This window comes from Ancylobacter tetraedralis (assembly GCF_014195655.1).
GTDB lineage: Bacteria > Pseudomonadota > Alphaproteobacteria > Rhizobiales > Xanthobacteraceae > Ancylobacter > Ancylobacter tetraedralis.
This window is the reverse complement of the sequence record NZ_JACICD010000014.1, coordinates 1-56,758: the sequence shown is the minus strand read 5'-3', so window position 1 is coordinate 56,758 and position 56,758 is coordinate 1. Positions and strand designations below refer to the sequence as shown.

General features: G+C 63.4%; 53 protein-coding genes and 3 pseudogenes (1 of these 56 cut by a window edge). 21 read left to right on the top strand and 35 right to left on the bottom strand.

Annotated features, from left to right (window positions below; all coding sequences use genetic code 11):
* Window positions 1–1,951, top strand: the 3' portion of a protein-coding gene (locus FHS55_RS21800; protein WP_183191981.1) for an autotransporter outer membrane beta-barrel domain-containing protein. 1,661 nt of this gene lie to the left of the window's left edge; only the last 1,951 of its 3,612 coding nucleotides appear in the window; its start codon lies off the left edge, out of view; its stop codon occupies window positions 1,949–1,951.
* A 191-nt stretch (window positions 1,952–2,142) separates the two neighbouring features.
* On the opposite strand, the pseudogene FHS55_RS21795 reads toward FHS55_RS21800, so the two are convergent.
* Window positions 2,143–2,317, bottom strand: a pseudogene (locus tag FHS55_RS21795) (DUF932 domain-containing protein); the annotation flags it as partial.
* Between the two features lie 542 nt (window positions 2,318–2,859).
* Here FHS55_RS21795 and FHS55_RS21790 point away from each other — a divergent pair.
* On the top strand, window positions 2,860–4,149 hold the full coding sequence (locus FHS55_RS21790; protein WP_183191980.1) for a site-specific integrase: 1,290 nt from the start codon (window positions 2,860–2,862) through the stop codon (window positions 4,147–4,149).
* A 239-nt stretch (window positions 4,150–4,388) separates the two neighbouring features.
* Here the strand turns inward: FHS55_RS21790 and FHS55_RS21785 are convergent, their stop codons facing one another.
* The 7 genes from FHS55_RS21785 to phnA form a co-directional block, all read right to left on the bottom strand.
* The gene (locus FHS55_RS21785; protein WP_183191979.1) at window positions 4,389–6,116 is read right to left on the bottom strand and encodes a Na/Pi cotransporter family protein; all 1,728 of its coding nucleotides are present in this window, start codon (window positions 6,114–6,116) and stop codon (window positions 4,389–4,391) included.
* A gap of 24 nt (window positions 6,117–6,140) precedes the next feature.
* A complete protein-coding gene (locus FHS55_RS21780; RefSeq protein WP_183191978.1) occupies window positions 6,141–7,766 on the bottom strand; it encodes an ABC transporter ATP-binding protein in 1,626 nt (541 codons plus the stop codon).
* Window positions 7,763–8,632, bottom strand: a complete 870-nt coding sequence (locus tag FHS55_RS21775) for an ABC transporter permease (protein WP_183191977.1) — start codon at window positions 8,630–8,632, stop codon at window positions 7,763–7,765. The genes FHS55_RS21780 and FHS55_RS21775 overlap by 4 nt, the downstream gene beginning before the upstream one ends.
* Window positions 8,629–9,588: an ABC transporter permease gene (locus FHS55_RS21770; protein WP_183191976.1), complete on the bottom strand. Its 960-nt coding sequence runs from the start codon at window positions 9,586–9,588 to the stop codon at window positions 8,629–8,631. Before FHS55_RS21770 ends, FHS55_RS21775 begins: the two co-directional genes overlap by 4 nt.
* A 34-nt stretch (window positions 9,589–9,622) precedes the next feature.
* Window positions 9,623–11,197, bottom strand: coding sequence for an ABC transporter substrate-binding protein (locus tag FHS55_RS21765; protein ID WP_183191975.1), 1,575 nt, complete (start codon window positions 11,195–11,197; stop codon window positions 9,623–9,625).
* 76 nt (window positions 11,198–11,273) lie between these two features.
* Complete coding sequence (locus FHS55_RS21760; protein WP_343056320.1) at window positions 11,274–12,629, bottom strand: alkaline phosphatase family protein; 1,356 nt, start codon at window positions 12,627–12,629, stop codon at window positions 11,274–11,276.
* Complete coding sequence (gene phnA, locus FHS55_RS21755; RefSeq protein WP_183191974.1) at window positions 12,568–13,839, bottom strand: phosphonoacetate hydrolase; 1,272 nt, start codon at window positions 13,837–13,839, stop codon at window positions 12,568–12,570. Before phnA ends, FHS55_RS21760 begins: the two co-directional genes overlap by 62 nt.
* A gap of 159 nt (window positions 13,840–13,998) precedes the next feature.
* On the opposite strand from phnA, the gene FHS55_RS21750 reads away from it, so the two are divergent.
* Window positions 13,999–14,958 carry a LysR substrate-binding domain-containing protein gene (locus FHS55_RS21750; RefSeq protein WP_183191973.1) on the top strand — a complete coding sequence of 320 codons (960 nt, stop codon included), beginning with the start codon at window positions 13,999–14,001 and terminating at the stop codon, window positions 14,956–14,958.
* A 482-nt stretch (window positions 14,959–15,440) separates the two neighbouring features.
* On the opposite strand, the gene FHS55_RS23650 is transcribed toward FHS55_RS21750, so the two are convergent.
* From FHS55_RS23650 to FHS55_RS21740, 3 genes are all read right to left on the bottom strand, one after another.
* Entirely contained in the window at window positions 15,441–15,809 is a 369-nt protein-coding gene (locus tag FHS55_RS23650; RefSeq protein ID WP_246340370.1) for a hypothetical protein, read from the bottom strand.
* A complete protein-coding gene (locus FHS55_RS23955; protein ID WP_425485851.1) occupies window positions 15,706–16,044 on the bottom strand; it encodes a transposase in 339 nt (112 codons plus the stop codon). The genes FHS55_RS23650 and FHS55_RS23955 overlap by 104 nt, the downstream gene beginning before the upstream one ends.
* Before the next feature lie 158 nt (window positions 16,045–16,202).
* Window positions 16,203–16,982, bottom strand: a complete 780-nt coding sequence (locus FHS55_RS21740) for a DeoR/GlpR family DNA-binding transcription regulator (RefSeq protein ID WP_183191971.1) — start codon at window positions 16,980–16,982, stop codon at window positions 16,203–16,205.
* A gap of 577 nt (window positions 16,983–17,559) precedes the next feature.
* On the opposite strand from FHS55_RS21740, the gene FHS55_RS21735 reads away from it, so the two are divergent.
* The 9 genes from FHS55_RS21735 to FHS55_RS21695 all read left to right on the top strand — a co-directional run bounded on the left by FHS55_RS21735 (window position 17,560) and on the right by FHS55_RS21695 (window position 25,085).
* On the top strand, window positions 17,560–18,849 hold the full coding sequence (locus tag FHS55_RS21735; RefSeq protein WP_183191970.1) for a class-III pyridoxal-phosphate-dependent aminotransferase: 1,290 nt from the start codon (window positions 17,560–17,562) through the stop codon (window positions 18,847–18,849).
* Between the two features lie 7 nt (window positions 18,850–18,856).
* Window positions 18,857–20,386, top strand: coding sequence for an aldehyde dehydrogenase family protein (locus tag FHS55_RS21730; RefSeq protein WP_183191969.1), 1,530 nt, complete (start codon window positions 18,857–18,859; stop codon window positions 20,384–20,386).
* Window positions 20,387–20,389: 3 nt separating this feature from the next.
* Complete coding sequence (locus FHS55_RS21725; protein ID WP_183191968.1) at window positions 20,390–20,992, top strand: BMC domain-containing protein; 603 nt, start codon at window positions 20,390–20,392, stop codon at window positions 20,990–20,992.
* Window positions 20,992–21,411, top strand: a complete 420-nt coding sequence (locus FHS55_RS21720) for a hypothetical protein (RefSeq protein WP_183191967.1) — start codon at window positions 20,992–20,994, stop codon at window positions 21,409–21,411. The genes FHS55_RS21725 and FHS55_RS21720 overlap by 1 nt, the downstream gene beginning before the upstream one ends.
* Window positions 21,405–21,659: a EutN/CcmL family microcompartment protein gene (locus FHS55_RS21715; protein WP_183191966.1), complete on the top strand. Its 255-nt coding sequence runs from the start codon at window positions 21,405–21,407 to the stop codon at window positions 21,657–21,659. The genes FHS55_RS21720 and FHS55_RS21715 overlap by 7 nt, the downstream gene beginning before the upstream one ends.
* Window positions 21,660–21,727: 68 nt before the next feature.
* Window positions 21,728–22,006, top strand: a complete 279-nt coding sequence (locus FHS55_RS21710) for a BMC domain-containing protein (RefSeq protein ID WP_183191965.1) — start codon at window positions 21,728–21,730, stop codon at window positions 22,004–22,006.
* A gap of 114 nt (window positions 22,007–22,120) precedes the next feature.
* Window positions 22,121–22,729, top strand: a complete 609-nt coding sequence (locus FHS55_RS21705; protein ID WP_183191964.1) for a microcompartment protein — start codon at window positions 22,121–22,123, stop codon at window positions 22,727–22,729.
* Window positions 22,730–22,809: 80 nt separating this feature from the next.
* Complete coding sequence (locus FHS55_RS21700; RefSeq protein WP_183191963.1) at window positions 22,810–23,823, top strand: phosphotransferase enzyme family protein; 1,014 nt, start codon at window positions 22,810–22,812, stop codon at window positions 23,821–23,823.
* Between the two features lie 362 nt (window positions 23,824–24,185).
* The gene (locus tag FHS55_RS21695) at window positions 24,186–25,085 is read left to right on the top strand and encodes a LysR family transcriptional regulator (RefSeq protein WP_183191962.1); all 900 of its coding nucleotides are present in this window, start codon (window positions 24,186–24,188) and stop codon (window positions 25,083–25,085) included.
* On the opposite strand, the gene FHS55_RS21690 is transcribed toward FHS55_RS21695, so the two are convergent.
* The 12 genes from FHS55_RS21690 to FHS55_RS21635 form a co-directional block, all read right to left on the bottom strand.
* Window positions 25,039–25,317 (bottom strand): DUF2274 domain-containing protein, encoded by a 279-nt coding sequence (locus FHS55_RS21690; protein WP_183191961.1) that lies wholly within the window; start codon window positions 25,315–25,317, stop codon window positions 25,039–25,041. The two genes, FHS55_RS21695 and FHS55_RS21690, sit on opposite strands and share 47 nt — an antisense overlap.
* A gap of 2 nt (window positions 25,318–25,319) precedes the next feature.
* Window positions 25,320–26,492 (bottom strand): TraB/TrbI/VirB10 family type IV secretion system protein, encoded by a 1,173-nt coding sequence (locus FHS55_RS21685; protein ID WP_183191960.1) that lies wholly within the window; start codon window positions 26,490–26,492, stop codon window positions 25,320–25,322.
* Window positions 26,489–27,472, bottom strand: a complete 984-nt coding sequence (gene trbG, locus FHS55_RS21680) for a P-type conjugative transfer protein TrbG (protein ID WP_183191959.1) — start codon at window positions 27,470–27,472, stop codon at window positions 26,489–26,491. Before trbG ends, FHS55_RS21685 begins: the two co-directional genes overlap by 4 nt.
* Window positions 27,469–28,158: a conjugal transfer protein TrbF gene (gene trbF, locus FHS55_RS21675; RefSeq protein ID WP_183191958.1), complete on the bottom strand. Its 690-nt coding sequence runs from the start codon at window positions 28,156–28,158 to the stop codon at window positions 27,469–27,471. The genes trbG and trbF overlap by 4 nt, the downstream gene beginning before the upstream one ends.
* Entirely contained in the window at window positions 28,155–29,384 is a 1,230-nt protein-coding gene (trbL, locus tag FHS55_RS21670) for a P-type conjugative transfer protein TrbL (protein WP_183191957.1), read from the bottom strand. The genes trbF and trbL overlap by 4 nt, the downstream gene beginning before the upstream one ends.
* A gap of 1 nt (window position 29,385) precedes the next feature.
* Window positions 29,386–29,655: a putative entry exclusion protein TrbK-alt gene (gene trbK-alt / locus FHS55_RS21665; protein ID WP_183191956.1), complete on the bottom strand. Its 270-nt coding sequence runs from the start codon at window positions 29,653–29,655 to the stop codon at window positions 29,386–29,388.
* Window positions 29,656–29,666: 11 nt separating this feature from the next.
* A complete protein-coding gene (gene trbJ, locus FHS55_RS21660; RefSeq protein WP_183191955.1) occupies window positions 29,667–30,419 on the bottom strand; it encodes a P-type conjugative transfer protein TrbJ in 753 nt (250 codons plus the stop codon).
* Window positions 30,416–32,896: a conjugal transfer protein TrbE gene (trbE, locus tag FHS55_RS21655; protein WP_183192006.1), complete on the bottom strand. Its 2,481-nt coding sequence runs from the start codon at window positions 32,894–32,896 to the stop codon at window positions 30,416–30,418. The genes trbJ and trbE overlap by 4 nt, the downstream gene beginning before the upstream one ends.
* Before the next feature lie 12 nt (window positions 32,897–32,908).
* Window positions 32,909–33,178: a VirB3 family type IV secretion system protein gene (locus FHS55_RS21650; protein ID WP_183191954.1), complete on the bottom strand. Its 270-nt coding sequence runs from the start codon at window positions 33,176–33,178 to the stop codon at window positions 32,909–32,911.
* Window positions 33,178–33,510, bottom strand: coding sequence for a TrbC/VirB2 family type IV secretion system protein (locus tag FHS55_RS21645; protein WP_183191953.1), 333 nt, complete (start codon window positions 33,508–33,510; stop codon window positions 33,178–33,180). The genes FHS55_RS21650 and FHS55_RS21645 overlap by 1 nt, the downstream gene beginning before the upstream one ends.
* On the bottom strand, window positions 33,507–34,478 hold the full coding sequence (gene trbB / locus FHS55_RS21640; protein ID WP_183191952.1) for a P-type conjugative transfer ATPase TrbB: 972 nt from the start codon (window positions 34,476–34,478) through the stop codon (window positions 33,507–33,509). Before trbB ends, FHS55_RS21645 begins: the two co-directional genes overlap by 4 nt.
* 173 nt (window positions 34,479–34,651) lie before the next feature.
* The gene (locus FHS55_RS21635; RefSeq protein WP_183191951.1) at window positions 34,652–35,551 is read right to left on the bottom strand and encodes an HNH endonuclease; all 900 of its coding nucleotides are present in this window, start codon (window positions 35,549–35,551) and stop codon (window positions 34,652–34,654) included.
* A gap of 207 nt (window positions 35,552–35,758) precedes the next feature.
* On the opposite strand from FHS55_RS21635, the gene FHS55_RS21630 reads away from it, so the two are divergent.
* The 7 genes from FHS55_RS21630 (at window position 35,759) to FHS55_RS21600 (ending at window position 45,239) form a co-directional block, all read left to right on the top strand.
* Entirely contained in the window at window positions 35,759–36,880 is a 1,122-nt protein-coding gene (locus FHS55_RS21630) for a Fic family protein (RefSeq protein WP_183191950.1), read from the top strand.
* 136 nt (window positions 36,881–37,016) lie between these two features.
* Complete coding sequence (locus tag FHS55_RS21625; RefSeq protein ID WP_183191949.1) at window positions 37,017–38,507, top strand: DUF6035 family protein; 1,491 nt, start codon at window positions 37,017–37,019, stop codon at window positions 38,505–38,507.
* A complete protein-coding gene (locus FHS55_RS21620; RefSeq protein ID WP_183191948.1) occupies window positions 38,504–38,860 on the top strand; it encodes a hypothetical protein in 357 nt (118 codons plus the stop codon). Before FHS55_RS21625 ends, FHS55_RS21620 begins: the two co-directional genes overlap by 4 nt.
* Before the next feature lie 371 nt (window positions 38,861–39,231).
* Entirely contained in the window at window positions 39,232–40,059 is an 828-nt protein-coding gene (locus FHS55_RS21615; protein ID WP_183191947.1) for a hypothetical protein, read from the top strand.
* The gene (locus FHS55_RS21610; protein WP_183191946.1) at window positions 40,056–41,444 is read left to right on the top strand and encodes a Shedu immune nuclease family protein; all 1,389 of its coding nucleotides are present in this window, start codon (window positions 40,056–40,058) and stop codon (window positions 41,442–41,444) included. The genes FHS55_RS21615 and FHS55_RS21610 overlap by 4 nt, the downstream gene beginning before the upstream one ends.
* 208 nt (window positions 41,445–41,652) lie before the next feature.
* The gene (locus tag FHS55_RS21605; RefSeq protein WP_183191945.1) at window positions 41,653–43,512 is read left to right on the top strand and encodes an AAA family ATPase; all 1,860 of its coding nucleotides are present in this window, start codon (window positions 41,653–41,655) and stop codon (window positions 43,510–43,512) included.
* Window positions 43,509–45,239 carry a UvrD-helicase domain-containing protein gene (locus FHS55_RS21600; protein WP_183191944.1) on the top strand — a complete coding sequence of 577 codons (1,731 nt, stop codon included), beginning with the start codon at window positions 43,509–43,511 and terminating at the stop codon, window positions 45,237–45,239. Before FHS55_RS21605 ends, FHS55_RS21600 begins: the two co-directional genes overlap by 4 nt.
* On the opposite strand, the gene FHS55_RS21595 is transcribed toward FHS55_RS21600, so the two are convergent.
* The 7 genes from FHS55_RS21595 to FHS55_RS21565 all read right to left on the bottom strand — a co-directional run bounded on the left by FHS55_RS21595 (window position 45,236) and on the right by FHS55_RS21565 (window position 51,003).
* The gene (locus tag FHS55_RS21595) at window positions 45,236–46,201 is read right to left on the bottom strand and encodes a DUF4365 domain-containing protein (RefSeq protein ID WP_183191943.1); all 966 of its coding nucleotides are present in this window, start codon (window positions 46,199–46,201) and stop codon (window positions 45,236–45,238) included. The genes FHS55_RS21600 and FHS55_RS21595 overlap by 4 nt on opposite strands.
* A 52-nt stretch (window positions 46,202–46,253) precedes the next feature.
* Complete coding sequence (locus tag FHS55_RS21590) at window positions 46,254–47,726, bottom strand: hypothetical protein (RefSeq protein ID WP_183191942.1); 1,473 nt, start codon at window positions 47,724–47,726, stop codon at window positions 46,254–46,256.
* Window positions 47,727–47,807: 81 nt separating this feature from the next.
* Window positions 47,808–48,671 (bottom strand): phage exclusion protein Lit family protein, encoded by an 864-nt coding sequence (locus FHS55_RS21585; RefSeq protein WP_183191941.1) that lies wholly within the window; start codon window positions 48,669–48,671, stop codon window positions 47,808–47,810.
* A 40-nt stretch (window positions 48,672–48,711) separates the two neighbouring features.
* Window positions 48,712–48,864, bottom strand: a complete 153-nt coding sequence (locus FHS55_RS21580) for a hypothetical protein (protein ID WP_183191940.1) — start codon at window positions 48,862–48,864, stop codon at window positions 48,712–48,714.
* 294 nt (window positions 48,865–49,158) lie between these two features.
* A complete protein-coding gene (locus FHS55_RS21575) occupies window positions 49,159–49,590 on the bottom strand; it encodes a ubiquitination-like system serine protease family protein (protein WP_183191939.1) in 432 nt (143 codons plus the stop codon).
* Window positions 49,587–50,759: a ThiF family adenylyltransferase gene (locus FHS55_RS21570; protein ID WP_183191938.1), complete on the bottom strand. Its 1,173-nt coding sequence runs from the start codon at window positions 50,757–50,759 to the stop codon at window positions 49,587–49,589. The genes FHS55_RS21575 and FHS55_RS21570 overlap by 4 nt, the downstream gene beginning before the upstream one ends.
* Entirely contained in the window at window positions 50,734–51,003 is a 270-nt protein-coding gene (locus FHS55_RS21565; protein WP_183191937.1) for a multiubiquitin domain-containing protein, read from the bottom strand. Before FHS55_RS21565 ends, FHS55_RS21570 begins: the two co-directional genes overlap by 26 nt.
* A 135-nt stretch (window positions 51,004–51,138) precedes the next feature.
* Here FHS55_RS21565 and FHS55_RS21560 point away from each other — a divergent pair, with 135 nt between their 5' ends.
* The gene (locus FHS55_RS21560) at window positions 51,139–51,483 is read left to right on the top strand and encodes a hypothetical protein (RefSeq protein ID WP_183191936.1); all 345 of its coding nucleotides are present in this window, start codon (window positions 51,139–51,141) and stop codon (window positions 51,481–51,483) included.
* Window position 51,484: 1 nt separating this feature from the next.
* Complete coding sequence (locus FHS55_RS21555) at window positions 51,485–52,042, top strand: ImmA/IrrE family metallo-endopeptidase (protein ID WP_183191935.1); 558 nt, start codon at window positions 51,485–51,487, stop codon at window positions 52,040–52,042.
* On the opposite strand, the gene FHS55_RS21550 is transcribed toward FHS55_RS21555, so the two are convergent.
* The 5 genes and pseudogenes from FHS55_RS21550 to FHS55_RS21530 all read right to left on the bottom strand — a co-directional run.
* Window positions 52,039–54,261 carry a S8 family peptidase gene (locus FHS55_RS21550; RefSeq protein ID WP_183192005.1) on the bottom strand — a complete coding sequence of 741 codons (2,223 nt, stop codon included), beginning with the start codon at window positions 54,259–54,261 and terminating at the stop codon, window positions 52,039–52,041. The two genes, FHS55_RS21555 and FHS55_RS21550, sit on opposite strands and share 4 nt — an antisense overlap.
* On the bottom strand, window positions 54,254–55,390 hold the full coding sequence (locus FHS55_RS21545; protein ID WP_343056316.1) for an AAA family ATPase: 1,137 nt from the start codon (window positions 55,388–55,390) through the stop codon (window positions 54,254–54,256). Before FHS55_RS21545 ends, FHS55_RS21550 begins: the two co-directional genes overlap by 8 nt.
* 382 nt (window positions 55,391–55,772) lie before the next feature.
* Window positions 55,773–55,918, bottom strand: a pseudogene (locus tag FHS55_RS21540) (IS5/IS1182 family transposase); the annotation flags it as partial.
* Window positions 55,919–56,030: 112 nt separating this feature from the next.
* Window positions 56,031–56,477, bottom strand: coding sequence for a CopG family transcriptional regulator (locus FHS55_RS21535; protein WP_183192003.1), 447 nt, complete (start codon window positions 56,475–56,477; stop codon window positions 56,031–56,033).
* Window positions 56,478–56,482: 5 nt separating this feature from the next.
* Window positions 56,483–56,758, bottom strand: a pseudogene (locus FHS55_RS21530) (conjugal transfer protein TraG); the annotation flags it as partial.

Genomic DNA, 56,758 nt, shown 5'->3' with positions numbered 1-56,758 from the left:
CGGGACTGTCGAACTGACCGACAGCTCCATCCGTCTCCGCGGCGCCGGCAGTGGCCTGCACGTCACCGGTGGCCATGGCCCGGCGGCGCTTTTCGGCATGCGCCTCGCGGTGGAGACGCAAGGCGCCGGCAGCTTCGGGATTCTCGCGCAGGGGGACGGCGCAGCGGTCGCCCTCATGGATAGCTCGGTGATCACCTACGGCACCGATGCGCATGCGATCGTGCTTGGCGAGGGCGCGCGGGTCGATCTGAACGGAACGAGCGTGCTCGCCTATGGAGAGGCCGCCGCAGCGGTGGCCGCCGTCTCGATCGAGGGTGCCTCGGCCAGCCGTGCCGCCTACCTCACCGTGAGCGACGGCACGCTCGCCGCCGTGAGCGGTACGGCGGTGGTGGCGGCCGGGACCAGCCTGCAATTCACCGCCTCGAATTCGCAGGTGATCGGCGCGATAACCCGCTCCAGCGATGCCAGCCTCGCCCTTGCGCTCCAGAACGGCAGCGCCTGGGTGCTGCCGGCCGGAGGCATCGCGGTGAGCTCGCGGATCGATCAGCTGGTCAACAGCAACAGCACGATCGCGTTCGCGCCGCCGGTCGGCGCGTCGCCGGCGCGGTTCCAGAGCCTGACGGTGGGAAACTATCAGGGCGTCAACGGCACGCTCGTCATGAACGCCGCCTTCGCGGGCGCCGGCGCTGCCGACCGGTTCGTCATCGACGGCGGAACGGCCACGGGCCACACCAGCATCATCGTGCAGCCGCTCGGGACTGTGGCCCTGACCTCGGCCGATGGCATCGGCCTGATCCAGGCGATCCATGGCGGACAGACCGATCCCGGCGCCTTCTCACTGGGTCGTCGCGTCGCCCTCGGTGCCTATGAGTACGGCCTTTACCGCGGCGGCGCGTCTGGGGCCGATGACTGGTTCCTGCGCTCGACGCAGGCGGGTGCCACCGGGCCCGGCGCGCTGCCGAACCTGCGGCCGGAAGTCGCCGTCGACACCGCTCTCCCCGCCATCGCGTCGCAATACAGCATGGCGGTCCTCGGCACCCATGCCGAACGTGAGGCCGCGCGAGCCAACCCGTCCGGCGGGCACCCAAGTGCCGGCTGGGCTCGCCTGTTCGGCGAGACGGGCAGCCAGGGCGCCAGCGGCGGGACTGCGGCGACCCAGCTGAACCGCTTCCTGAGCAATAGTCCGAGCTACGATATCGACCTTGCCGGCCTCCAGGCCGGCTACGATCTTCTGATGTCGAACCCTGGCGAAGCGATCCAGAACGTCATCGGTTTCTATGTCGGCGCCGGTCAGGCGCGCGGCAGCGTCGATGCGGTTTATGGCGGTTCGGCCGGCAAGGTGTCGATGGATGGCTACACGCTCGGCGCCTACTGGACGCATTCGCAGGCCAGCGGGCTCACCATCGACACCGTGCTTCAGGGCACCTTCTTCGATGCAAGTGCGAGCTCGCTTGCCGGCGAGACGCTGGATACGGACGGCCTCAGCCTGATCGCCTCGCTGGAGGCGGGCTACCGCTTCGACCTCGGCGGCGGCTGGGCCATCGAGCCGCAGGCGCAGCTGGTCTATCAGCGCCTGTCCTTCGATGACGGCGCGGACAGCTTCGGCTCGATCGACTACGACGCGGCGAAGGATGTCCTCGGCCGCATCGGCGCACGTGTCGGCCGTGCGTGGGTGCTGGAAAGCGGCACCAAGCTGACCGGCTCGGCACGGGCTAGCCTGTGGCACGCCTTCGGCGACGGCACGGAGGTCGTATTTGCCGACCTGGCCGGCACCAACCCGGCGTCGTTCGATTCAGGCCCTGGCGGCACATGGGTCCAGCTCGGCCTCGACGCCTCGATGACGATTTCCGAAACCGTCAGCCTGTTCGCATCCGGTGACTATGAGGTGCGGGTGGACAACGCGCAGGGACACGCTGTCGGAGGCCGTATCGGCATCAGCGTAAGCTGGTGAGAGGCACCAGGGCGGTCCGCTTTCGTGTCCAGCAGAATAGGTCACGTCGCTCACTCGGCGACAAGCCAGGGTGACGCGCAATGCTTCAGGAGGCGGAGCTTCCAGGTTTCCGCTTTGGGGTCCACTCTGGCTGTCTCCGTCCTTCTCCGCTCCCCCAACATCCTCCACGATCTCCTCCCGCATTCCAGAAATCAGGCGGCCCGATCGAGCCGCGCATCCTGGTGGGGCTTGTCGCGCGACGGCGGTGATGCCCTGCACGAAGTCGAAAATGCTCTCGGGCTTGCGCCCTTCCTCGACCCGCACGTTGTCGATGATCCTGGCCGTCTCGGTCTTGGAGAAGCCCCGGTTTCGCAGAAAGTCGCTGCGCGATCCGCCTGGCTGAGCGCCGGATCTCGGATGGGTCACAGATCCAGACGAATCGATGCCTGAGAGCGCCCGGCATCCTGGACTGCAGGGCAGGTGACGCCGAGGCCATTTTCCGGGGTTTTCGATCTGCATCGCGCCTCGCAGAGGCGAAGGTGCGGCGCGGTCGCCATGCTATCCGGCGACTTTCCGCGCGGATGCGTCCGTTCTGCTTCGAACGCCCGCAGCGTGGAGCTTTGGAAACAGAAAACGCCCCGAAGGGCGCTTGCTAACTATCCGATTTTATTGGGAAAATTTGGAGCGGGCGATGGGATTCGAACCCACGACCCCAACCTTGGCAACGTGCCCGAGAGCCATTCGCTACGATATCCGACCCTTCGCCGCAATTGTAAAAATCACTGTAAATCAGACAATTAGTTCATATTCACTCCGCCGATCGTCGCCGCCCAGACGCCACGATTTGATTTCGGATGCTTCCATTCGGCTTCCGGAAGCGTTAAAATGGGAAAAATGGAAGCAGATTTCCTATAAGTGGTTGGAATGAAATGGAAAAGCTCACGAAGCGCCGTTTGGACGCTCTGAAACCTTCCAAGGTTGGGGTCGAAGGTTCTGAGCAGTTCCTCTGGGATGGCGAGTTGCGCGGCTTCGGCGTGCGGGTCAGCGCAGCGGGCCTCAAGAGTTTCATCGTGCAGTACCGAACGCCGGAAGGACGCCATCGCCGCAGGGTCATCGGGCGGTATGGTCTCATGACCGTGGAGCAGGCGCGGGACGCGGCAAGAGACATCCTGATTTCGGTCGCAAAGGGATGCGATCCGGAGGAGGCCGCCACGCGAACGGACGATCTAACCGTCGGTGCGGTCTGCGACTGGTATCTGGGCGAGGCGGAGGCCGGACGAATTCTTGGCAGGCGACGCCGGCCTATCAAGGCGTCGACGCTTGCCATGGATCGCAGCCGAATTGATGCGCATATCAAGCCGCTGCTCGGCAAACGGATCATAGACACACTTAAGTTGGGCGACATCGAAGGTGCCCAGGCCGATATCGCGGCCGGTAAGACGTCCAAAGCGCGCGTCGGTAGCCGCGGCGGTGCCACCACAGGCGGCGAAGGGGTCGCTGCACGCACCATGTCGACCCTGCACTCCATTTTTGAGCACGCGGTGCGGCTGGGGAAAATCACGAGCAACCCGGCAAAGGGTGTCCGTCGCCTCGCTAGTACGCCACGCGAACGCCGGCTGAGCCGCGCCGAGATCGAGAAGCTCGGCAAGGCGATTCGGATTGCGGAGCAGGACGGCGAGCACCCGACCGGCCTTGCGGCGATCCGCTTCTTTCTGATGACGGGGCTGCGCCGTATGGAGGGGCTCGCTTTGGAGCGTGCCTGGCTCCATGACGAGGAAGGCTCGATCCGATTTCCCGACACGAAGAGCGGCGCGCAGACACGGGTCATCGGCCGCGCCGCCGTCGACTTGCTGCTGGCTCAGCCACAGGCCGGATCGCGCTTCTTCTTCCCGGCCGATTGGGGTGAAGGGCATTTCGTCGGGATCGTACGCGTGCTCGATCGCGTCTGTGCAACGGCGCGACTGGAGGACGTCACCCCGCATACCTTGCGCCACACCTTCGCGAGCGTCGCCGGCGACCTCGGCTTTTCCGAACTGACGATCGCGGCGCTTCTCGGCCACGCGTCGCGCGGCGTGACGCAGCGCTATATCCATATCGACGAGGCGTTGCGGCTCGCGGCCGACCGCGTCGCGGACGAGATGGCCGACATCCTTGACGGCAAGGCGGCGGCCGCGCGTCCTTCTCGACGGGGCGCGCTCCAGTCGTACGGCGTCCGGTGACGCAGACCAGGGAGCGCCGTAGTCCGTGTCGCGCGGCCCATGGGGAAATAGGCGTGCACCGGGATGCCGGCCATGGTCCAGTCTTTGAAAGTCGAACAAGCGCTCCTTCCTCCAACGCACGCCGGCAGGCCCACATGCTGGTCGAGGTTATGCCGTAGCCGGCGATCGCGGCGGCGGTTCGTCGTGAAGAAGGGTTCGAGCTGGAGCCGGGCGCACGATTATCTTAACTTTGTCTGCGCTCAATCTCCGACCTGCGCTGCTGGGAGGAGGCTCGCCGGCGCGTCGCGCTCGCGGGCGGCGTCCTTGCGCTCGCGCAGGCGGCTCTCGCGCAATTCGTTGGCGGTCTCCAGGATAGGGTAAGCGATCGAGACGATATGACCGTGGATGCGCTTCAAGTCGCGGATGATGTCGAGATGGATCGCGCTGGTCTCGATCGATTCCGGCCGTCCCGAGCGCAGGCGCTGGAAATGACTGTCGGCGGCGCGGCGCTCGGCGTCCCGCATCGTCGCCTTGTCGGCGAAGAGCTGGCGGGCGAGATCGAGATCGCGCGTGGCGAAGACGTTCAGCGCCAGAGCCAGCGCGGCGGCGACACGATGGTGAAAGTCGCGGATTTCGGCCAACCCCTCAGGCGAGAAGGAATAACGCTTGAGGATCCTCTTCTCCGCGAGCTCGCGCAGGTTCTTGTCGATGATGTCACCGATATGCTCGAGATTGGTGATCAGCGTGATTATCTCGAACAGGCGGCGGCTGTCCTCCTCAGTCAGCTCGTTGCGCGAGACCTTCACGAGGTAGAGCTTGATCGCTTCGTGGATCGTATCGACGCCGTCGTCGGCCTGGGCGATGGCGCGTGAGAGCTTGAGCTCGTCCTTCTCCAGCAGGGTCATAGTGTCGCGCAGCATGGCCTCGACGCGATCGCCCAACCTCAGCGCTTCCCGCATGGCACAGGCGAGCGCCGTGGTTGGTGCATCAAGCGCTCTCATATCGAGATAGCGCGGGGCGACGGCCTGGGCCTTCTCCTCACGGCCCGGCAGAAGGCGCTCGACCAAGGCCACAATTGGCTTGACGAACGGCAGGAAGACCACCGCACCGATGATGTTAAGCAGGACGTGGAACTCGATAGCTAGGCGCCCGTTCGGCGAAGGTAGCGCGAGCAGGCCTTGCGAAAGCGGCCTGACGAAAGGCAGCACGGCGAGCGCAAGCACGAGCCTGGTCGCGAGATTGGCGATGGCAGCGCGGCGCTGGGCCACAGGCGCGCCAAGCTGATCCAGCACTGGTATCAACGCGTTGCCGAGATTGGCGCCGATGACGAGTGTCAGCGCGGTCGCGGGCGGGAATAGGCCGGACGCCCCGAAGGTGGAAACCAGCAGGATGATCGCGATGGACGAATGCACCATCCAAGTCGCGGCGATGGCGACGAGGATGCCGAGCAACGGCTCAGAGCCGATCGCGCCGAGCACGACGCGGAACGTCTGCGACTGGGCGAGCGGGGCAGCCGCCGTGTTGAGCTCGATCAGAGAAAGCAGGATCAGGCCGATGCCGACGAGAACGCGCCCGATATTACGCGAGCGCTCCATCGCCTCGCTGGACAGATACATAGCGACGCCGATGGCGACGCAGACCCCCCAGATCCAGCCGAGATCGAGCGAGATGACAAAGGCGGCCAGTGCCGTGCCGAGATTGGCGCCGAGCAGGACGGCGAGCGCCATGCATGGCACGATCAGCGCCTGGCCCGCGAAGGAGGAGACCAGCAGCGTCGTGGCGGTCGAACTCTGCAACACCATCGTCACCGCGATGCCACTGCCGAAGGCGGCGAAGCGGTTGCGCGTGAAGCTCTGCAGGGCCTGACGAAGCTGGGAGCCGAAGGCGCGCATCGCGCCCGTTCGCACCAGCCTGACCGCCCAGATCAGCAGCGCGACGCCACCGGCGAGATGGATCAGAATGGTGGTAGCGCTCTCGCTCGCGTTCATCTCGGATTCAGTTCTTTCTCCGGCTCACACCGTCGCCATCGAGGCCAACGCTTCGTCGAGCCAGCCCCTTCTCGCAGCTGGAACGCTTGCGAGGAGACGTTTCGTATAGGGTTCGGTCGGCTGGCTCATTATGCTGTCCGATGGCCCCACTTCGACGATGGCACCGTCCTTCATGACGACGATCCGGTCTGCCAGGGAGCCCGCGGTGGCGAGGTCGTGAGTGATGAATAGGAAGGCCGTTCCGCATCGATCCCGCAGATCTCGCAGCATCGCGACGATCTCCCCACGCGTGACGACGTCGAGCGCCGATGTGACCTCGTCGCAGATCACCAGCTCCGGTTGGGCGGCAAGCGCGCGGGCCAGATTGAGGCGCTGCTTCTGGCCGCCGGAGAGTTCGGGCGAGCGGCGCAAGGCGAGATCGGCCGGCAGGCTGACAAGAGATAGCAGCTCTGCGATCCTGCTCTCGGGCAGTCCCGCCGTCGGGATGCCATAGAAATCAAGCGGCCGCTTCAGAATATCTCCGACCCTTTGCCGGGGGTTGAGCGCCGTATCCGCCGACTGAAACACGATCTGAATTCGTCTGAGATCGTCGCGGCTGCGGCCCGCGATGGTCTCAGCGAGGCGGCGGCCGTGCAGCATGATGTCGCCCGTCAGCGGCCTCACCAAGCCGGCCGCGACTTTGGACAAGGTGCTCTTGCCGCTGCCCGATTCCCCGACCACGGCGACGATTTCGCCTTTTCCGAGCTCCAGATCGACGTCCCGAAGCGCAAGTAGGCTACCATAGGTGGCGGAAACGCGACGAATCTGCAGCAGCGGTGCACGCACCTCGGCAACGCGCCCTGTGGATGCGAGCGAACCTTGTTGTCCTGCTGCGCTGTCGAGTAGCGCGCGCGTCGTCGGATGCCGTGGACTGGAAAGAAGCTCCTCCGCCGGGCCGATTTCGACGACGCTCCCCTTGTCCATCACCATGACACGGTCGGCCAGCTGGGCCACAACGGCGAGATCGTGCGAGATGTATAGGGCCGCAGCGCGATGTGCGCGCAGCACGTCACGGAATGCCCGCAGAACCCCGATCTGCGTCGTGACGTCGAGAGCCGTCGTCGGCTCGTCAAAGACCACGAGCTTCGGGCCGGCCGCGAAGGCCATCGCGGCCGCGAGGCGCTGAAGTTGGCCGCCACTGACCGCGTGCGGATAGCGGCGACCTATGGTCTCGGGCTGGGGAAGCCCGAGTTCGCGATAAGTCTCCATCGCCGCCAGCCGGGCGGATCCGGCGTCGGCGAGCCGGTGGACGCGCTGCACCTCGACGACCTGATCGCCGATGCGCAGATTGGGATTGAAGGCCGCGGCGGCACTTTGCGGCACATAGGCGATCTCGGCTCCGCGCAGCCGGCGCAGTGCCTCAGGTCTGAGCCCGAGCAAGTCGGTGTCGCGAAACCTGATGCTGCCGCCGGAGATGTGCATGCCGGGGCGGGTATAACCCAGGCCCGCTAGGCCGACAGTGGATTTCCCCGATCCGGATTCGCCGATCACCCCCAGGATCTCGCCCGGCGCGAGATCGAAGTCGACGCCGTGAAGGATCTGTTTCGGAACGCTGCCGTCCAAAGAGTCCGTGTGGACCGTCAGGCTTCGCATCGACAGGATCGGGCTCATCGGGCGATCTCCCGCGGCAGACGGATGTTCGCCTGGTGAATCAGATGGTCGACGAGAAGATTGAGAGCGATCGTGACGGAGGCAATGCACGCGGCCGGAACGAGTGCGGCCGGAGACCCGTACAGCAGCCCCTGGATGTTCTCATGCACCATCACACCCCAATCCGCTTCGGGCGGCTGGACGCCAAGGCCGAGAAAGGAGAGCGAGGAGATCATCAGGATTGAATAGGTGTAGCGCAGTCCGAATTCCGCCATGAGCGGCACCGAGCAGTTCGGCAGAATTTCACGCGTCGCTAGCCAATACAGACCCTCGCCGCGGGCGCGGGCGACCTGGACGAAATCCACCACGCCCAGATCGATGCAAAGCGCCCGCGACAGCCTGAAGACGCGCGTCGCCTCGACGACCGCGACGATCGAGACCACGGCCGTGGTCGACGTTCCGATCGTACCGAGTACGACGAGGGCGAGAATGAGAGCGGGAAATGACATCAGCACGTCGACGATGCGGCTGAGGATCACGTCGACCGGCCGCCCTGCGCCCGTGAGCCCGGCAAGAAAACCGAAAGCAATCCCGACGACGAACGCGGCGACGCTGGCGACCAGCGCGAGGCCGAGCGTCGTGCGCGCCCCGTTGAGCAGCCGCGACAGCAGATCACGTCCCAGATAGTCTGTCCCCAGGAAGCCGGCTCCCTCTACTCTCGCAAAACTCTCCGACGACAGCAGGGCGTCGGGCGGATGGGGTGAGATCGAGGGTCCGATCACGGCGATCACAAGCCAGAATGCGAGAATGCCGAGGGCGGCGTTGCGGACGGTCGTGCCTGGACGCGCCCGCGCGGCAGCCGTCGCGGGTGGAGAAAGCATGCTCATGATTGGCCTCGACCGGCGCTACGCAGCCTCGGATTCGTCACGGTGGTGACGATGTCCGCCAACAGATTGACCAGCAGGTAGACAGCACAGAAGATCAATCCGCATGCTTGGATAAGGGGGAGATCGCGGATCGCGACGCTGTCGACCATGAGACGGCCGAGCCCGGGATAGGCGAAGGCGACCTCGACGACGACGACGCCGGCGACGAGATAGGCGATGACGACCGCGATCACGCTGACGATCGGCGCCACGACGTTCGGCAAGGCGTGCCGCAGGATGATTTCGCGGCGCCTGACGCCCTTGAGCAATGCCGTTTCGATATAGGGCAATGTCAGCACGTTCAGGACGGCGCTACGCGTCATGCGCGCCATATGGGCAGTGACGACCAAGGTGAGCACGGCAGTCGGCAGAATGAGAGCGCGTAGCTGCTGCTCAATGGATTGAGACGGGCGGATCGTCGCCGTCGCCGGGAGCCAGCCGAGCTGGACGGCGAAAAGATAGGTGAGCAGGACGGCCACGAAGAACTCGGGGACGGAAACGGCGCAAAGGGCGCCGAGATTGATGCCGCGATCCCAGATCGAGCCGAGGCGCAGGACACTCAGCAGGCCGAGGCTGAGCGCGAGCGGAATGCTGATAAAGGCCGCGAGTGCTGCAAGTTTCAACGAGTTGAGGAACGGTTCCCTGATTAGGCTGGCAACGGGAACGCCACTTCCGATCGACGTGCCGAGATCGCCCCGCGAAAGACCCTCAATCCAATGCAGGTATCTTAACGCGGCAGGCTGATCGAGCCCCATCTGCGCACGCAAGGCGGCAAGGCTTTCGGGCGTGGCCTGCTGACCGAGCAGCGCCTCGGCGGCGTCGCCGGGCAGAAGCTGCGTACTGGAGAAGATCAGCAAGGACACGATCGCGAGGGTGGCGAAGGCGCTCGCCACACGCGTGAAAATGCGGAGCCACATCGCGTGGTATCCTCAGTTAATTAGGGCCAACAGACTACGCCTTGCCGAGCCAGAGGTCGAAGCCGCTCAGGAAGCCGCCACGATTGCCCATGGGGTGCGAGAGGATTTCACCGATCAGTGCCGTGGCGCGGGCATGCAGATAGTCCGGAAAGGCCGAAACGAGGTTGCCGCCTTCTTCGTGGACCAGGCGCTGGAGGTCGCACCAATGCCCACGCCGCTTGGTCTCATCGAGTTCTGCGCGCGCCGTCGCCAGCAGGTTGTCGAGCCGCTCGCTCTTGAACTGGGTCTCATTGGAAGATGAGCCGCTGTGGTGAAGCGTGCTCCAGAGCGTGTCGGAGTTCGGCCGCACGTTCCATTGCGATGAGAATAGCGGATGCTTCATCCAGGTCGACTTCCAGTACCCGTCGGCCGGGACCTGCTTGATGTTGAGCTTGACGCCGGCGGGCCTCGCCGTCTGCTGCAGCAGGAGCGCCTGCTCGACCGCGCCGGGGCCCGAACCGGTGGAAGTGTAGAGGTCGAGCTCGACATTCGTCAGCCCGGCTTTCTGCAAGTGGAATCGGGCTTTGTCGGGATCATAGGCGCGCACGGGAATGTCAGCGCAATAAACTGGGTCGTTGGGCGCGACCTCGTGGTCGTTACCGATCTGTGCATAACCCTTGTAGACGGTGTCGACGACCTTCTGCCGATCCTGCAGCAGCTTAAGCGCGGTGCGGAAATCGACGTTATCGAACGGCGCGTGGTCGATCATCATCGCTATGTCGACGACTTGGCCGCTACGGGCCAGAACCGGCTTCGCCACAGGTGATTTCTCGAGTAGTGCCAGCGATTTGATGTCGATGCCAACGGCGAAGTGAATCTCGCCGGCAAGCAGCGCGTTGAGGCGCGACAACGGATCGGGAATGGAGAATGTCTCGATCGCATCGAGATGGATATGGTCAGCCGCCCAATAATCGGCAAATCGCACGAACCGGGCGCGCTCCCCCGGGCGGAACTCCTCCACCTTGAACGGGCCCGAGCCGATCGGCTTCAGGAAGTCGACCTGGCCGGCCGGGACGATCGCCGCGCGCGGATCGCAGAGCAAGGCCGGAAACTCAGCGTTCGGCGCGGACAGGATGATGCGGACGCCGCTTTCGCCTTCGGGCCGGATCTCGGCGATCTGAGCCATCGCACTCTTGATCGCCGACGGGGAGTCCGGCCCGACATGGCGCTTCAGGCTATAGGCGACGTCGTCGGCATCCACGGTCTTGCCGTTATGAAACGTCGCGCCCTTGCGCAGCCGAAAAATCCATTCGGTCGCATCCGGCTTGCCGGGCTCGAATGCCTCGGCCAGGAGCGGCTGTGGGCGACGCGCCGGATCGAGCCGGGTCAGCGTGTCGTAAATCTGGGTGGCGCGATTGACGTCGATGTCGCTTGTTTGACGTACGGGATCCAGCGTGTCCGCCGGCCCGGCCGACTGGAACGCGATCAGTGCCTGGCCCCCGCGAGCCGGTGTCGCGGCACGGGCAGGCTGGAGGCCCGAAAGCAGAAGGCTCCCGCTCGCGGCCGCCGCTCCCTGAAGGATCGACCGGCGCGACAGAGTCAGACTGTGAGGTCGTGTCGACATCGTCATGAAGGGCTCCTGACGTTATGGGATGATCTGCTGTTCAATCGTTGGCCAGTCGAAGCATTAATATCGACGCAAGCGACTACTTCTTGGAAACGGGCGGGCGCGCCCGGGCCGGCTGCAGCGGGCGACCGTCCATCGCCGCAACGGAAAGGCCGAAATGCCCCAGAACGGTCGGCGCTAGATCCACGAGGGAGGTGTCTTCGTCCCGCTTTCCGCCAGGCACGAAGTCTCCCCCTTGAATCGCCAGAAAGGGGGATTGCTCGTAGCGGCCGAGGCCGCCGTGCTGGCCGCAGCCGAGCCGGTCCGGCTTGCCGGCGACCGGCTTTGCGGCATGGCTCAGTCCCGGCATGCCGAAGGCGTTGGGGTCCTCGCTGGACGTCATGGCGACGAAGACGCCAAGACCGCGCGCGTCGCACTGACCGAGTTCGGCTAGAGCCGGGCCGAAGACCACCTCGCCGACCCATTGCTGCGCGCGTAGCGCCGCAACGAGGTCGTGCAACCGGGAGCGGCCCGCTTCACTGGCATAGATCAGCACGGCCGTTCCGTTCGGGACGACGACAAGTTCGCTTTTGTCGAGCGCATCGGCGAAGCCGATATCGGCGATGGCGGTCTCCACGTCGACCACTTCGCTGACCGTCTGGTGGCCGTGATCCGAGCCGATGACAAACAGGATGTCGTCGCCCTCCTTCCGCAGGGCCTCGACCCGCTCGATAACCAGCCCGACATTCCGGTCCGCTTCGCGCAGCGCCGCCAGATGCGCAGGAGAGCCGAGCGGAACCTTATGCTGGGTCGTATCGGGATGTCCGAGCCAGAGAAGGGCGAAGGCTGGTCGGCGCCGCTCGAGCGGATCCGCCACGAAACGTTCCGTCATCGCGGCATCACCGGCGAGGCTTTCGTCGATATCGAGCGCTTCCGTCTCAGGCAAAGGTACTCGGCCCGGCCCGAAGCAGCCCGCCCGGTGATAGACATGGCCGTGCCCGTCGGGATCGTGCAGATAGGCTGCGCCGGGCGAGACGTTCGAATAAACTATCGAGCCGCCGCAGTCGCGCAGGAGCTCGGCGAGCCCGGCCTGCTCCAACGCCGCGCCGGTGAGGCGGCGCTTGGCGTCGAGGAAACCCGGCTTGCCGGTATCATGGACCGTGAACCCGCCGCCCTCGCGCAGGGCGAAGCTGTTACCCTCGATACCGTGCCGCATTGGGCGGCATCCGGTCGTGAAGGAGGACGAACAGACGCGGGTGACGGACGGCACGACGCTGCGATGATGCTCGAAGACGGTCGCGACGTCGCGGAAGCGCGAAAGATTTGGCATGTGCTGGGGCTCGACACAGTCGCGCCGCAGTCCGTCCAGCATGACAACGACGGCCCGTTTCATCTCAGGCCTCCACACCATTGAGCACGGCATCGAAGATGTCATAATTGCGTAGCGTTCCTGCACGAGCACGCGCGGTGAAGGCCGCATCGAGCGGATGCGAGACGAGGAATGGAACTGGCTGCTCGGCGAGCCCGCCATGCGAGCGCAGCCGCTTGCCAGCCAGCGCGGACAGGTCGTGATCCGCGGCGCGGGCGCCGAGCGCCACGCCCTTGTGGGCGATGACGGCGACGTCGCCTTCCTTGTCCATTGGCAGATCGAAGCGCGAGCAGGCCTCCTGCGCGAGCAAGGCGTCGTCAATGCCGTCGATACCCTTCAGGAAAGCCGCAACTTCCGCCGGGTCCAGATCGGGACGCTGCATATGAACTCGCACAAAGCCACCGAGCGCACCATGATGACGGACGAACGGGTCGGCGATCGGGCAGATCACCTTGGCGCAGCCGCGCCCGAATGCGTCTTCTAGCCGGTCGCCGACATAGATGACGTTCGGCGTGCCTTCGGCAGTCGACATGTCGGACATGCCGTGGTCGGCGACAACACCGACCACGGCTCCGAGATCGAGCAGTTTGGCCAAGCGTTCGTCGACTGCCACCATGAAGGCGTCGGCCTCGGGCGTGCCCGGCGCGTGCTTGTGCTGAACGTAATCGGACAGCGAGAGATAGACGAGATCCGGCCGCTTCGCGGCGACGAGCGCGATGCCGGCATCCAGAACGTAGAGCGATAGATCCTCCGAATATTGGTCCGGCACCGCGCGCCCTACCAAGCCCGGCACGTCGATGATGCCGTGTTCTCCCATCGTCGTCTCGTCGGCATGCTGGCTCGAAAAGGCGATCCCGCGGAGATTGCGGGCAAGCGCCTTGCGCAGCTTGTCCTTGGCCGTGATCGCGACGACCGCCGCACCTTCCTGCGAAAACGCCGAGAGGATCGTCTCCGCCGTCATGGGCCTGTCGTCGAGCATCATGATCTCTTCGCCGGTCGCGCGGTCGATATAGTAATTCCCAGACACGCCATGGATCGCCGGCGGCACGCCGCAAACGATCGAGACATTGTTGGTATTGGTCGTCGTCGGCATCGCGGCGAGCGCGATCTCAGCGAAGCCGTCACGTCTCATGCGGTCGAGGGTCGGCACGAGCCCGGCGGCGCTCGCGGCCGCGATATAATCCGGATCGCATCCGTCGAAGCAGACCACGACACTCGTGCGCGAAGGCCAGCGGTAGTCCCGACCGTTCAGTGCCACGATTTTTCGGTCGCCTTGCTCGGCTGGCAAAGTGGTCATATTCTTTCTCCACGCTGTCATGGGCGCGTAACAAACGCTCTGTAAAGAGATCGATTTCGCTGAATTGTTCAGCAATCTCGTCTTAATACAGAGCGTATTTATTCCACTATCCCGAGTAAATTGACTTAATCTCCTCGGTGAGGTGAGAAAGAGGAACAGATGCGTCACAGGCTGCCACCCCTCCGCGCCTTGGTCGCATTCGAAAGTGTCGTGCGGTGCGGCGGTGTCGGCGCCGCAGCCGAGGAGTTGCTCGTCACGCACAGCGCCGTCAGCAAGCAAATCGCCATCCTAGAAGAATGGGTCGGCGAACCTCTGTTCGCGGAAAACCGGCGCGTTATGGTTCCCACGGCCGCCGCGGCCCGTCTCGCGGACGGAATCGGTATGGCGCTCAAACTGATAGGAACGTCCTTCGATCAATTCTCGGCGCGAGCCGGCGAGCACCTTCTGCGCGTGCTCGCGCCCTCGACCTTCGCGATGCGCTGGCTGCTGCCGCGCCTGCCGGACTTCCAGGCGCGGCACGAGGACATCCGTGTACGCGTCACGCAGACGCACACCCCCGAAAACTGGCTGGAGATGCCGTTCGACGTGGCGATCCGCCGCGGCGGCCCCGTCCCTCCGCATTTCAGGGCCGTACCCTTCATGAGGGAAAAGCTCGGCCTCGTCTGCACGCCTGGACTGAAAGCACCGCTGGACGCAGATCTCGACCGATGGATCGGTTCGATGCCTCTCCTGATGGCCGAGACCCGCACGGGCGAATTGGAGAGCTGGCTGCAGGCCGCAGGCTTTTCGATCAGGATCGCGAGCAGCGCGATCATCTATCCGCATTTTTACACGGCGCTGGAAGCCGCTCTCGCAGGCCGTGGCGGCCTCGTCAGTCCCATGATCGTTATCGACGATCTGCTCGGCAGAGGGGTGCTGGTCGAACCGGTGCCTTCGGCGCGGATCGACGGTCCGCAATATCTTGCAGCGTATCCGCAAGGAGCAGGCAGCAGCTCTCCGGAAGCGCTGTTCGCTGATTGGCTCGCCATGCAGCGCCAACCCGCGAGCGCAACGGATCTGCACGATCTGGACAATACGCCCCCGGCGCACCAGAGGGAGGTGCGGGCTGAGAGGCCGTGAGCGCTCGACGAGATGAGCGTCTGGATCCGACAATGGTCGAACCTGCGCAAGCCCTGCCTACCAAGGCATTGAAGAACTTATTCCCGGCGGCAGACGAAGCCTGAATCATCGGCCGGGTGGATGAAGATGTGGCCAACGAGGTGGCCGGCGGTGGGGAGCGTGACCCATCTGCGACCCGCAAGCTTCATCGACGTCGTCGATGCCCTGCCATGAGAACTCGGCGCGGGGCGCTTCGTCCCGGGAACCATATTGAAAGGCCCATCCCATCCGCTCGACGCCCCACACCATCGGCCAGCGCATCCCGCGGCCATGCATCAGACGAAAGCATCTTCGATTCTCTCGCGCACGCGCGGGCTGACCCCATAGCCGGGACGGCGGGGCGTCTTCCCGTCGATAGCCCAGCGTCCACGGCGCGTTGTATTCTGTGGGATATGGAGCCGCGCATTCCTGGTGCGCAACTCCTTGACGAAGTCGGAGGCATCCTAGCTTTTGTCGGGCTCGAGCGTCACGGCGACGGGACGATTGGAGCAGGCCTCGGTCATGGCTAGCACAGCGATCCGGTCGGCATGTCCTTTGTCTGGCGTCCGACAGGTCCCACGAGCAGGCCAGACCGGTTCCTCCATCAGGGCGTGGTCGGAAAAAGCACAGTCGCGCCCCCTGCCCGGATCTTTACGACCCAACTCCGTATTGGGATAGGTGTTGTTGATATGGGTGGCATTGGAGCGCGCCTCGCCCAGGAAATTGGCTTCAGCGTCGCCGGTTCTTGGAGAAGGTCGAATGATCCCAGGCGGGGTCATCAATCCCGAACCCAACAAACCACCGCAACAGCACATCGAGCCCCGGCCGCTCATCAACTGCCTCGAACCTGGTCAAATAGAAGGCCTGCTGCAGTCTCGGCCGCAGCAGTGTCTCGGGTGCAATCAATGGGCGCCCCGTGCGGGAATGCAGAGCCGCAAAGCCGGCTCTCGTGTTTCCGGGGCTTCGTCGACCACCACTCGGATCGACCGAAGCGGACGGTCCTTTTGGACGAACCTCAACGTCGAAGTAGCTGAACAGCGCATCTGCTCTCTCATCCGACGACCGCACAACCAACTCTCGCTACCCGCATCAGAGTGAATCGCGCCGCGCGGTTGCGGATGAGAGACTTCTTCAACCGCCTACAAAGTGATTCTGCATGCCGTCCGCGGCCACGGCGCTCATAACCGACACAGCGCATACGACAATGCGCACATCCTGGCAGTCGCTTATGACGAAATCCCGCGCTCCTCCGGCGTTAGAATCTTAAGTCCTTTCTTTGTGAAAACCTCGAAAAAGTCCGACGTAGGCGTCTTCTCGGTCACGACAATCAAGGATTGATCGATATCGAAGGTTCGCACAGCGGCCCTTCTGCCGAATTTGCTGCTGTCGATCAGCACAACGGAGCGCGCCGAGAGTTTATACGCTGCCCTCCTCAACGCGGCTTCGTCCTCGTCGAAATCCATCCAACCCAGAACGGAGTCGCAGGCGCCAATTCCAAGAAATGCCAGATCGAACGCAAAGCGTTCCACATAGCTGACAGTATCATGACCGATGGTCGCGTTGTCGCTACGACGCAGGATACCGGGGGTAAGGCGAACTACGATCCCCGGAGAGGCAACAAGAGTTGAGGCGATATCCAGCGAATTGGTCGTCACCGTTAAATTGGATCGGTCGCGGAAGGCTCGGACAAACGCAGACTGCGTCGAGCCGGCGTCGACGAATATGGACATGCCGTCCGATAACAAGGTTGTCGCAACAACGCCGATTTCAGATTTTTCACGCGCCCGAATTCGTGTGCGATCCGATATTGGAGGTTCATTTCCAGTATTGAATGGGATGGCGCCGCCGTGAACCCTACGTAAAAGGCTGCGATTTTCTAACTCCGTCAGGTCCCGACGGATCGTCTCCGTCGTAACGCCCAGCTTAGCGGCAATCGCATCGACCCGGACGCGCCCTGTGGTTGCCAACTGCTTGCGTATTTCTTCGTGACGATAACTAGACGACATTCTCATACTCAGTTCGGGCACTCTCCGAGCGCAACACCATCGATGGATTTCGACGACCAGACAAGGAATTCGCACACTTTCGTGGATTGTCGGCGGCCATGATGGACCGAATCAAATTGACGATGAAACCCTTCGTATCCGACGGGCGAGGGATAGCCCAGCGTCGAGGGTAGGTCGCAGAAACTGACCACATCGGGCCTTACCGCACGAGCGAGAGTGATGCCATTGAAGCAGCATCATTCCAACACCCGCCAGAAGCCTTCACCGATACGTCACCATCTGCATCACGACGGAACCGGTTGCGGCGGGGAAGTTAAGGTCCTTGCGGCGGTTATCGAAGGCCAGTCTCCCAGTCACCGCGATGGATGCCCACGATGCCGGGGTGGCTGAAGTATTTGCTTTCTTCGTATTTTTTGGAGCCCACTGGACACGCTTCAGTCGGGCCAAAACAGCAGCACGGCCTGATAGTCGCTCCCGCGGCCGACAAAGGCCCGTTGACAATCGCTTCGTAATGTTTGAAATGTTGGAAATGTTGTTTTTATCGATGCCCTGAGAAAGGCATCGGCAGGGGATGCCAATGTTCGATTACGGCATGTTCCAATTTTCTTCCAAGGAAGAGGTGATCGAGAAGTCGATCGCGTGCTGGAACCCAGGAAAAACGAAGTTCTGGAGAGACGCGGGCATCGATCTCGTGATCGACAGAAGAGAAGGCTACCTGATCTACGACATGAACGGAAAGCGCCTGATAGATCTCCACATCAACGGCGGCACGTTCAATTTCGGCCACCGCAATACCGAGCTCGTCGGCGCGTTGAAGACCGCCCTCGATCGTTTTGACATTGGCAATCACTGGTTCCCGTCGGTCGCTCGCACGGCGCTGGCTGAAGCGCTGGTGAAAGTCTGCCCGGGTTTCGATTATGCTTTTTTCGCGCCGGGCGGCGCAGAGGCAATCGATGTCGCGATCAAGTCGGCGCGTTATACTACCCAAAGACGCAAGGTCATTTCGATAATCAAAGGCTACCATGGCCATTCGGGCCTTTCCGTCGCGACCGGAGATTCCCGCTTCTCGAAGATATTTCTGTCCGATCGACCGGACGAGTTCACCCAAGTGCCGTTCAATGACCTCGGGGCAATGGAGCGTGCGCTTTCGGCACAGGATATCGCGGCCGTAATTTTGGAGACCATACCCGCGACCTACGGCTTTCCCATGCCGCATGAAGGTTACAATCGGTCCGTCAAGGCGCTATGCGAGAAATATGGCGCACTCTACATCGCCGACGAAGTGCAGACCGGATTGTTGCGCACGGGCGAGATGTGGGGCTGGCAGTCTTACGGCGTGCAGCCTGACATCTTCGTCAGTGCAAAGGGGATCAGCGGTGGCATCTATCCATTCGCCGTGACGATGCTCACCAAGAAAACCGGTGCGTGGATGGAGGAGGATGGCGCGGCACATATTTCGACATCGGGTGGCGCCGAGCCCGGCTGTTTCGTCGCCCTGAAGGTACTCGAAATCCTGCAGCGCCCCGAGGTCCGCGCCAATGTCCAGTATCTCACCCGCTACTTCAGCGATGCGTTCCACGACATCATCCGAAGCGACGGCGATGTCGTCGTAGGCCTGCGTCAGAAGGGCGTCGTCATCGGAGTGGAATTCGCCCATCACGAAGGCGGTGTCCACGCGTCGCGCGCGCTTTACGAGAATGGCGTCTGGGCAATCTTCTCGTCGCTCGACAAGCGCGTTCTGCAGTTCAAGCCCGGCGTCCTCATGTCGTCCGCCCTGGCCGAGGAGGTCGTGGATCGGTTCCGCGTCGCCATCCCACGCATGCGCGAACTCATCGCGCGGGCCCCCTCCGCACGCTCTGCCGCTTAGGTGACCGATGGCTCCCGAGACACCAGAAACGTTGAATTTTTCATCGTATCGAGACACTTACGGGGCAATGCTCGATCGCGCCGGGTGGGCCGCGACGACATTTTCTCGATACGATCGCGCGACGACGCTGAAGATCGCCGGCGCCGTGGCTCGGGCCGCATACGGAAAGGCCGCTCACTACGCCGAATGGGCGGTACGGGAAACCAGCTTCGGGGTGGTCGAAGACAAGCGGCTCAAGAATGAGTTGTGTTCACTGGGGGTATTCGAAACCTATAGGGACACCGACTATATTGGCCCAGTCATCGATCAGAGTCGGAAAACTGTCCGTATCGCTCGACCTGCCGGCGTCATTCTGGCGCTGACCCCGTCGACAAACCCTGTCGCAACGGTCTTTTTCAAGACGATCCTTGCCCTTCTGACGCGCAATGCGATCGTGATCTGTCCGCATCCGGCTGCGAAAGCGTGTTGTGCCGATGCGGCCGACCTGATCGCGGCTGAAGCCGTGAGGGCGGGCGCCCCCGACGGGGTGATCCAGGTGGTGCGCGAACCATCGATCCCGGCGCTCGAAGGATTGATGAGCGACGAGCGTATAGATCTCGTTGTCGCGACCGGCGGGCCGGCAGTGGTGCGCGCCGCATATCGCTCGGGAACCCCTTCTTTTGGCGTGGGGCCGGGCAATGGGCCGGTGTACGTGGATTCGAGCGCGGATCTTGCCGCAGCGGCTACCAGGATTGTCGAGAGCAAGTCGTTCGACAACTCGATCTTGTGCACCAATGAATCGGTCGTGCTCGCGGAGGAGGCCATCGCCGACCGTCTCCTTCGCGCGCTGCAGACATCGGGAGCGCATGTCTGCTCTCCTGGGGAGCGCGAAAAGCTGCGTGCATTTCTTTGGAGGGACGGGGGCTTCAACATCGGCGCCATCGGCAAGGACGCATCGGTCATAGCCAGAGCCTGCGGTTTTGACGTTCCTGGCAACACCAGGATTCTGCTGGTGCCGATCGATCGGGTTCTGCCTGAAGAGCATTTCACCCGGGAGAAGCTCTGTCCGGTTCTCGGCTTCGCGGTCGTGACCGGAACGGATGAAGCGATACGCGCCGCTCGCATGATGAACCGGAAATCCGGAGGCGGCCATTCGGCGGCGATCCATTCCCAGAATGAAATGACGATCATGACCTACGCTGCAGGAGTGCCGGCTCTCCGCATCGTCGTGAATGCTCCATGCTCTCAGGGTGCCGCTGGTTTCGGTTCCAATCTGGGCCCGACGATGACAATCGGGACAGGTTTCATGGGCGGCAGTGCGCTCGGCGAAAATCTCACGCCGGCTTCGCTCATCAACTGGAGCAGCATCGCGTATCCGACCGATCCGCGAATGCCCTTCGGCAATTTCGAGGGGCTGACGCCGTGGAAAACCCCGAACTCGACGATCCCGGACGAGCAGCCCTCATCTGTGTCCGCATTCGACGAGATGGCGGACCTTCGGGAAAAAATTCGCGCGCTCGTTCGCGACGAACTCAACTCAGCCCTTGGCCGGACGTAAATCATGGCAAAGTTGCGCTCTTTTATATTCATCGATCAGCTGCAGCCCCAGACCATGTGTTTCATGGGTTCATGGGTTCGCGGCTCTCTTCCGCGAACAAATATGGCCGCTCAGATCATCGAGGTGGCTCCCGGGCTCGACATCGAGGCTCTGACGGATGTGGCGTTGAAGGAAGCCGAGGTGCAGGCCGGCATTCTCGTCGTGGAACGCCAGTTCGGCTACCTTGAGATTCATTCGCGATCGACCGCGGCGGTGCGGGCGGCCGGCGCGGCGGTGCTCAGGGACATACAGGTTTCGAGCGATCAAGCCATGAAGCCAAAGATATTGGCGTCGCGCATCGTAACCCGCCTCGATCCGCTGCACTCGTATCTAATCAACAGGAACAAGGGTGGATCCATGGCGTTAGCCGGCGAAACGCTTTTCGTCCTGGAAATGGAACCGGCGGCGTATGCGATACTGGCCACCAACGAGGCCGAGAAAGCGGCCGACATCAAGGTCATCGACTTCCGGATGATCGGTGCGACCGGCCGGGTATATCTGTCCGGCACCGAGGCGAGCGTGCAGGCGGCGGCCTCGGCAGCGCGGGCTGCCCTGGAAATTGCGTGATGGGGACGCTCGACCCGAATCTACTTCGCCAAATTGTCAGCGACGCCGTGCGCGAGGCGATTGCGGAACGCCAGTCTTCAAATCTGGAGCTGGTGTCGATCGCGACCGACGTTGATTTGCAGCGTCTGGTTGGCCGAGTGGTCGCACTGATGGAGAATCCCATTACCGCCGCGCGATTGAGTTCCGGACAGATCAGGTTCGCACTGGATCGCGACCGTGACGACGGTTCGGTCATTCCGTCCGGACTGACCGCCCCACATCATACCCCGCCGCTCTCGGGAGTTATCGGCGAGAAGACCATCAACAGCGCCACCCGCGGGAAAGAACTGGTCCTCGCCCCAAACGCAGTCGTGACCCCGATAGCTCGCGACCGCGCCCGCGAGCGCGGCATATCGCTGGTCCGGAGGCCGACATGCTGAAAGCGACAATTGTCGGCAGCGTCTGGTCCACAAAGCGCCTCGACGACGTCCCCCCGGGCTCAATACTTGAGGTCGAAGTCGATGCCGGGGCTCGTCTGCTCGCCTTCGACCCGCTTGGTTGCGGGGCGGGAGAACGGGTCATCATTGCGACCGGCTCGGTCGCAGCTGCCTGGTTCAAAGGGCCAAGCCCACCGATCGATGCACTCATCATCGGCTCTATCGACGAAGACACGCCTTCCGAAGCCTGACGCGGGATAAGCCGCCACGCAGGCGGATGCCCTTCACTTTTCATGCAATTGAGGAAACGGAGACAAAAATGTCGAACGCAATCGGGATGATCGAAACTAGGGGATATGTCGCAGCCCTCGCAGCGGCGGACGCGATGGTCAAAGCCGCCAATGTTTCCATCGTCGGTCGCGAGGAAGTCGGCGACGGACTTGTCGCCGTCGTCATCAACGGTGACGTAGGTGCCGTCAAAGCCGCGACCGAAGCCGGCGCGGAAGTCGCGGGTCAGGTCGGAACGGTCGTTTCCGTTCACGTCATTCCGCGCCCGCATGCGGACGTCACGAAATTCTTCGCCACGCCCGCGAAGTAAGCCGGGACAAAGCCAGTGAAGACGGCCCACACGACCAAAGAGGCTATTCGGCCGCGAACGGACGCCGCGAAGCCGCCGGCTCCTGTGCGAGCCGGCGACCTCCGCGTCTATCTGATGCTGAAGAACCTGCAGCCGCAGTTCGCCGCCTATCTGGGAACTCCGACACGGGCTCGCGGCTATCCTGCCCTCGCGGGCCAGCACTCCCTTATTCTCGAGGTTGCGCCCGGTCTGATGATCGAGCGCGTGATCGATCTGGCGCTCAAGCAGGATCCGGAGCTCGAGCCCGGCATCCTCTTCGTCGAACGTCAATTCGGCGTCCTCGAGATCCATGGCGACGACGATGCGAGGCTGGAGAGGGCCGGACAGGCGATACTCGACGGCTTGGGTCTTTCGGCAGACCAGCAACTTCGGCCGCGCGTTCTCTATACAGACAAGATCGAGAGGATTGCCGATCAGCACGCCATTATCATCAATCGAAATCGTCAGGCTTCCATGGCCCTGCCAGGTGAAACGCTTCTGGTCTTCGAAATGGTCCCGGCGCTGTTCGCGACGCTTGCGGCGAACGAAGCGGAGAAGGTCAGCCCAGGATTGACCCTCGTCGACGTCCAAATGATCGGAGCGGCGGGCCGTGTCTACATGTCGGGAAATTCCGACGACGTCGATCGGGCTCTCCTGCGCATCGAAACAGTACTGAATCAGGTCGAAGGTCGAGACCACGGTTAGAATGTCGCCGACCGACCTTCCAAGCCTCCCAAAGACGCATTTCCGGATGCATTAATCGTAATCAGGCGAAAGGTGACGTCATGTCTGATGCCGGACTTGAATTTACGCAGGACGTCTTGGATGGCCTCATCATACACGTGCGCGGCCTGATACCTTCTTACGGATTTAATGCGGATGCAGAAGTCGCTCTGCTAAATATATCAGAAAACGCCACCTTTCGGATCGGCAGCGGACACCATCAATCGATTCTTCGAGTTCATCGCCAGAATTACCATACGTTCACTGAGATATCATCCGAACTTGCATGGATGGAGGACATCCGCAGTTCTGGAATCGTCGAAGTACCGGTCGCACTCTCGGATGAGCACGGCACCACGATCCAAACCCTGCCATCCCACGGCGGCGTTCCGGGCCGGCACGCCGTCATGTTTTCCTACCTGCCCGGCAAGGCTCCCTCGGTGGAGGAGAACCTCCCACATTGGTTCACCGTGTTGGGCGAAGTGACAGCCCGCCTTCACCGACATTCGATGGCTTGGACTCCTCCGAAATGGTTTGTCCGGCACGTATGGGATGCCGACGCGATGCATGGGGCGCGCAAGCTCTGGGGGGCGTGGCAGAGTGCCATCGATCTCGGGAATGACGGTAAAGCGATCATCGGGCTGGCCGTCGACAAAATCCGTCACGAGCTTGGCGAATACGGCCAAAGCCCGGATCGGTTCGGGCTGGTACATGCAGATCTGAGGCTGGCAAATTTGCTGATAGATGGAGATCGACTGAAGGTCATCGACTTCGATGATAGCGGATTTTCCTGGCACATGTATGATTTTGCCGCGGCTGTCTCCTTCATCGAACATCTGCCGAACATTCCAGAACTAAGAGATGCGTGGCTTGACGGTTATTCGAAAAAGGCACCGGTCACCTCACAGGATCGCAATATAATCCCAACGATGGTCATGACGCGGCGTATTTTGCTCATGGCCTGGCTGGCTTCCCATCGAGAAATTCCGCTGTCGAAGGAAATTGGGGGCTTATTCACCGAACAAACAGTGATGCTGTCTGAACTTTATCTCCGTGACCGATACATGACTGGATGAAGCCGCTCTTCGGCTACTTGAAAGCGGCGACTGTAGCAAGCTGGCCGCGACACCTGCTCTACAATCGATTATGAGAAAACTCCTCGGACAGCTTGAGACGCTGGTCTGGGCCCCGCGGTTCATCCAGCGATGAGCGGAGTCACGTTAACATTTGTGCCCGAGGGGCACGGTCGAGCAACGGGGCGAGGCGCGGAGGGGCGGCGCGTAGCTCAGCGCTCCGCCCTGTTGTGGTTGTTGAGCGCGGCGATTGGTAAATTCGGTCAGTGTGAGATTACCAAGCGTACTATGCGGCCGATGGCGGACATTTGTTGCGGGCGGACAGCAAGATAGCTGCCTCCCCCTGCCAGGGACAGTGCAATCTATTGTCTATCAAGCTCAAACACCTCCGATATGTAATCGCCGCCGCCGAGAGCGGTAGCTTTCGGAAAGCGGCAGAGGTTTTAGGGAGTGGAGAGCCCGCGGTTAGTCGCGGCATCCGCGATTTGGAGGATAGTATCGGCGTTTCTCTGTTTATTCGTCAGCCCAGCGGGGTAATACCGACGCTGGCAGGGAAGCGATTTTTGAACCGTGCACGCCAAGCCCTTGAACATATCCAGGATGGCGCAGAAGAGGCTGCCGCGATCGGCCGTGTGGAGAAGGGACACCTAAAGATCGGGTTGTTCTCGACATTAGCCTCCAATTTTTTGACCGAGTTATTCGACACCTATGACCGGCGCCATGCGAACGTCCAGATTGAATTCGTCGAATCGTCGGCGGAAAGACATGTCGCTGCAATTCGCCATTTCGATATTGATGCCGCATTTGTTATTGGGAGATCAAAATGGCCGGAGCTCGATAGCATCGAGCTTTGGAGTGAGCCATTTTTCATTGCGCTTCCTCGATCTCATCCATTAGCCAGCAGGTCGAAGGTGACTTGGTTCGACCTAGCCGATGAGATCCTTCTTACGCGGATTGAAGGATGCGGGCTGGACATCCGAGCCTTCGTTGAGCGGTGCCTCTTGCGCTTCGATATTCACCCCGTCATCAGCGCACAGCGGGTGGGACGGCTCACCTTGCTGGGTCTCGTTGCGATGGGCAAAGGAATCGTGCCTGTACTTCAGTCGGAACTCATCATTAACGTGCCGGGGGTGACGTATCGCCCTTTAGCAGACGACGTTGTGCCATTCTCAGTAATCTATTCTCCCAAAAACGATAACCCGGCCGTCCGAACGCTGCTCAGCATTGCCCGCTCAATGATGCGAGCGAGGCGGCTGAAGACGTAGCAATCTGATTGGCATTCATGGCCCTTCGCGCCTTTGCGAACTCGCGGTCGGTGGCGATGAAGCGCTCCAGCATGGGCACCACGAGCTTCACGGGATCCGGGGCCGGCTCGCCGGTTGCCCGCGCGAGCACCTCAGCATAGGCGATAAGGTCACGGTGCAGCGCGCCGGGCAAGGAAAGTGCCACCTTCACCGGCTTGTCGTTAGCGATGGGTCCGAGTTTCAGCTTCGCCATGGTCAGTACCTGTAGGGTTCGAGCACCAGGTCGCGCGTGACCATGACCCGCACCGGGAAGCCGGGCCGGATGGTCAGGGTCGGGGCGACCTGCAGTTGCCGACGGACGATCTCTTGGCCGGCATCGTTGATGGTGTCCTGCGCCCCGCTTTGGAGCGCCTGGATCAGTTCGTCCTCGTCATCCATGGCGAGTTCGGCACTGATGGAGAGCAGCGTCGATAGCCCGACCGCCTTGGCGAGGTCCCACCAGTGCATGTCGACGCCGTCCTCGAGGCCGGCATAGCCCTGCGCGTCCGTGCCGGGCTGGCGATCCAGCACGATGGAGCGACCATTGGTGAAGATCAGCCGGTTCCAGACCAGCAGGATGCGGCGCTGGCCGAAGCCGACGCCATTGTCGTATTGGCCGAGCAGCCGGGTCCCCTGCGGGATGATCAGGATTCGGCCGGTCGGGCTGTCATAGACGTTCTCTGTCACCTGCGCGGTGATCTGGCCCGGCAGGTCGGAGCGGATGCCGGTGATGAGCGCGGCGGGGATGACGGCGCCCGCTTGCAGCACATAGGGCGATGCCGGCGCCATGACGCGATCGGATACGACCACGCGCCGATCAACGGGGGCATTAAGGAAAGCAAGCTGGCGATCCTGGGGTGAGGACGTGGCGCCCGTTCCTGCCGAGCCAGGGCCGCTGAAGCCGGAAGCACTCGCCCCCGTCGCGCGAGCCTGCGCAGCCTGGAAGAACACGCGACTGGTGCGCGCGGCTTCCTGTTCCGCAAGACGCCGCTGCTGTTCGGGGTCGACCTGCGGCGCCGTCATCGTCGGCGGCACGACGGGCTGGCCGCGGTTCTGTGCATCAAGGATCGGCCGGCCGAGATCGCCGGGCAGCGGCGGTCCCAGGATGGGGCCAGTGTAATCCCGCGGCAGGCCGGCAAGGCCATCGGCGGTGGAGCGGTTCTGGGTGGAATAAAGTTCCTCGCCGCCGGTTCCTCTGTCGCGACCCTGCAGCGCATAGATCAACGCGCCACCAATGCCGAGGCTGACGACCAGCCCGGCGCCGGCCAGCACCTTGCGCGAGAGACGCGTGACGCGCGGCGGCTCGGGACGCAGCCGCATGGCGGCCGCGTGATCGACGGCCGGAGCGGCAAGATCGGCCTCGAGGTCATGATTGTCGGAGTTGCTCATGATGCCGGCCTCCCGTCCGTGCGCTCGATCCGCACCTTCTGCGGACGCTCGCCGCCGCCGAGGCGCAGCTCGGCCACGCCGAACAGCCGGTCGACGATCAGGATGTTCTGGTGGATGCGGCTATTGACGATATGGGCTTCGCCATCCGCGCCGATGACGAAGAGCGGCGGCATTTCGCCCTGAATGACCCCGCGCGGGAACTCGACATAGACCTTGCGCCCGTCGTCATAGACGGCAATCGGCCGCCAGGGCGGAGTGTCTCCGGTGAGTGAATAGCGGTAGTTGCGGGCCGCGAAGCCCGGGATAACCGGCGTTGGCGGAACACTGGGGCGCTGCGCTCCCGGAACCTGCGGATAGGCCCAGGCGACGGCCGGCATATAGGGCTTCTCACCGGCGCGCAGCTCGATCATGTAGCTGCGCCGGTCGGTGGTGATGACGAGGTTGGTGGAGATGTCCGCCCGCGTCGGCTTCACCAGCACATGCACGCGCCGGTTCGCCCCTTCGCCACTCTCGGTGTCGCCGATGATCCAGCGGGCGGTGTCGCCCGCCGCGATCGGCCCGCTGCCGGTCAGGCTCTCACCCGGCTCCAACGCGATGTTGGTGATCTGGCCGGGCGCGGCATAGACTTGATAGAGCGCGCCCTCGCTCCACGGATAGATCTGGATGGCATTGTAATAGCCCTCGCGACGCGGCTCCACGCGGGCCGCCGCATTGGCGTTCTCGACGCGTGCAACCGGGGTTTCCGCGTCCGTGCCGCCCTTGGCCGGCGTCCAGGTGGGCGGCGTGTGGAGCGGACGCGGCCGCTCATCAGTGACGACGGCGGGCACCACCGGTAGCGCCGGAACGTCACTGTCATAGCTGATCTGCGGCGGCTTCGGAGCCGATGCGCAGCCGCCCAACATCGTCGCCGAGAGCAGAAGAACCGCAAAGGCGGATCGGCGCAGAGCCGGAGATGTGGATTCACGGAAAGACGTTTTCACTGACTCATCTCCCGCGACCAGCTGATGGCGTTGACATAGATGCCGAGCGGATTGGTGCGCAGGCGCTCGGCATCGCGCGGCGGCTGGATCACCAGGGTCAGGATCGCGCTCCAGCGCTCGGTGGCGGCAAGCTGACCGTTCTCATAGCGCCGCTCGACCCAGGCGAGACGGAAGGAATCCGGCGAGGCCCGGATCACGCTGGAGACCTCAACCGCGATCTGCTGCTTGCCCACCCGGGTGAAGGGGTCATTGGCGCGGGCATAATCGTTGAGCGCGGCGGCGCCCCGATCGGTGGTGAACTCATAGGCCCTGAGCCAGTTCTGCCGCACGATCACGGGATCGGCCGGCAAGCTGCGCACCTGCTCGATGAAACGGGCGAGATGCCACGCGATCTGCGGATCGGTTGGGCGATAATCGCCGGTTGCAGGCCCTACGGCCTGCGTCTGGCCGAGACGATCGACCTCGACCACCCAGGGCACGACGGTGCCCCTCGTCGACTGCCAGATCAGCGCCGAGGCAAAGCCAGCCGAGAGGAACAGGCTGCCAAAGGCCATCAGCCGCCAGTTCTTGGCCTGCACCCGGGCCGAACCGATGCGCTCGTCCCAGACTTGTGCTGCCTTCTGATAGGGCGTGACCGGCTCGGGCGAGGTGCCGTAATGGGTCGCGGGTCGCTTGAAGAGGCTCATGTGCGGTCGCTCTCAGACAGGGAGACGGAAGAGCCGCCGGCATGGCTGTCACCGGAGCGCACAGCATGGGCGGCGGCGGAGACGCCATGGCGAAGCGACTGGCCGCGCTTCATGCGCTTGGCCCAATAGGGGATCTCGCCGGCCGAGGAAGCCGAGGCGGTACCGCCGACGGCATTCGCGAGCGGTGAGATGGCGGCGGAGCCCGCAGCCCGCGCGACGCCACCCAGTCCCGAGGCGACACCCGCCATGCCGGACTGGCCTGCCGCGCCGATGCTGTAGGCCGTCGCACCGCCCCGCGCCGCGGCCGCCGTCGCGGAGAGCGCCGCCCCACCGCCTCGGACGGCGAGGCTGGCCGCACCGCCGGCCGCCATCAGCGCGCCACCGGCGGCGAGGCCCGTGCCGACCGCGGCCCCCGCGCTCAGCTGCGGGCCGCCGGAGACAAGGCCCGCGGCAATGCCAGGGCCGAAGATGCCGAGGCCGAGCAGGGAAAGGGCAGCCAGCACGATGGCCATGGCGTCATCGATGGTGGGCGTCTGTCCCCCAAACCCCGCGGTGAACTGGCCAAACAGGGTGGAGCCGATGCCGATGATGACCGCGAGCACCATGACCTTGATGCCGGAGGAGACGACGTTCCCCAGCACCCGCTCGGCCATGAAGGCGGTTTTGCCGAACAGGCCGAAGGGGATCAGCACGAAGCCGGCGAGCGTCGTCAGCTTGAACTCGATCAAGGTGACGAAGAGCTGGACCGCGAGAATGAAGAAGGAGAGCAGCACCAGCGCCCATGCAAACAGCAGGCAGGCGATCTGGATGAAGTTCTCGAAGAAGGCGACCCAGCCCATCAGGTCGGAGATGGAGTCGAGTAGCGGCCGACCGGCTTCGAGCCCGGTCTGCGCCACCTTGCCCGGACGCATCAGGTCGCTGACGGAAAATGCCGTACCCGATCCCTTCAGCCCCAGCCCGGCAAAGCTCTCGAAGACGATGCGGGCGAGGTTGTTCCAGTTGCCGATGATGTAGGCGAAGACGCCGACGAACAGGGTCTTCTTGATGAGCCGGGCGATGATGTCGTCATCCGCACCCCACGACCAGAACAGCGCCGCCAGCGTCACGTCGATGACGATGAGCGTGGTGGCGATGAAGGCAACCTCGCCGCCGAGCAGGCCGAAGCCGCTGTCGATATAGGAGGTGAAGACCCCCAGGAAAGTGTCGATGACGCCGGTGCCGCCCATCTCAGCGGCCTTCGTTCGGCGCGGGACGCCCGAGGAACCTACCGCGTGTCTGCGCCCAGACCTTCAGGCACGCGGCGTCGTGCGCGGCCGCCTCTCCGAGCTGCTGGCACCGCCGCTGCGCGTCGCGCAGCGGATCGCGCTCAGTCTCGATCGCCCGCATGGGCGAAGGCTCCGGCGCCTTCTCGTCTCGGCTTATCTCTACGACCGCCGCCGTGCCGGCAATGACCGCAAAGATCACCGCGCTGAGCCGTGCCAGCATGGCTCCATCCATGTCGGCCTCCGTCAGTTGCTGAACATGCGGGCAGTGCCGGCCTGGTAGCCGGCGCCCGGAGTGAGGAAGCGCCGGCGCTGCTCGCGTCCCTGCTCGGCTGCAGTCGCGCGTTCCGCCTCGGAGAGCGCCTCAGCGCGTCCGTTGGCGGACATCACCGCGATCAGGTCGGAGAGCTGCTGCGACTGCAAAGCGAGCAACTGGTTGCCGGCCTGGGTGGCCTGAAGCGCGCCCGTGGCGCCCTGGCTCTGGCCGACAAGCGTCGCCATCTCGGCCCGATTGGTGTCGACATTGCCGACGACGCCGGCTTGCACGCGCAGCGCGTCCTGCAGGCCCCCGACCGTGGTCTGCCAGCGCGAGCGCGCACCGGCGACGAGATCAGCATCGGAGGCCGAGAGCGGGATGTTGCCGTAGCGCTGCTGGAAAACCTGGTCGATCTGGCCGACATCGAAGGCAATGCTCTGCGCCTGTCCCAGAAGCTGCTGGGTGCGCTGCACCGATTGCTGGATCTGTTGAAGCGAGGAGTGCGGCAGGCTGGCGAGATTGCGCGCCTGGTTGATCAGCATCTGCGCTTCGTTCTGCAGCGAGGTGATCTGGTTGTTGATCTGCTCCAGCGCGCGGGCGGCCGACATCATGTTCTGGGCGTAGTTCCACGGGTCATAGACCGTGACGGCCTGCGCAGGGGGGCACAGCACGAGTGGCAGTGCGAGCGGCACGGACAGCAGCGCGACGGTGACGATGAGCGCGCGCGGACGGGACAGCGTCATGGCTGCGTCTCCAGATTGGTGAGGTTGGGAATGAGGTCGGCGGCCCAGCCGAGGCCGCGATGACGCAGCCAGGCCTCAAGGAAGCCGTCGCGGCCGTGCGCGGCGAAGATATTGCCGATGGCCTGCTGGTCGGTCTTGGAGGACGCGGCGCACAGCGCCAGCGCCACCTCGGAGAGACCCAGCTCGAACAGCCGGTTGCCGCGCCGCGACTGGCAGTAGTAGTCGCGCTTCGGCATGGCCCGCGCGAGGATCTCGATCTGGCGGTCGTTCAGGCCGAAGCGGCGGTAGATGGCCGTGATCTGTGGCTCGATGGCCCGCTCGTTGGGGAGCAGGAGACGTGTCGGGCAGCTCTCGATGATGGCGGGCGCAATGGCGCTGCCATCGATGTCGGAGAGCGACTGCGTGGCGAAGATGACGCTGGCGTTCTTCTTGCGCAGGGTCTTCAGCCATTCCCGGAGCTGGCCGGCGAAGCCCTCGTCGTCCAGCGCCAGCCAGCCTTCATCGATGATGATGAGGGTCGGTGATCCATCGAGTCGGTCCTCGATCCGGTGGAACAGATAGGCCAGCACGGCGGGCGCGGCCTCCGTCCCGATCAATCCCTCGGTCTCGAAGGCTTGGACCGTGGCCGATCCCAGATGCTCGCTCTCAGCATCCAACAGCCGGCCCCACGCCCCGCCAAGGCAATAAGGACGCAGCGCCTGCTTGAGGTCGTTGGACTGTAGGAGAACGCAAAGACCGGTGAGGGTGCGTTCCTCGACCGGCGCGGAGGCGAGCGATGTTAGCGCCGTCCAGATGTGCTCCTTCACCTGGGGCATGATGGAAACGCCTTCGCGGGTGAGGATGGCGTTCAGCCAGTCGGCGGCCCAGGCGCGCTCGGCGGCTTCATTGATGCGCGCGAGCGGCTGGAGCGAAACGCTCTCCGCGCTCCCCTCGCTGAGCCCGCCACCGAGATCGTGCCAGTCCGCTCCACAAGCCAGCGCCGCGGCCCGGATCGAACCGCCGAAGTCGAAAGCGAAGACTTGGCAACCCGGATAGCGCCGGAACTGCAGCGCCATCAGCGCCAGCAGCACGGACTTGCCCGCTCCGGTGGGGCCCACCACGAGGGTATGGCCGACATCGCCGACATGAAGGCAGAACCGAAAGGGGGTGGAGCCTTCGGTCTTGCCGAACAGCAGCGGCGGCGCGTCGAAATGCGCGTCGCGGCTCTCGCCGGCCCACACCGCTGAGAGCGGGATCATGTGGGCGAGATTGAGCGTCGAGATTGGGGGCTGGCGGACATTGGCGTAAGTCTGTCCGGGCAAAGAACCGAGCCAGGCGTCGACGGCGTTGATGGTCTCGGTCATCACCGTGAAATCGCGGCCCTGGATCACCTTCTCGACCCGTCGCAGCTTCTCGTCGGCGATGCGCGGATCGGCGTCCCACACCGTCACCGTCGCGGTGACATAGGCTATGCCGGCGTGATCCGCGCCGAGTTCCTGCAGCGCGAGGTCGGCATCCGCTGCCTTGTTCGCAGCATCGCTGTCCACGAGCACGGAGGCTTCGTTGGTCATCACCTCCTTCAGGATCGCTGCGATGGATTTGCGCTTGGCGAACCACTGGCGTCGGATCTTGGTCAACAGCCGGACGGCATCCGTCTTGTCGAGCAGGATTGCCCGGGTTGACCAACGATAGGGAAAGGCCAGGCGGTTGAGCTCATCGAGCAGGCCCGGCGTCGTCACCGTGGGAAAGCCGGTGATGGTCAATACCCGCAGATGCTGGTCGCCAAGGCGCGGCTCCAGCCCGCCCGAAAGAGGCTGATCGGCAAGCAGCGCGTCAAGATAGATAGGTGTCTCCGGCACGCGGACGCGTTGGCGGTGCGTCGAGACGCAGCCATGCAGATATCTCAGCGTTTCGCCGTCATCGAGCCAGCCGCATTCCGGCATGAAGGCGTCGATGAGGTTGAGGAGCCGGTCAGTTCGATCGGCAAAGCCACGCAATGTTTCGTGGGGATCAAGCCCGGCCTTGTCCCGCCCTTCATAAAGCCAGCCTTCGGTACGTGCTGCATCCTCGGCGGGCGGCAGGAAGGTGAAGGTCAGGAAATAGCTCGACTCGAAATGGCTTCCGTTCGGCCGGCGAACGTCCCACTGGGGCGTTCGCTCATCGTCCTCACCTTCAAAATCGGCCCTCCGCTCGGCATCGACCAGAGCCGAGGCCGCATCAGGGAACGTGCTCGTCGGATAGGTCGCCGCGACATGGCGCTGCGCCTCCACGAAGATGGCCCATCCTGAGCCGAGACGGCGGAAGGCATTGTTCAGCCGCCCGGCGACCGCGACGAGCTCGGCGGGCACGGCGCTGTCGAGGTCCGGCCCACGAAAACGAGCTGTGCGCTGAAACGAGCCGTCCTTGTTCAGCACGATGCCCGGCGCGACCAGTGCCGCCCAGGGCAGGAAATCGGCAAGGCGGCGGTTGCGGCTGCGATACTCGGCGAGGTTCATCATCATGGCACCCCCTCAGATCGAGAGATGCGCGGGGATGAGCAGATGCCGGCGCACCACCTCGACAAAAAGAGGATCGCGCTTCGCCGCCCACACGGCTGCGACGTGGCCAATCACCCCGAAGGCAAGGCCGACCAGCCAGAGGCGCAGGCCGAGACCCACGGCCCCGGCGAGCGTCCCATTGACGATGGCAATGGCACGCGGTGCCCCGCCGAGCAGGATCGGCTCGGTCAGCGCTCGGTGGACCGGTACGCTGAAGCCGGCGACTTCAATCGGCTCGCCCATCAGACCAGCGCTCCACCGCCGAAGGAGAAGAAGGACAGGAAGAAGCTCGATGCGGCAAAAGCGATCGAGAGGCCGAATACGATCTGGATCAGCCGGCGGAAGCCGCCCGACGTGTCGCCGAAAGCTAGCGCCAGCCCGGTCGAGATGATGACGATGACGGCGATGATCTTGGCGACCGGCCCCTCGATCGACTGGAGGATGGATTGCAGCGGCGCCTCCCACGGCATGGAGGAGCCGGAGGCATGAGCGCTGGCCGTCGCCATCAGGCTGATGCAGGTGACAGATACGGCCAGGTGGGCCGCGCTGCGGGTGCGAAGGAGCGATCGGATCATTGATGGTCTCCGGTAAGGACAGGGGTGACGCGGTAGTCGCCATCGGGGCTAAGGCCCTCGACATGAGCGAGTTCGGTTAGCCGGCGCGCCGCGCCGCGGCCCGAGAGCACGGCCACGAGACTGATGGTCTCGGCGATCAGTGCGCGCGGGACGGTGACGACGGCTTCCTGGATAAGCTGCTCCATCCGGCGTAGCGCGCCGATGGCGCTGCCGGCATGGATTGTGCCGATGCCACCGGGATGGCCGGTGCCCCAGGCCTTCAACAGGTCCAGTGCCTCCGCGCCGCGCACCTCACCAATGGGGATACGGTCGGGGCGCAGGCGCAGCGCTGACCGGACGAGCTCGGAAAGCGAGGCGACGCCGTCCTTGGTGCGCAGGGCGACGAGGTTGGGCGCCGCGCATTGCAGCTCGCGCGTATCCTCGATGAGGACGACGCGATCTATTGTCTTCGCGACCTCGGCGAGCAGCGCATTGGTTAGCGTGGTCTTGCCCGTCGATGTGCCGCCGGCCACCAGGATGTTGGCGCGGGACGCCACGGCCAAGCGCAAGGCTTCGGCCTGGCCAGCCGACATGATCCCGGTCGCTACGTAATCGGCGAGCGTGAACACCGCGACGGCGGGCTTACGGATGGCGAAAGTCGGGGCCGCCACGACCGGCGGCAACAATCCCTCGAAACGTTCTCCCGTCTCGGGCAGCTCGGCTGAAACACGCGGAGCTCCCGCATGGACCTCGGCACCGACATGGTGGGCGACTAGCCGCACGATGCGCTCGCCGTCAGCGGGCAAGAGCCGCTCACCCGTGTCGGATAGTCCCTCCGAGAGCCGGTCGATCCACAGCCGCCCGTCCGGGTTCAGCATCACCTCGACGACGGCCGGGTCTTCCAGATGCCGAGCGATCGCCGGACCCAGCGCCGTGCGCAGCATCCGCGCGCCACGAGCAAAACCCCGATGATGATGTGATGCCGCCATGCGAACCCCGACGTGCCGGGGTCATGACGATCTCATCCCGGGTGGGGATGATTAAAAGAGCCCGATATTGGGTCGGTTCAACAGGTTTCCATCCGCATCGCAGTCTGGCGTGCAATGACAGGCGAACGGCGGAACTGCTGCAGTGACCGGAAGCGGCATAGTGAGCTTCTTCTTCACGGCTTGAAGCAATGCTCCCTGTGCCAGCGCAGGAAATGGGGATGGGGCCGCTCGATCAGCCTGCGGGGCGCGATGGCGCGGCCGTCTTTGTTGATGAAGGCGCGCACGCCGTCGGGATCGTTGGTCTGCCGGGAAATGAGGATGTCCAGATCATCCGAGAGGCTGATCAGCCCACGATCGAACATCCAGTGGGCCGTGCCCGACAGTGCCAGTCCGTTGCTGACAATGTCGGGGCCATTCGCTTCCACCGGGCGGATATGCGCCGCAGCCACCTCGGCGCGCCCGCCGCCATTGATCAGCTTTAGCCCGCTGATGGCACAGCGCTCGTCATAGGCCCTCAGCACGACGCGCCGGAAGATGCGGTCGCGGACGATGCGAGAGGACAGAATGTCCACGCGCTCGCGGGGCTGCTCGAACGCGAATGGCGCCTGCTCTTCTTCAAAGCCTGAGAGGGACGCAACCTCGTCGACGCGGGGCAGCAGCGGCTCGCTGTCATCCAGCCCGAGAGTCACGATCCGGTTGAAATCGTCTGGCGCCAGCGAACGCACGGCGGCTTGCGCACGCCCCGAAATGCGCCCGTCCGGGTTCAGCACACCGCGCTCGACCACGCCGTCCGCATCGGTGAACGGCACCGGGCTGGCAAAATCGAGATAGCTGCCCGGTTCGATGAGAGCGAGATACATGCCCGGAGCGGTGGGATCGGGAACGACGCGCTCGACCCTGGCGATCGCGAAATAGCCGCGGGTCTCCGCCACTTTCCGGGGTTCGTAATAAACGATCCAGTCGCCGACGCAGGCCTCGACACGTCCCAGATATGGGCGCGGGAACTGATACCGCTCAGCCGGGCTGTCGTCATAGATCGAGTCCGAGCGGTGAATGAAGACGCCGAATCCCATGTGCCATCCCTGATCCCCATTCGATCGTATCGCAGATTGGAAAGCATTCGGCAGCAGGGGGACCATTCATCCCCTGTTGCGCGCGGCGCGCGATCGATCAGGCATCACGCTCTCAGCTCCCCTTCGTTCTACCATGAGCGATAGGATCGCTATCTATCAATCACAAATCCACTATTATATGAGCTATAGAAAGGAGTCCTGTCGCTCATGGCGTGGAACTGGACGCAGCACGGCTGGCCGCATTTTGCCTATGATCCGGTTGCCCTCGAACCGCTGGAGCGGCGGTTCCTGCTGCTCACCGGCGAGGTGATCGGCGCGGTCCGGCATGTCGGCGAGGGTGAGCGGGACCTGCTGCGGATCGAACTCCTCAGCGACGAGGCCGTCAAGACCAGCGCGATCGAAGGGGAGACACTGGATCGCCTCAGCGTGCAATCCTCCCTACGCCGTCAGCTCGGCCTCGACACCGACAATCGCAACGTGAAGCCGAAGGAGCGGGGCATCGCGGAGATGATGGTCGATCTCTATCGGAGCTGGGCCGATCCCCTCGACGCCGATACGCTGTTCCGCTGGCACCGCATGCTGATGGCGGATAGCCGGCATCTGGAGACCATCGGCGGCTACCGTCGCCATGAAGACGCGATGCAGATCGTGTCCGGCCGCCAGGATCGGCCGACCGTGCATTTCGAGGCGCCGCCATCCTCTCGGGTTCGGGACGAGATGGCCGCCTATCTCACCTGGTTCAATGGCTCGGCCCCGAACGGGGACGCGCCCTTGCTTCCACTTACGCGGGCCGGGATTGGGCATCTCTATTTCGAGAGCATCCATCCCTTCGAGGACGGCAATGGTCGTATCGGACGAACCCTCGCTGAAAAATCCCTTGCCCAGAACATCGGGCAACCGACCCTGATCGCGCTCGCCCATACCATCGAGCAGCATCGCAAGGCCTATTACGACCAGCTCGAGATCCATCAGCGGACGCTCGATGTCACGGACTGGCTGGTCTATTTTGCCGAAACGATCATCGCGGCCCAGCAAACGACGCTCGACCGCGTCGCCTTCCACATCGCCAAGGCGCGTTTCTACGATCGCTTCCGCAACATGATGAACGAACGGCAGGAGAAGGTGATCGCCCGCCTATTCCGTGAGGGACCCGGTGGCTTCACGGGCGGCCTGAGCGCGGAGAACTACCTCGCGATCAGCGGCACCTCACGCCCCACCGCCACGCGCGACCTGCACGATCTGGTCGAGAAGGCTGCCCTGACGCGAACCGGCGAGCGCCGATACACGCGATACCACCTGAACCTGCAGGGACATGCTGTAAAGTCGTGAGCTGGTGGCACGCTGACCAGCCCGGGAGGCTCGCTGCACGGCATTTGCGGCCCTTGGGCGATCTGATGCTGTCAAGCGGCTGCACTCAAAAAGCAACCGAATCCTGCTATGCTTGGTGCAGCGGAGTCGAAGCCCAATGGACGAGCCGAACGGAGCGCAAAGCAGAACAGTTCAGGGGAACACTACCGTAGCTCCCCTGTCGCAGGCTGTTGCGGTCGACATACCCGCGATCGAATACGTTCTTGACTGCGATACGGGCGACTATCGCGATGTGCGGCAATGGATCGGCAGCTGGCGCTATGAACTGCTCGTCCCGCAGCGCTTGGACATCAAGGAGCGCATTGGAACGGCGCCGCGGTTCCGTTGTTCCTTGTGCTCGGTTCCCGTCTATCTGATCGCCAACCAGCACAAGCGGTTCTTTTTCCGGCATGACCGGGAAGACGGATCGTGCCCGGCGCAGACACGCAGTCCTCTGTCGCGAGATGAAATTCTCGCCCGCAAGTATCACGGGCTGCGTGAAAGCGAGCCGCACCGCCGGATCAAGGCGCTGGTCGCGCGCAGCCTAACGGCCGATCCGGCGTTTTCGGAGGTCCTCGTAGAGCGTCAATGGCGCTCGTCGAGCGATCCGCGCAACGGCCGCCGGCCTGATGTGCAAGCAATAGGCCCTATGGGCAGGGCCGCGTTCGAGGTTCAGTTATCGACCACATTTCTTGACGTCGTCGCTGCCCGACGCTGCTTCTATCGGCAGGAAGGAGCGCTACTGGTTTGGGTGATGGGCTGGTTCGACCCGGAATACCGGCGGCTGACGACAGATGACCTGCTCTTCTCCAACAATTCGAATATTCTCGTGGTGAACGAAGAGACGACCATCCTGTCCGAAAGCGCCGGCAGGTTTCATGTGGCCTGCCACTACCGACGGCCAGTTCGCGAGGGGGACGAACTCATCGACTGCTGGGAATCTACCATCGTTGCCTTCGCCGACCTCCACCGGGATGACGAAGGACAACGCTGCTGGCATTTCGACTATGAGGGTGAGGCGGCGGCAATCCGTGCCGCGATCGCGCAAGATCGGCTGCAGCGCGAGAACGAAGTTGCCGAGGCGCTGCGCGAGGAGTTGTTCCGGTTCTGGATTTCGCGGAACCCACGTCTGTTGCCGGATGACGCTGAACGCGCGAGGTGGGCGTCGCTGCGAAGCGGATTCAACGGGCGCGGCATTTTCCTCCCGGCCACGTCTGACGAGGACAGCAGCTTCATCGCGCTGCTGAACGCGCTGGCCAGCGCAAAGGAGGGCCGCCCGGTCGGCTGGAATTACAAGAAGCTGATAGAGGTCGGTCATCGGCTGGCGGAAGGCCATCCTCAGCACGTGGTGGCGTTCGGACATGCGCTCCGGCATTTCGGGTCGGCAGAAGCGATGGAGGCCGAGGACAGCACCGGGAAATGGAATCGGCGCCGAGCGGCGATCCGCGCATCCCTGGAGAGAGGAGACCGAGACTTCATCCCGGATATCACGAGCCTTCCTCTTCTTATGCTGGTGATCCCTGAGGTGGGCAGAAAGCTGCAAACCCTGATAGCGAAGGCGAACGCCGCCGGTAGAGCTCCGTCGTCAGAAAAAGGGGCTGTCGCATGACGAATTTTACCATCGTGGACCTCGAACAGGCGAAGGCCAAACTGGCAGCCTGGAACGAGAGATTTGACGAATACACCGGCAACAATCCCGACAAATATCAGGCCGACATACGATCTGCACGCGAAAGAGTTCGCGAGATTGAATTGGCCCTTAAAGATGCCGGCGTTATTCCGAAAACCGAACACGAGAAACTGGAAGATACGCTCGACCGGACGTTTCCGAATGCGCGGAGCAAGGAGATTGTGGAGTACGAAGGTCAAAAGTATCGGCGCCACTTCATGCCGCTTGAACGATCCCGTTCGCGCAAGTCCGTGACCGTCTGGGGCAAGTCATGGGCAAAAGTGCAGGACTGACGGCTTGGTCTATTTTACCCGAGCGGGGCATTCTGGAGGTCCGAGAAGGGGCAGCGGTACCGGCAATCCTTGAACTGCCGGCGCCAAGCCTCAGATCTCGGTCTGCTCTGATAGGCTCAAGGCGTCATCGACCTCGATGGCGAGATAGCGCATACAGATTCCCGATCTGCAACCGGGTGCGTAGTGCTCAAATGTGCTTGGGTTTAAATGCAGCCTTTGCACCGACGATTAGGTCGGCATTCCACGGTTCGCGCTGGGACGACGCCCTTTAGTCCCACCGTCCATCGACGCGTTGTCGCGCCCGAGAGACCTGTGGTTTCCGGTCTATCGGAAGCGCTCTATCCTTGTGGACATTTGGGGGATTCGATTCTTTGCAACGCCTCGATTTACAGGCCCTAGCCGCATCGATGAGCTATATCGGCGGCACGGTGAAGATGATGGAGGTTAATCGGACCCATATCCTCATGGGTCAGGTGGCCTTTATGTCGATCGCGACCGATGACTACGCGCGGATTCTGAAGTTCGCGCAGCTAATCGAGACAGTTGGCAAACAGCTAAAGTTACCATCCGCGATCGCCGCCGCGCAGCGCGCGCAAACCGCCTTACAGGCAGGCTTTCGAGGTCATGGACAATATGGGACCGAGATCCTAGGTCCCTTGATCGGGGCATTGAACCACATGTTGACCTGCTTGGTCGATGAGCTTGGTGAGCGCCATGTGATCGGCCTGGACGCCTCGAGAAGCGCGCTGCTTGCAGCGGACGGGCCGCCCTTGGGCCGACGGGTGGCGACGGAGTTCCCTGACATTCAAGATGATCTCGCGGAGGCGGCAGCTTGCCGAGCCTTGGCGCGCCCGACCGCCTGCGTCTTCCATCTGATGCGCGCGATGGAGGCGGCGGTGCAGACGCTCGCCGCGCACCTCGGGATCGGGGGCTTGACCCGTGAATGGGGCAAGCTGCTCAGCGACATGAAGCGGGAAATCGAAGTCATGCCGAAGGGCAAGGCGCGAGACGCGTGGTCCGAGAACCACAGCCTTCTCTACCACGTGAAGCAGGCGTGGCGGAACGACGTCATGCACCCGAACCGGAGCTACACCCTGGCCGAGGCCGACCGCGTCCACAACGCGGTTGCTTCCTACCTTGAGCAACTCGCTGAACTCCTGGCGACGGCGCGGAGCCGGGCACCCGAAGGGACCACATGACGAACGCCGACGACCAGGCCCCGCTCTCTCCGCGCCTCACCTTCAGCGAGGTCCATCCGGGTCATGTCGAAGCGCATATTGAGCCGCTCTGGCGGCCCGAATGGGCGATCTTCGCGGGCCGATCGCCGACCGACCCGCGACCGTCCGGCTCGCTATTGAGCTATGATGCGACTTGCTCGACGCTTATCATCCGCCCGCTCGTCACCAACCTGTCGACGCGGTTCCTGGAGCCCAAACATGGGCCGATCACCGAACTGGTGTTCGAAGACTTTCGCGCGTCGCTGCCCGAGACCGAGCAGGATGTAAGCGATCTGCTCCGGGGCTTGCCGACCGGGTTCAGCACCAGCTTCGAGTTCGGGCTGGGCGTCGAGAAGGAGTACCTGCCGATCATCGAGGCGGTCCGCCGGGTCCGTGGCGTCACTTGCCTTGTCCTGACGCGCAGTCATAAGACGGGTCCTGACGAGAGCCTCTTCTACCTGACCTACGACGACTACGACGACGTGCGCCGGGCGATCCACAGGGTGACCCAGCGCTACCGCGCCGAGGCCCGTATCGATCGCACAATCCTCGCGCACAACGAGATCCTGACCGCCCTCGACCCCGTCAAGTATCCGAAGGCGACCCGGGCCTACGCGCCGGGGACGGTGTTCAAACTCCTGTCGCGCCGCGGCGAGGCCTCAAAACTTTCGCGTGACGATGGCAAGGCGCTGATTAAAATCCTCAAGGCGGCCACGCCAGGGCTCGCCCAGGACGCCGAACAATTGTTCGCGCTGGGTCAGGAAGTCGAGCGGGTCAGCCTAGAGGTGATGCTCCAGCGATTCGAGGCGCTGCTGACCAAGGCCGGCAGCGAGGCTCAATGGCAGAGCCTGCTCGATCAGAACCCGTTCATCTTGACGCTCGTGTTCGGCTATCCGATCGTCCGGCTAGCGCGCCAGGGCGCAGTCGGCGGCTGGCGGCTCTCAGGCGGCGGCGGCAAGGTCGCCGACTATGTGGTCAAGAACCAGCTCACCCGATCCATCGCCCTGGTCGAGCTGAAAACGCCGAAGACCGATCTCGTCGTCGGCGACTATCGGAAGGGCGTGCCGGGCATCTCCGCGAAGTTGACCGGCGCGGTCATGCAGGTGCTTGACCAACGGCTCAAGCTGCAAAAAAGCCTGCCGCTTTTGCAGAGTGAAGACCCGGATTTGCGGAGCGCGGAGGCTTATGGGATCGACTGCATCGTGATCGCCGGGATGACCCCCCAAGAGCCTGCAGCGATGAAGAGCTTCGAGCTCTTCCGGAGCGGCCTTCGAGATGTGCGGATTTTCACGTTCGACGAACTCGCGGCGAAAATGCGAGCGCTGCTCGACGTGCTCGCCAGCGAGCCTGACCCGAGGATGTCCTAGACGATGACATGACCAAGCGCGGCCAAGAGCCACCGGCAAATCGCCGCTGCGGAAAAATGGTGGCCGTTAGCTAGCGACATATCCCTGTTCAGCGGCGTCTTGCTGGTCGGATCGCATTGCTCGAATACAACCCAGGCTTTACCCTGCATCTAACACATGACTCGGAATCGACCTAGGTCGACGGCTTTGCCTGGCGGTGGAGGTCTTGGTGTATTTAGAGAAACTGGGGCTCCAAAACTTCCGCTCCTTCGAAGAAGCCGCAATTCCACTGTGTAAGGACCTGACGATCCTGGTCGGGGAGAATAACGGCGGGAAGAGCAACGCGATCGACGCGATCCGCCTCCTGACCCAACCGCTAGGCGGACGCCGTGAAATCTATTGCGAGACGACAGACATCCGTTTCGGCAGCGCCAACCGGATGTTCGAGCTCAGCGCGGCCTTCACCGATCTGAACCCCGGCCAGCGTGGGCGGTTGATCACCGCCGCGACCGACGCCGCCATCTCGGGTTGTGTGTTCGGCGTGAAGTACGACGAGACCACGGGCCGCTTTCCCATCCGCCCCCAGCTCTGGGCCGGCGCCCAGCGGGGCAACCCCGAACCGGGGTGCCACGAGAGCGTTCGCCACGTCTATCTGCCGCCCTTGAGGGATGCCAAGCGCGCCCTCGCCTCCGGCAATCCCACCCGCATCTACGCCTTGCTAAACCACTTCCTGGAAGGTGGCGCGCCGGAGGAAGTGGCCAAGGCCCTGCGCCGAGGGGCTGACGCCGACATCTTGACGAAGGTTGGAGGCGCCGTAGAGATCGGCCTCTCGGCCTTGACCGCTGGCGTCCGCCGCCAGTCGGCCTCCCTTGGCTTCGCCAACGATGAGAAGCTGATCGATATCGCCAGGGACCTGCGGTTTAAACTGGCCGATCACGGCATCGAGCCCGAGGACTTGCGCTACTCCGGGCACGGCTACGCCAACCTGCTCTACATGGCCACGATCGCCGTCGAACTGGAGAAGGTGAACGACGCGGACCTGACCCTCTTCCTGGTCGAGGAGCCCGAGGCCCATCTGCATCCGCAACTCCAGGCGGCAGTCCTGAGCTTCCTGGATGAGCAGGCGGCCAAGTCGCGGCTTCCGCGGGAAGGCCACCAAGGCCCGACCGGCGAGCTGCAGATCATCGTCGCCACCCACTCCCCGAACCTGTCTGCCTGGGTCGAGAGCCGCAAGCTGGTGTTCTTCCGTTCCCACCTGCCCCGGCCACCGGTCGGGGTTGACACTCCCGGCGATGAGGCGCCGGCCGAGCCCCTGGCCGGCGTGCCCGCCGAAATCTTGCCGGAGATCGAGCCGAACCCGGTCATCGCGGCCGGACGACCGAGACGGGTGACGCGCTGTATTCCTCTCGCCGCGCTGACGCTCACCGACATCGAGCGCCGGAAGATTGACCGCTACCTCGACGTGACCAAGTCAGCGTTTCTGTTCGGCGGGCGCGTCTTGTTGGTGGAGGGCATCGCCGAGGCCCTATTGCTCCCTGTCATCGCCAAGAAGATCGTGCTGAAGGATGATGTCGAGAAGCTGCGCCTGTTCCGGTCCGCCGTGTTCGTGCCGATCGACGGGGTCGACTTCGAACCCTACACGAAGCTGCTCTTGACCCCCTACGAGGAGGTGCGGATCGCCGACCGTCTTGTCGTCCTGACCGATGGCGACGGCGGCGACGTGCAACCCGGCGAGGAGACGCCGGGCGCGGGACGCAAACGGCGGCTGACGGCTGCCGCGACGGCGCTTGGCGCGCAGGACCTGCTGGACGTCATCGTCGGCGACTACTCACTGGAAAGCGAGCTGGTCCGGGCTGGAAACGCCGACATCATGAAGACGGCATACCTGGTGCTTCACCAAAACTCCGGCCCCAAGTGGGACACCGCCGTCGGCCAGGCGGACGCCGCGCAGGCGGTTGCGATCCAAAAGCTGTTCGAGACCACCCGCAAGGGCGACTTCGCGCAGGTTCTGGCCGACGCAATCAATCAGGGCGGCGCATTCATGGTCCCGCCCTATCTCAAACAGGCTATCGAGGCCCTTGTCGTGTGAGCACCAAGCCGTTCACCCCGACGGATCAGCAGAAGTTGATCATCGCCCACGGCGGATCGGCTTTCATCGCCGCGTGTCCCGGCGCAGGCAAGACCCGGGTCATGGTCGAGCGGGCACGCTCGAGCCTGTCAGGGCCGGGAACAGGGCGTGGCGTCGCCTTCCTGTCCTTCACCCTGGCGGCGGTGTCGGAATTGGAAGACCGGCTTCGCCGCGAGGGTCTGATCGACACGCCCCCATTCCCTCACTTCATCGGCACGTTCGATTCCTTCTTGTGGCAGTTGCTCATCGCGCCGTTCGGCATCGATGGATGCGCCGAGAAGCCCCGCTTGATCCCGGACAAGGACGCCCGGGACGTCCAGCCCTACGACCGGGCCCAGATCCTGAAGCTGGAGTGCTTCGACCGGACGACTGGGGCGGCCGTCGAGGACAAGCTGAGGCGCGCCAACTTTCGCGGCAGCGTGAAGGCGCACGAAACGGCCGCGCGAAACCTGCGCAAGGGGCTGCTCGAGCGGGGCGAACTCGACTTCGCCGATGCCCGCGAGATCGCCTTGGCGCGTCTGCGCGACCCGGCCTGCGGTGCGGTCCTGGCCCCGGCCCTTGCTGGGCGCTTCCAGGAACTTGTGGTCGACGAGGCGCAGGACTGCAATCCCGTCGACCTTGAGATCATCACCTGGTTCCGCAACGCGGGCACGCCCGTGAAGGTCATCTGCGACCCAAACCAGGCGATCTACGGCTTTCGCGGCGGGGTTACACGGGAGTTGACGGCGTTCGCTGCGACCTTCATCGCCGACGAACGCATGCCTATGTCCGGCAACTTCCGCTCCAGCCAGCACATCGCGCGAGCGGTCGTGGCGCTCCGCCCGCCGTCGCAGCGGGCGGTCGTCGACGACGCCTTGGGCGAGTTTCGCGACGAGCCAACTCCGGTGCAGATTCTTTCCTATCCCAGCAAAGGCGGAGTCCCCGCAGCCATCGGGGTCAAGTTCCGTCAGCTGACTGACTTCATGGGCCTGGTCGCGGAGGACTGTCCCGTGGTGGCTGCGACCCGCCGAACCGCGGCAAATGCCCTGGGTCATCCCCCCGATGGCGGGGTCCAGGATTTGAGCTACCGTCTCGCCGTCGCCGTCAGCGACTTCCACTTTTCCTTTGAGCTTGGCGGCCGCAAGGAGGCGCTCGAAGCGATACATCGAATTATGCTGCAGGTCGGGGGCCGTCTGGGAGCGAAGACCTATTACCAGCACCTCAGCGAGACCGGGACGGAGGCCCACAATTGGAGGCCCGAAGCCCTGGCAGTGGCCGACGCCCTGAGGTTCACCGCCGAGCGCTTTGGGACGGCGCAGCTCTGGCTTGACGAGGCTCGGCGTCTTCTCGAGCCGCTCCTCCCGGCGGAGGGCGGTACGATCAAGCAGAAGCTCAGGTGGAACGATGGTCTTGCGGCGGCGCTCGCGGCCAATCCGACGGGCGGTCATCCCGCGCGCACGATCCACAGTGTGAAGGGCATGGAGTTTCCAGCTGTTTGCGTGGTGATGACGACGGCGACGGCAAAGAGGATCCTCGACACCCTTTCGGCCGTTGCCGCGGGCGACGACAACGAAGATGCCCGCAAAATCTACGTGGGCGCATCACGTGCGCAGCGACTGTTGATGATCGCGCTCCCCAGCACCCAGGCCGATCGTCTGCGGTCCCTGATGATTGGCCTGGGCGCGGGCGTTGTCGTGACCCAGCTCTAGGGCGCCGAGGTCCACTCGCCCAACGCGGTGGGCAGGAACCACTCACGCCAGACGTCCTCGTAGGTCTTCGGCAGCAGGGACAGTTGGCGCCATAGCTCGAAGACGTCGAGCTTCTCGAAATGGGCTGTAAGGACGGCCTCGTCGAAACCGCCCGGCGTCTCCGCCGGCTGATTGAAGAAGCCAGGGTGCCCCGTTTTTATGAAGCGCCGAAGGCCCGCGGCGTCATAGGCGATGGGCACGCACATCTCGGTGTCGTCCCAGAAGTCGTAGGCGGCGATGCGACGGGCGAAGTAGTTGGCGAGGCCCCGCCAGTTGCCGTCCTCGGCCCACTGCAGTTCGGAATATTGGTAGGTGAACCGCTGGAAGGCCGCCAGGAGCTTCGGCCGCTTGGCGTACCAACGCAGGGCGACCTGGCCCTTATCGCTGCCGATTTCGTTGCGCACGGGCACGTGTATCGTCCGGCTCGCCTTGTCGCGGTAGTCAGCGTGGCGCGGGATCAAGATCTTGTCGATGTAGTCGTTCAGGCAGACGAACGAGCAGCGTTCGTTGGCCAAGTCCGCGATGACCAGAAGCACGGGCACGCCGATGCCCATCCGCTCGACGGTCACCAGCTCGGAGGTCTCCAACGAAAAGCGGTAGGTATCGACGTCGGCCACCTTGTCCTTGCGGTCGAGCTGTTCGGGGGCTTTCTCAACATTGCCGCGCCCGTAGAGGGTCAACGACGCGGGCGCCGGTTCCGCCACGCTCTTCAGCTGAACAAAGACGTGCTCGCCCAGCGTCTCGTAGGTCTTCAGCTTGCCGTCCGCTGCCACCCCGGTCTTGAACGTCTCTATAGTGAAGTCGAGGCCGTAGTCCGGCCGGTAGTCCCGCAACAACCAGTGCTGCGGCAGTTTTGCACGCAGGAGCTTCTCGCCTTCGCGGTCGATGATGTGCTGCTCAGACTGCTTCTTAGCGTCGGCCATGCTGGGTTATACCCGCGCTCTCACCCTGGCGGAAGCGGCACTGGCGGCGCCCTCAACCTAGGGCCTCGTCGTCAGACGGGCTCGCGGCCCAGCTGGGTCGCCCATCCTTGCGGTCCAAGAAGTCGATGACCGTGGTCCGTGACCAGAGCACCCGCATCGGGCCGCGTTCGAGGTATTCGCCGTTGGCTATGCGGACATGGCAGATGCCGGGGAACAGGGCTGGGTCGACGGGGTGCAGCGCGTTCGGATTGTGGAAGAGGATCAGCTCGTCCGCCCAGCCTTCCCGATAGGTCGGGCTCTCGACATCGATCTTGAAGCGCTCTTCGGAGCCGAATTGCTGAGGGTGTGCGAGCACGCCTTCCCGCACCATGCTTACCCACGCATCGCCAAACCCGGCGCGCACGCCCATCCGGTTGAATTTCGCGACGGTGCCGGCGTTCGAGAACAGCACACCGGAGACATTCTCGGCGCCCGGCTGGGCGAAGAAGTTCGTCGGCACCCGCTTGTCGCCGACGACGTGGTCGTCGCTGGGGATGAACATCTCCATCAGTTTGTTGTCGGCGTCCGGCGTCAGGACCGACTTGAGGCCAAATAGGTATTGCGGCAGCGCGCCGGCCGACCAGCGCATCGAGCCAGGCGCATGAAAATCGGCTAGGGCGAGGAGGTAGGGGTGGCCGGCGACGTGGGGCTTTTCCCAGTCGCGCTTCTTGAGCTTCGAGAACAGCGGCGAGCCGAATTTCTGCGCCATCTCGTGCTCGAGGTAGGTGAAGAGCGGATCGGGCGGATCCTTGGGCACGCCGGGGCCCATTGAGGTGGTGAAGGGCTGCTTGGCGCTCACCGTCGTCGCCTCTACGTAAAGGCGCTGGCCGTCCTTTCTGAGGGCGAAGTCTGGCACGGACGATCCGTAGTCAAGGTCGAAGTCCAGCGCGCGGAACGCCGTCCAGAGGTAGAGCTCCCAGATCCGGGCGCTGAAGCCGGTCGTCTGGGTTTCGCGCACGAAGTGCCCGTCGAGGTCAGGGAACCAGCGCGCGATCTCCTGCAGCATTGCCTTGGCGGCGGCGTGGCTGAAGCCATCGCGCAGCAGGACGTAGGCGTCTTCGTACCGGGTTACCCCGTCTATCGGGGCGAAGAGATCGATCCCCGGCGGTTGGTCCTGCAGTTCGGCGAAGGTCGGCGTCGTCGCCAGCAGCTGGCGGCCGAAGTCGCGGGCGATGGCTTCCTCGGCCGCCCGCGCGCTTGGGAAGAAGATCGACCGCTCGAACCCCCGCCAGCGTCCGGCGCCGTCTCGGGCGAAGGCGACGCACATGAACTCGCGGGTCTTCTTCAGGTGCAGCACCGCGACGGCGATCCGTTCGTCGGCGTCGGTCATGGCCGAGGTCGGCAGGGTGTCGGCGCGCATCGCCGACGGCATGCTCCACTCGGCCAGGGCGTTGAACCGCACCAGGGTCATGCGTCCGAACAGCGTGTGGCGCGGGCCCAGCCGCGCCTCGAGGTGGGCATTCACACGTTCGCTCGCCGTCATCATCGCCGCCTTGATCCGTCGCGAACCGCCGCCCTAAGGTCGCCTCTCGCCCTGTTGAAGCAGCAAACAAGTCGGCGTGCAGCCCTAGAACCGCGGCGCACCAGACCAGACCGCGCCCAGCGCCTGGAAGGCGAGTTCGGCTGCGTTTTCGGCCGCAGCGCTGCGGTGGCCGGCAAAGGCCGCCTTCGCCGCTGCTAGGCGTTCGGCTAAGGCCGGATGGGTGGCCGTGGTCTGCCAGTTGTCCTTGCCGACCAGGGCGATGGTGAACAGGCCCATGTAGATGCCGAGCTGGCGCTTCTGCCACACCTTGTCCTCGGCGACGTGGAGCTGTGTGGCGTAGTCGCCGATCCGCTCGGTCAAGAATGTCGTGGCGAACGCGTCGCAGCTGACTTCCTCGGCCCGGACCTCTTCGGGGCTGTGGTCGTCGGAGTTCGTCGCCGTCCCCTCCTGCTGGTGGCGGGCGTGGCGGATCTCATGAAGCAGCCCCCAGCCGGCGGCGATGGTCGCCAGCTCGGCGGTGGCCCGAACTTCGATGTCCACTTCCTTGCCGGGATAGGTCCCGGGCTCGGGCACGCTGGCGGGCCAGGCGACGCCTTCCGTGTCGTCGGCGTCGAGAATCTGCTCGAAGGTGTCCAACAGGGCTTTGAACCGCGACAGGTCGGCCGGCTGGCTGTGTTGCGTCTGGATTGCGCGGTAGCCTTCCCAGGCGATGTAGGCCCCAAGCCAGAACAGGCGCATCGCGCGGGGATTGAAGCGGAGGTAGCGATAGGCCCCCGCGTCGAAGATGAACTTGCCGTCTTCGTGGTTGTCGTCGTGGACCTGGAACTCGAGCTGCAGGTCCTTGACCATGGCTTCGAGTTCGGCCCTGCGCTCGGGAGCGCACCCGACGAACAGGTTCAGTGCGGCGGTTTGCACGGCCTTGTCGTTGCGCATGTCGGGCATGGTCATCCTGGATTCAGGCTTGCTGCAGCATTGCCGCCGGTGACCCCTATATAGCCCGGCGTGCCAACAACGGAGTGTAGTCGGCCATTTCCTCCTGGACCAATTTCTGGGTCGACCGCATCAGGTCGCCGCGCAGCAACGGGGTGTTCAGTTCGACAAAGGCCTCGGCAATCGCTGGGCCTTCGTCCATGGCGAGCATGATCGTCAGGATGTGCCTAAGCTACCGGCGGTGTGAGGGGCGTCGAAAAAATGCGGTGACCCAAGAAAGCAGACGGCCCACGAGGCTCAACAGCTCCAAGGCGATGCTCGCGACTGCCATATCGGATAGCGGAGTTTCCCAAAGCCCTCTTAGGGTGCGACGCCGACATTGCCCCCCCGCAATCGGGCGCGTGTGGCCGTGGCGCGGGGCGCCATTACGATCCCACCGGAACCCATTTCAAAAATGTTCAGAAGCTCTCAGTCTGAGACCAGCGTGTGGAAGGACCATCTAGGATTAACGCCACCACGATTTCAGTTTCGAAAGCAGTAGTGACGACGCTCCTCTCATTTTATCAACCACCCTCGAAATCCAGCCACGCTGCTTCGGCACGCAAAGTTCCGCGTCGCGACGATCGCGCGCCTGCACCGCCTGGATGACCTCGGGAGCCATCGCCGTTGCCCATTGAATACGGTTGCCGTTGATCCAGTAATGCGAGCGGCAAGGAAAGCTCCAGTTGCCGACCGACGGTGCCAAAGACACCTTGCCCGCACGCTCGGTGATGCGCCACTTCGCCGGGTTAAGAGGCGTCACGACTTCGCGCTCACACCCGCAGCAGCACAGATGCGATGCGGTCGCGTAGCGCCGCGAAATATACAGGACACCCGGTTCCAGCCGGCCCGGAATGAATTCGACGAATTCCGGCCTGAGGTGCGATGCGCCTGTCATTCGGCACCTTCATGCACGATCTCCCCGGACCCGATCGAGTAGCCGGTGTAGAAGTGACCGCGCGCCTCGCGATAGACCCCGAACAGCTGCTTCCACCGCATGACGGCAAGGGCAGCGTTGAACGCGTTCAGCTCGGCGATCTGGATATTCGTGGCGTACTCGTTGGCCCCGCCATCATCATCGGCATAGGAAATATGAGGGGCCGCCTCTTCGCGGGTTTCCGCCGTGCTGGTCGTCAGGCGCACGATCCCGCCGAGCTGCCCGTCATTGAGCAGCACGCCCATGCCGACGTCCACGAACGGGGTGCCATTGGCCACCAGACGGTGCACGACGGCACGCTTGACGGGTCCCCGGTCGAGGCAGACGAACACAAAGTCCAGCCCGTCGAGCAGCGCGACATTCGACTCGTCGAGGAAAACATGGTGCGCGACGATGCCCTTGTGCATGTTCGAGTACAGGGCCGCGAAATAGGATACCTTCTGCGGCTTGTTCTCAAGGTCCCCGAGCGACGGCGCTCCCGGCGCGCGGAACGCGTTGTGCTGGGAAAAAACATCGCCGTCGATGATCCGGATTTCGGCCGCAGCCGTTTTCGCGACGAGGTCGAGAATGTATGCGCCCGTTCCGCCGAGTCCGGCGATGCCGATGCGCTGACCGGCGATCTTGCCGTTGACCGCCCCGATACCGGCACGGCTCGTCGCCGTGTCGACATACCTGAAGACGCAAGTGTCATCGTCCGCAGGAATGGCCGGATAGGTGCGCGCACCGACGCGGTCGTCGAGCTTGTGGGCCTCCCCCGCGATGCGGGCGATATAGCTCGTCATCTTGTGGTGATAGTCACGGTAATCGGCCTTCGCCGAAAACGTATGCTCGGCCCGGATGCCGTCGCCAAAATCCTGGGCGACGGAGCTGTTCTGGATGGCCGTGATCTTGCTGCCATCACTGTGACAAGGGTGCGCGCCGGTCCAGTAGGCGACATGATCCGTCGGCTTGACGGTCTTGTCGCCGGACAGCTCCAGCCGCGAAATCAGAACACCCAGACGAATGGTTGCCGACGAATCGACATACGGAACGTCCCTGACGAGCAGGTAGCCGCCCCGTATGTCGAGGTCATAACCCTCGTTCTGAAGCCGGAGGAGGTCCGGACTAAGAGCGATTGGTCGACGTGACATCGAATTCCATCCCTTCCTTGATCTTGACGGACTGGCCTTCGACCAGCGTGCCTGCGGGCTTGTTGCCGTGGCCGCGCGTGTACTGGACCGTGTACTGGATGCCGTCGCCGGTCGGCGGGTTCTCGAAGGCCAGGGCGATGACCTCTTCGAAGGTCAGCACTTCCTTCTTCGGCAGCGTCTTCGGGCGGCCATTGACGATGATGGTGACGGTTTTCGGCCGTTCTTCGGGGCGGGGAGCATTCATGGGTTAGCCTTTCTGGCGGACAGCCGCCGGTGGGATGCTCGGTTGCAATTGCGATCTAGCAATCAATTTGATATTATGATCTTTAGAGCGAAATTGCAAGTTCGCAATTGATTTAATTTTCGCAACGGAGAGAGCATGACCGACCGTTTTGACAGCGACGCCTTCTATGTGGCCCTGAACGCCACGCGCCTCAGCCGTCAAAAAACGTGGAAGGACGTAGCCGAGGAGGCCGGGGTCAATGCGTCCACCCTGTCCAGAATCGGTCAGGGCGCGAAGCCGGACGTCAACGGCCTCGCGGCGCTTTTGTCCTGGTCGAACCTCAAGGCAGAATTGTTCATCCGGGGCGGGGAGCAGCAGGAAGCCGAGCCAATCGCCAAGATCACGGCCCTGCTCCGCGCGGACCCGAAACTATCGTCGAACAATGCCAAATTGATCGAGGAGATCGTGATCAGCACCTATAATAACCTGCGGGATAAATGAGTTGAGCTGGCGACGCGGATTCAAAACGGAAGCCAATCGCATCGCACTGCGGGTGCGTGCGCAGATGGGCTTGCCGCCGGAAGCGCCTATCGATCCGGTGCTGGTCTGCGAACGCTATGACATTCAGCTCATCAAGCTCAGCGACCACGACAGACAGTCGCCGTTCCTCAGAACCGACAGCTCCTGCTTTTCCGCCGTGACGGTGCCCTGCGGCCTCACCACCGCGATCGTGCACAACGACTCGCATCATCCCTATCGCCAGCGCAGCAATATCTGTCACGAACTCGCGCACTGTTTTCTGGGCCACGAATGCACCCCGCCGCTGACGCCTGAAGGCGAACGCGCCCGTGACGGCAGCATCGAGGCAGAAGCCAACTATCTCGCGGGCACGCTGCTGCTGACCAATGAGGGCGCATGGCACGTGATGTGCCGCCAGCTCGCTGTCGAAGCACAGCATCTCTATGGCGTCAGCGGCGCGATGCTCAATTACCGTCTGCGCGTGAGCGGCGCGCAAACCCGGTACAGCCGTTCCGGTGCGTATCTGCTTGGCGCGCGCTAGGTCCTGACCGGGATTTCGATCACCGGGCGCAGCGGCTCCAGCTGGGTCGCGTATTTACGAACCACCTGGTCGTAAAAGTCGGCGATGCCCTTTGCCCGCACCGTGACCGCCAGCGCGTAGGGAAGCTTCTCAGCAGGCGTGAAGTTTCGGCCCTCCAGGCGGGCATTGTAGTGGATGTCAAAGCACGGATTTTGCAGGCTCGCCCCCCGGAACTTGCGGGTGGCATGCAGGCAGTTTTCCCACTTCCACGCATCCCGCCGCAGTTCCTCTTCATCGCCACCGGTACGGACGCTGGAAAAAAAGCTCTTGGAATCGGCGTGCAGCTGCTCGTCGCTTTTGAACTTTCCGTCGTGAGGCCGGAACGTGACGTCGAGACCCGCCCGCGTGTAGTTGCCCGGGTGGTGGGGATCGGTGAGGCACTTGTAGGACAGCGTGGCGGTGATTTCGGCGTTACCGGTAATTCCGCCCTCCGGCAGCGGGATCGGTGCCCGGATGTATTTCGTCGGCGAAATGTCACCCTGATAGATGACCCTGATCGTATCGTCGTCGCAGACGACAATGTCTTCGAGCGTCTGCGCGACGCGGCCCCAGCCTATCTCTCGGTGGGGATGGTCCGACGCTTCGGTCGAATGGATCAGAAGCGTGCGCACGGCGAGGAGGCCAATGCTGTTGCCGAAGTGCGCCCTGATACCTGCACCCAGGCGCAATGTGCTGGGTGCCGCGAAGGATGTGCCGCCAGTGGCTTCAAGGGCAAGCTTGTTGCCGCCACCGACCACGAGGAACGGTCTTTGCAGCGACCCACCGAACTGCACGAGGTCGGGTTTCATCAGGCCGGGGCTTCGTCCCGGTCCGACCGAACTGTAAGGTGCTCTGGCCCATGTCTCGCCCGGTGAATCGGCGGCACCGACAGCCAGGGCGTTCACGCAGTCAGACGGCACCTGCACGCGGTTGAGGCTCAGCTCTTCATCGCCTTCGCCGTTGTTGCCGACCGCAACGGCGGCAAGCGTGTCTGTGCGCGCGAAGCGGCCATCAAGAACAGCGGTCCACGCGTGAACGTCATCGTCTTCGATGGTGAGAGACGGCCCGATGCTCAGATTGACGAAGTCATAGTGTTTTTGGTCCAGCGCGCTCGTAATGCGACCGAGCACTTCATACAGCTCGTGCAGGTTCTGGCTGGGATCGCCGTCGAGGACCCGGTAGTGGTCGACATTGGAATAGGGCTGCGGGAGCGACTTTGACGGGTCGATCGAGCCGAACAAAAACGCCGATGTCACCCCGGTTCCGTGATTGAGGAAATCGCCGACGGCGGGACCGGTGCCGATGATTTCGTAAGGCGTTGCCCAGGCCGACAGGGGATGCGACGGCGGCAGGCCGCCGTCGAAGATGGCGACATTGATTGAGGGGTCCATAGCGGCGACCGGCGGCAGCTCGACGGCGACAGAAGGAATGCCGGAGGTGCGGAACGCCGGTTGCAGGACACGCAATTCCGGCATCTGCCGGACGGCGCGGACAATGGAGAACAAGGCAATCGATTCAGCGAGCGCGGCCGGGGCCTCCAGCTCGACGAAGCATAGGCCGCCTGCATAGAAGCGGTGGTCCAGACGGGCGTTGACGCCAAGGCCCCGCAGATAACTGCGGAACTCCGGAAGCATGGCACGCTCGCCATCCATGCCCTCGGTGTGAAGGACGACTTCAAAGACGCTATCGCCGCGCGCGGGGATGATCCCCTTGATCTTGTCCGCGACGCTTTGCGCCTTGATCGCCTCCAGCGTCATCAGATCCTTTGCGACCTGCGTTCCTTCCACAAGGCGGCCCATCGACGACTGCCAATTTGCGAACGCCTGCTTGGTCCCCATGACGAAAAGTTCGGTGGTCAGGGCTTCTTCCGGCGGTCGCCCTTTGGAGCGCTGCGCGGGCGTGATGCGCCGCGGCTTACTACCGACGGGAGTCAGGCCTGTCTGGCGGAATAGCTCCGACGGGAAATAGGATTTGGCAATAAATTCCGGGTTCATCACTACGGCGGCAACGGCCTGACCCTGTGGGCAGGCCTGATCCGGCAGGGCCCTGATCTGGCTAACAGTGTCATCGAGCATAGGCGCAAGACGGCTGCGCGCCTGCTGGAACGTATAGGGCGCGATCTTGGGCCCGCCACCAGAACGCACTACGACGTCCTGCGTGAGCCGCTCGCCCCTGCCGAGAAGGAAATTCTGTTTAACCATCGCGCCCACGCCCGCTTATTTTTCCGGAAGGCTTCTTGGCAGTGCGGGCGCGAATGGTTTCCCGCGCGACGCCGGTAACTTCATGGGCCGCGCGCTGCGAAAGGACCCCCGCACTGACAAGCTCTGCCGCAAGCGCGATGCGATCGTTCTTGCTGCCCGACTTGCCGTTGACGAGCCCGACCAGATGGTCGTCAAGAGGCTCGCCCAATAGCGCCGCCTTGCGGCGCACCGATTTCAGCTCGCGGTCGATGTCGCTGAATGATTGTCCTTCAAGCGCGATCGTAAGCACGCGCGCCCAACTCTCTGTCTGCGTGCTCAGCGGCGCGAGTGCGGACATAAGATATGCATGGATCGCATCGCGGTCCGGAAGAGGAAACTCCAGCGCCAGATCGAAACGTCTCCAGATCGCCGGGTCCAGCAGGTCCGGGTGATTGGTCGCCGAAACCAGAAGGCCTGTGGACGGCCAGTCGTCGATTTGCTGGATAAGCACGGTGACTAGGCGCTTCAGTTCCCCTATTTCTCCGCGGTCGTCGCGACGCTTGGCGATGGCATCAAGCTCATCCAGCAGCAGCACGCAGTCGAGCGTCTTCGCATAATCGAGAACGTGCCGCAGGTTGGTGCCTGTACGGCCCAGATAGCTGCTCATCACCGCAGCCAGGTCAAGAATGAGAAGAGGCCTGTTGAGTTCGCGGGCAAGCCAGCGCGCCGCAAGCGTCTTGCCCACGCCGGGAGCCCCGGTGAACAGAACGGTCCGGCTAGGTTCAAGACCGGCCTTTTGAAGGCTCTCTATACCTTTGCGTTCGGCCACCAGCGCATCAAGCGCCGCTTTCACCGAACCTGAATACACCGGCTCGTGGTCCAGCGCCGGATGTTCTTCGATCCGCAACAGATGGAAGCGAGTGTCAATGTCGACGGGAAGGACGGCCTCCGTCTGCCGCCGCAACGGCGAGGCGCGCGTCGGCGACTCGCGCAACAGCAAGGCCAGAGCCGTCGCCATGTCAGGTGCGTTATCCCGATAGCCTTTGGCAAAACGGTGGAGAAGCGCCATCACATCCTGCGGCCGCCCTGACAGCGCTACGCGCGCCAGATGCACCATGTCTTTTTCGAGCTTGTTGTCTGCCGTTGCCACGCGCCGTTTACTCCAACTCAAAGCGAAAGGCAGCATACAATGGGGTGGAAGATTTTCCAATTGAGAGAAATAAAAATCTACCATTAATTTTTAAATCTTTGATTTTAAAATATTTTTTATGGCCTATTCCCTATTCTATCAGGGCCTGACCATGCCGATGAACGGCGCTGTCGTGACATTAACTTTCTCAGGCTTCGTTCGAGAACCCACGATGTTGGCAGTTGGATGGGCGGCGGAAGGTCGGCGATGGCAACGTCGAATTGAGTACCCATCTGCCCAAAATCGAGCCGTCCGAACTTCTGCTAAGGGTCGATTCCGTTGAAACGCCGGGCTGTGAGGCGTGCTGGCACGAAGACGGACTTCGCCGGCGGATGTCTTCCGGTCATGCCGGGCTGATCTGTGGTCCGCTCGGGAGGAGCTTGGCGAGCTTCCGGAGGTTCTGGGCGGTGGCGGAGAGGTAGAACTCGTCCCGAGCCCCGTTGGTCTCCTCAGGCGTAGCCGATCGAGCCTCAAGATGCGTTTGAGGTGCCGTGCGCGCCGTACAAATGGAAGCTGTTGAAAGGACGGGGCACGCCGACCCAGGCAGCGGCTGAAGAACCTGAGGAGATGTCGTTGTATAGATGAGTCCGGGAGTGATGGCTCAACTCCGGCCGCCCCCGTCTTTCTCCGGTCCTGCCACATCCTCGGCGATCTCCTGCCGCAGCTGTGGCCCTTTCGCCAGGCGCCGACCGAGCGCGGTGGTGTAAGCGGAATAGCGCTCGGAGACCTTGGCCCGCGCTGCCCGGGCGGCCGGTTCGGGCAGCGCGGGGGTGGTGGCGAGCCAAAAGCGGATGAATGTGGCGAAGGCCTCTGTCGAGATGCCGAGATCCCGCTCCAGCCGCGAGAGGCGGCGACCGATCTGACCGAGTCGCCGGGCAAGAGCGGCCTCCTGGCGCTCGGCACTGTCGGGCGACAGGAAAGAGGCGATCGCGGCCTGGGCGATCAGGGACATGGACTGGTCGCGCTGGGCGGCGTAGTGCGCCAGCATGTCCATGGTGTCGGGTTCGAGATAGACGGAAATCTGCGCCTTTTTCTTTAGGCCAGCCATGGCGATCACAGCTCCATGCCGTCGTTGGGATTGAGGCTGACCTGCCGCGCGACACCTTGCATCAGTCCGGTCATGCGGCGGTTCCGGGTGGCGACGTCCTCCATCTCGTCGTCGCGATCCGTGTCGAACTCGAACTCATTCTCGATGGGCTGCATTTTCTCGACAGCGTTCACGCGGCTGAGCTCGGGCTGATACCTGTGCTCGGAGCCGGTCGGGTCATCGTCTCGACCTTCGTCCGCGGTGCTCCCGGCCTTACTCTCCTGTGGTGCGGGCACCGGCAG

Excerpts from the sequence above, each read along its gene's own strand:
- FHS55_RS21790 (WP_183191980.1), top strand. The coding sequence starts at position 2,860 with ATGGAAAAGCTCACGAAGCGCCGTTTGGACGCTCTGAAACCTTCCAAG.
- FHS55_RS21785 (WP_183191979.1), bottom strand. The coding sequence starts at position 6,116 with ATGAACGCGAGCGAGAGCGCTACCACCATTCTGATCCATCTCGCCGGT.
- FHS55_RS21780 (WP_183191978.1), bottom strand. The coding sequence starts at position 7,766 with ATGAGCCCGATCCTGTCGATGCGAAGCCTGACGGTCCACACGGACTCT.
- FHS55_RS21775 (WP_183191977.1), bottom strand. The coding sequence starts at position 8,632 with ATGAGCATGCTTTCTCCACCCGCGACGGCTGCCGCGCGGGCGCGTCCA.
- FHS55_RS21770 (WP_183191976.1), bottom strand. The coding sequence starts at position 9,588 with ATGTGGCTCCGCATTTTCACGCGTGTGGCGAGCGCCTTCGCCACCCTC.
- FHS55_RS21765 (WP_183191975.1), bottom strand. The coding sequence starts at position 11,197 with ATGACGATGTCGACACGACCTCACAGTCTGACTCTGTCGCGCCGGTCG.
- phnA (WP_183191974.1), bottom strand. The coding sequence starts at position 13,839 with ATGACCACTTTGCCAGCCGAGCAAGGCGACCGAAAAATCGTGGCACTG.
- FHS55_RS21750 (WP_183191973.1), top strand. The coding sequence starts at position 13,999 with ATGCGTCACAGGCTGCCACCCCTCCGCGCCTTGGTCGCATTCGAAAGT.
- FHS55_RS23650 (WP_246340370.1), bottom strand. The coding sequence starts at position 15,809 with ATGAGCGGCCGGGGCTCGATGTGCTGTTGCGGTGGTTTGTTGGGTTCG.
- FHS55_RS21740 (WP_183191971.1), bottom strand. The coding sequence starts at position 16,982 with ATGTCGTCTAGTTATCGTCACGAAGAAATACGCAAGCAGTTGGCAACC.
- FHS55_RS21735 (WP_183191970.1), top strand. The coding sequence starts at position 17,560 with ATGTTCGATTACGGCATGTTCCAATTTTCTTCCAAGGAAGAGGTGATC.
- FHS55_RS21730 (WP_183191969.1), top strand. The coding sequence starts at position 18,857 with ATGGCTCCCGAGACACCAGAAACGTTGAATTTTTCATCGTATCGAGAC.
- FHS55_RS21725 (WP_183191968.1), top strand. The coding sequence starts at position 20,390 with ATGGCAAAGTTGCGCTCTTTTATATTCATCGATCAGCTGCAGCCCCAG.
- FHS55_RS21720 (WP_183191967.1), top strand. The coding sequence starts at position 20,992 with ATGGGGACGCTCGACCCGAATCTACTTCGCCAAATTGTCAGCGACGCC.
- FHS55_RS21715 (WP_183191966.1), top strand. The coding sequence starts at position 21,405 with ATGCTGAAAGCGACAATTGTCGGCAGCGTCTGGTCCACAAAGCGCCTC.
- FHS55_RS21710 (WP_183191965.1), top strand. The coding sequence starts at position 21,728 with ATGTCGAACGCAATCGGGATGATCGAAACTAGGGGATATGTCGCAGCC.
- FHS55_RS21705 (WP_183191964.1), top strand. The coding sequence starts at position 22,121 with ATGCTGAAGAACCTGCAGCCGCAGTTCGCCGCCTATCTGGGAACTCCG.
- FHS55_RS21700 (WP_183191963.1), top strand. The coding sequence starts at position 22,810 with ATGTCTGATGCCGGACTTGAATTTACGCAGGACGTCTTGGATGGCCTC.
- FHS55_RS21690 (WP_183191961.1), bottom strand. The coding sequence starts at position 25,317 with ATGGCGAAGCTGAAACTCGGACCCATCGCTAACGACAAGCCGGTGAAG.
- FHS55_RS21685 (WP_183191960.1), bottom strand. The coding sequence starts at position 26,492 with ATGAGCAACTCCGACAATCATGACCTCGAGGCCGATCTTGCCGCTCCG.
- trbF (WP_183191958.1), bottom strand. The coding sequence starts at position 28,158 with ATGAGCCTCTTCAAGCGACCCGCGACCCATTACGGCACCTCGCCCGAG.
- trbL (WP_183191957.1), bottom strand. The coding sequence starts at position 29,384 with ATGGGCGGCACCGGCGTCATCGACACTTTCCTGGGGGTCTTCACCTCC.
- trbK-alt (WP_183191956.1), bottom strand. The coding sequence starts at position 29,655 with ATGGATGGAGCCATGCTGGCACGGCTCAGCGCGGTGATCTTTGCGGTC.
- trbJ (WP_183191955.1), bottom strand. The coding sequence starts at position 30,419 with ATGACGCTGTCCCGTCCGCGCGCGCTCATCGTCACCGTCGCGCTGCTG.
- trbE (WP_183192006.1), bottom strand. The coding sequence starts at position 32,896 with ATGATGAACCTCGCCGAGTATCGCAGCCGCAACCGCCGCCTTGCCGAT.
- FHS55_RS21650 (WP_183191954.1), bottom strand. The coding sequence starts at position 33,178 with ATGGGCGAGCCGATTGAAGTCGCCGGCTTCAGCGTACCGGTCCACCGA.
- FHS55_RS21645 (WP_183191953.1), bottom strand. The coding sequence starts at position 33,510 with ATGATCCGATCGCTCCTTCGCACCCGCAGCGCGGCCCACCTGGCCGTA.
- trbB (WP_183191952.1), bottom strand. The coding sequence starts at position 34,478 with ATGGCGGCATCACATCATCATCGGGGTTTTGCTCGTGGCGCGCGGATG.
- FHS55_RS21635 (WP_183191951.1), bottom strand. The coding sequence starts at position 35,551 with ATGGGATTCGGCGTCTTCATTCACCGCTCGGACTCGATCTATGACGAC.
- FHS55_RS21630 (WP_183191950.1), top strand. The coding sequence starts at position 35,759 with ATGGCGTGGAACTGGACGCAGCACGGCTGGCCGCATTTTGCCTATGAT.
- FHS55_RS21625 (WP_183191949.1), top strand. The coding sequence starts at position 37,017 with ATGGACGAGCCGAACGGAGCGCAAAGCAGAACAGTTCAGGGGAACACT.
- FHS55_RS21620 (WP_183191948.1), top strand. The coding sequence starts at position 38,504 with ATGACGAATTTTACCATCGTGGACCTCGAACAGGCGAAGGCCAAACTG.
- FHS55_RS21610 (WP_183191946.1), top strand. The coding sequence starts at position 40,056 with ATGACGAACGCCGACGACCAGGCCCCGCTCTCTCCGCGCCTCACCTTC.
- FHS55_RS21595 (WP_183191943.1), bottom strand. The coding sequence starts at position 46,201 with ATGGCCGACGCTAAGAAGCAGTCTGAGCAGCACATCATCGACCGCGAA.
- FHS55_RS21590 (WP_183191942.1), bottom strand. The coding sequence starts at position 47,726 with ATGATGACGGCGAGCGAACGTGTGAATGCCCACCTCGAGGCGCGGCTG.
- FHS55_RS21585 (WP_183191941.1), bottom strand. The coding sequence starts at position 48,671 with ATGACCATGCCCGACATGCGCAACGACAAGGCCGTGCAAACCGCCGCA.
- FHS55_RS21580 (WP_183191940.1), bottom strand. The coding sequence starts at position 48,864 with ATGCTCGCCATGGACGAAGGCCCAGCGATTGCCGAGGCCTTTGTCGAA.
- FHS55_RS21575 (WP_183191939.1), bottom strand. The coding sequence starts at position 49,590 with ATGACAGGCGCATCGCACCTCAGGCCGGAATTCGTCGAATTCATTCCG.
- FHS55_RS21570 (WP_183191938.1), bottom strand. The coding sequence starts at position 50,759 with ATGTCACGTCGACCAATCGCTCTTAGTCCGGACCTCCTCCGGCTTCAG.
- FHS55_RS21565 (WP_183191937.1), bottom strand. The coding sequence starts at position 51,003 with ATGAATGCTCCCCGCCCCGAAGAACGGCCGAAAACCGTCACCATCATC.
- FHS55_RS21560 (WP_183191936.1), top strand. The coding sequence starts at position 51,139 with ATGACCGACCGTTTTGACAGCGACGCCTTCTATGTGGCCCTGAACGCC.
- FHS55_RS21550 (WP_183192005.1), bottom strand. The coding sequence starts at position 54,261 with ATGGTTAAACAGAATTTCCTTCTCGGCAGGGGCGAGCGGCTCACGCAG.
- FHS55_RS21535 (WP_183192003.1), bottom strand. The coding sequence starts at position 56,477 with ATGGCTGGCCTAAAGAAAAAGGCGCAGATTTCCGTCTATCTCGAACCC.